The organism is Streptococcus sp. CL5.50 (assembly GCF_049738015.1).
GTDB classification, from domain to species: domain Bacteria; phylum Bacillota; class Bacilli; order Lactobacillales; family Streptococcaceae; genus Streptococcus; species Streptococcus mitis_CA.
The window spans coordinates 115343-173013 of record NZ_JBKOTR010000002.1; the positions used below are offsets into that span (position 1 = coordinate 115343).

General features: G+C 42.8%; 59 protein-coding genes and 1 riboswitch (2 of these 60 running past the window's edge). Of the genes, 16 read left to right on the forward strand and 43 right to left on the reverse strand.

What is annotated here, in order from left to right:
- The 3 genes from ACLNCV_RS01975 to ACLNCV_RS01985 form a co-directional block, all read left to right on the forward strand.
- Window positions 1–1157: the 3' portion of a glycoside hydrolase family 32 protein gene (locus ACLNCV_RS01975; RefSeq protein WP_261029125.1), read on the forward strand. Its footprint begins 298 nt before the window's first position; only the last 1157 of its 1455 coding nucleotides appear in the window; the start codon falls outside the window, past its left edge; it ends in the stop codon at window positions 1155–1157.
- Window positions 1138–2103, forward strand: coding sequence for a LacI family DNA-binding transcriptional regulator (locus ACLNCV_RS01980; RefSeq protein WP_261029124.1), 966 nt, complete (start codon window positions 1138–1140; stop codon window positions 2101–2103). The genes ACLNCV_RS01975 and ACLNCV_RS01980 overlap by 20 nt, the downstream gene beginning before the upstream one ends.
- A gap of 160 nt (window positions 2104–2263) precedes the next feature.
- Window positions 2264–3520: an ISL3 family transposase gene (locus tag ACLNCV_RS01985; RefSeq protein WP_078238307.1), complete on the forward strand. Its 1257-nt coding sequence runs from the start codon at window positions 2264–2266 to the stop codon at window positions 3518–3520.
- Between the two features lie 41 nt (window positions 3521–3561).
- Here the strand turns inward: ACLNCV_RS01985 and ACLNCV_RS01990 are convergent, their stop codons facing one another.
- The 22 genes from ACLNCV_RS01990 to ACLNCV_RS02095 all read right to left on the reverse strand — a co-directional run bounded on the left by ACLNCV_RS01990 (window position 3562) and on the right by ACLNCV_RS02095 (window position 24985).
- On the reverse strand, window positions 3562–4836 hold the full coding sequence (locus ACLNCV_RS01990) for a hydroxymethylglutaryl-CoA reductase, degradative (protein WP_261029123.1): 1275 nt from the start codon (window positions 4834–4836) through the stop codon (window positions 3562–3564).
- Complete coding sequence (locus tag ACLNCV_RS01995) at window positions 4836–6008, reverse strand: hydroxymethylglutaryl-CoA synthase (protein ID WP_261029122.1); 1173 nt, start codon at window positions 6006–6008, stop codon at window positions 4836–4838. Before ACLNCV_RS01995 ends, ACLNCV_RS01990 begins: the two co-directional genes overlap by 1 nt.
- A 113-nt stretch (window positions 6009–6121) precedes the next feature.
- Window positions 6122–6571 carry a threonine/serine exporter family protein gene (locus ACLNCV_RS02000; RefSeq protein WP_020901615.1) on the reverse strand — a complete coding sequence of 150 codons (450 nt, stop codon included), beginning with the start codon at window positions 6569–6571 and terminating at the stop codon, window positions 6122–6124.
- 1 nt (window position 6572) lies between these two features.
- The gene (locus ACLNCV_RS02005) at window positions 6573–7331 is read right to left on the reverse strand and encodes a threonine/serine exporter family protein (protein ID WP_020903004.1); all 759 of its coding nucleotides are present in this window, start codon (window positions 7329–7331) and stop codon (window positions 6573–6575) included.
- An 88-nt stretch (window positions 7332–7419) separates the two neighbouring features.
- Window positions 7420–9321, reverse strand: a complete 1902-nt coding sequence (gene pknB, locus ACLNCV_RS02010; RefSeq protein WP_261126367.1) for a Stk1 family PASTA domain-containing Ser/Thr kinase — start codon at window positions 9319–9321, stop codon at window positions 7420–7422.
- Window positions 9318–10058, reverse strand: coding sequence for a Stp1/IreP family PP2C-type Ser/Thr phosphatase (locus ACLNCV_RS02015; RefSeq protein WP_261126365.1), 741 nt, complete (start codon window positions 10056–10058; stop codon window positions 9318–9320). Before ACLNCV_RS02015 ends, pknB begins: the two co-directional genes overlap by 4 nt.
- Before the next feature lie 14 nt (window positions 10059–10072).
- A complete protein-coding gene (gene rsmB / locus ACLNCV_RS02020; RefSeq protein WP_261126363.1) occupies window positions 10073–11386 on the reverse strand; it encodes a 16S rRNA (cytosine(967)-C(5))-methyltransferase RsmB in 1314 nt (437 codons plus the stop codon).
- Window positions 11379–12314: a methionyl-tRNA formyltransferase gene (fmt, locus tag ACLNCV_RS02025; RefSeq protein WP_000163677.1), complete on the reverse strand. Its 936-nt coding sequence runs from the start codon at window positions 12312–12314 to the stop codon at window positions 11379–11381. Before fmt ends, rsmB begins: the two co-directional genes overlap by 8 nt.
- 12 nt (window positions 12315–12326) lie before the next feature.
- Window positions 12327–14723 (reverse strand): primosomal protein N', encoded by a 2397-nt coding sequence (locus tag ACLNCV_RS02030; RefSeq protein WP_261029120.1) that lies wholly within the window; start codon window positions 14721–14723, stop codon window positions 12327–12329.
- Window positions 14724–14788: 65 nt separating this feature from the next.
- Window positions 14789–15103 (reverse strand): DNA-directed RNA polymerase subunit omega, encoded by a 315-nt coding sequence (rpoZ, locus tag ACLNCV_RS02035; protein ID WP_000979235.1) that lies wholly within the window; start codon window positions 15101–15103, stop codon window positions 14789–14791.
- A gap of 24 nt (window positions 15104–15127) precedes the next feature.
- The gene (gene gmk, locus ACLNCV_RS02040) at window positions 15128–15754 is read right to left on the reverse strand and encodes a guanylate kinase (protein ID WP_000775041.1); all 627 of its coding nucleotides are present in this window, start codon (window positions 15752–15754) and stop codon (window positions 15128–15130) included.
- A 129-nt stretch (window positions 15755–15883) separates the two neighbouring features.
- Window positions 15884–17497 (reverse strand): ribonuclease Y, encoded by a 1614-nt coding sequence (locus tag ACLNCV_RS02045; protein WP_261015806.1) that lies wholly within the window; start codon window positions 17495–17497, stop codon window positions 15884–15886.
- A 203-nt stretch (window positions 17498–17700) separates the two neighbouring features.
- Window positions 17701–18798: a nucleotidyltransferase gene (locus ACLNCV_RS02050; protein WP_261126362.1), complete on the reverse strand. Its 1098-nt coding sequence runs from the start codon at window positions 18796–18798 to the stop codon at window positions 17701–17703.
- A 9-nt stretch (window positions 18799–18807) separates the two neighbouring features.
- On the reverse strand, window positions 18808–19548 hold the full coding sequence (locus ACLNCV_RS02055; RefSeq protein ID WP_424844826.1) for a class I SAM-dependent DNA methyltransferase: 741 nt from the start codon (window positions 19546–19548) through the stop codon (window positions 18808–18810).
- Between the two features lie 108 nt (window positions 19549–19656).
- Complete coding sequence (rsfS, locus tag ACLNCV_RS02060; RefSeq protein WP_119920127.1) at window positions 19657–20010, reverse strand: ribosome silencing factor; 354 nt, start codon at window positions 20008–20010, stop codon at window positions 19657–19659.
- Complete coding sequence (gene yqeK / locus ACLNCV_RS02065) at window positions 20011–20604, reverse strand: bis(5'-nucleosyl)-tetraphosphatase (symmetrical) YqeK (RefSeq protein WP_261126360.1); 594 nt, start codon at window positions 20602–20604, stop codon at window positions 20011–20013. It lies immediately after the preceding gene.
- Window positions 20604–21233: a nicotinate-nucleotide adenylyltransferase gene (locus tag ACLNCV_RS02070; RefSeq protein ID WP_173876480.1), complete on the reverse strand. Its 630-nt coding sequence runs from the start codon at window positions 21231–21233 to the stop codon at window positions 20604–20606. The genes yqeK and ACLNCV_RS02070 overlap by 1 nt, the downstream gene beginning before the upstream one ends.
- Window positions 21234–21283: 50 nt before the next feature.
- Window positions 21284–21595 (reverse strand): ribosome assembly RNA-binding protein YhbY, encoded by a 312-nt coding sequence (gene yhbY / locus ACLNCV_RS02075; RefSeq protein ID WP_173876481.1) that lies wholly within the window; start codon window positions 21593–21595, stop codon window positions 21284–21286.
- Between the two features lie 213 nt (window positions 21596–21808).
- The gene (gene yqeH, locus ACLNCV_RS02080) at window positions 21809–22915 is read right to left on the reverse strand and encodes a ribosome biogenesis GTPase YqeH (RefSeq protein WP_125838865.1); all 1107 of its coding nucleotides are present in this window, start codon (window positions 22913–22915) and stop codon (window positions 21809–21811) included.
- A gap of 2 nt (window positions 22916–22917) precedes the next feature.
- Complete coding sequence (locus ACLNCV_RS02085; RefSeq protein WP_000234219.1) at window positions 22918–23445, reverse strand: YqeG family HAD IIIA-type phosphatase; 528 nt, start codon at window positions 23443–23445, stop codon at window positions 22918–22920.
- A gap of 16 nt (window positions 23446–23461) precedes the next feature.
- Window positions 23462–24367, reverse strand: a complete 906-nt coding sequence (locus ACLNCV_RS02090) for a magnesium transporter CorA family protein (RefSeq protein ID WP_000242265.1) — start codon at window positions 24365–24367, stop codon at window positions 23462–23464.
- A gap of 57 nt (window positions 24368–24424) precedes the next feature.
- A complete protein-coding gene (locus ACLNCV_RS02095; protein ID WP_261014912.1) occupies window positions 24425–24985 on the reverse strand; it encodes a mechanosensitive ion channel family protein in 561 nt (186 codons plus the stop codon).
- 151 nt (window positions 24986–25136) lie between these two features.
- On the opposite strand from ACLNCV_RS02095, the gene sstT reads away from it, so the two are divergent.
- Window positions 25137–26342, forward strand: coding sequence for a serine/threonine transporter SstT (gene sstT / locus ACLNCV_RS02100; RefSeq protein ID WP_060627647.1), 1206 nt, complete (start codon window positions 25137–25139; stop codon window positions 26340–26342).
- A 67-nt stretch (window positions 26343–26409) separates the two neighbouring features.
- Entirely contained in the window at window positions 26410–27363 is a 954-nt protein-coding gene (locus ACLNCV_RS02105; RefSeq protein WP_060627646.1) for an aromatic acid exporter family protein, read from the forward strand.
- 370 nt (window positions 27364–27733) lie between these two features.
- On the opposite strand, the gene ACLNCV_RS02110 is transcribed toward ACLNCV_RS02105, so the two are convergent.
- The gene (locus tag ACLNCV_RS02110; protein ID WP_424844816.1) at window positions 27734–29278 is read right to left on the reverse strand and encodes a peptide chain release factor 3; all 1545 of its coding nucleotides are present in this window, start codon (window positions 29276–29278) and stop codon (window positions 27734–27736) included.
- Between the two features lie 212 nt (window positions 29279–29490).
- Between ACLNCV_RS02110 and gatC the strand changes: the two genes are divergently transcribed.
- From gatC to nusB, 8 genes are all read left to right on the forward strand, one after another.
- Entirely contained in the window at window positions 29491–29793 is a 303-nt protein-coding gene (gatC, locus tag ACLNCV_RS02115; protein WP_000705419.1) for an Asp-tRNA(Asn)/Glu-tRNA(Gln) amidotransferase subunit GatC, read from the forward strand.
- Window positions 29793–31259 carry an Asp-tRNA(Asn)/Glu-tRNA(Gln) amidotransferase subunit GatA gene (gene gatA / locus ACLNCV_RS02120; RefSeq protein WP_153199170.1) on the forward strand — a complete coding sequence of 489 codons (1467 nt, stop codon included), beginning with the start codon at window positions 29793–29795 and terminating at the stop codon, window positions 31257–31259. The genes gatC and gatA overlap by 1 nt, the downstream gene beginning before the upstream one ends.
- On the forward strand, window positions 31259–32701 hold the full coding sequence (gene gatB, locus ACLNCV_RS02125) for an Asp-tRNA(Asn)/Glu-tRNA(Gln) amidotransferase subunit GatB (protein WP_424844817.1): 1443 nt from the start codon (window positions 31259–31261) through the stop codon (window positions 32699–32701). Before gatA ends, gatB begins: the two co-directional genes overlap by 1 nt.
- Window positions 32702–32788: 87 nt before the next feature.
- Window positions 32789–33754 carry a zinc-ribbon domain-containing transport protein gene (locus tag ACLNCV_RS02130; RefSeq protein WP_084861660.1) on the forward strand — a complete coding sequence of 322 codons (966 nt, stop codon included), beginning with the start codon at window positions 32789–32791 and terminating at the stop codon, window positions 33752–33754.
- Between the two features lie 9 nt (window positions 33755–33763).
- Complete coding sequence (locus ACLNCV_RS02135) at window positions 33764–34885, forward strand: SPFH domain-containing protein (RefSeq protein ID WP_424844818.1); 1122 nt, start codon at window positions 33764–33766, stop codon at window positions 34883–34885.
- Between the two features lie 81 nt (window positions 34886–34966).
- A complete protein-coding gene (efp, locus tag ACLNCV_RS02140; protein ID WP_000568643.1) occupies window positions 34967–35527 on the forward strand; it encodes an elongation factor P in 561 nt (186 codons plus the stop codon).
- A 21-nt stretch (window positions 35528–35548) separates the two neighbouring features.
- On the forward strand, window positions 35549–35938 hold the full coding sequence (locus ACLNCV_RS02145) for an Asp23/Gls24 family envelope stress response protein (RefSeq protein WP_020902992.1): 390 nt from the start codon (window positions 35549–35551) through the stop codon (window positions 35936–35938).
- Complete coding sequence (gene nusB, locus ACLNCV_RS02150; RefSeq protein WP_000203637.1) at window positions 35931–36350, forward strand: transcription antitermination factor NusB; 420 nt, start codon at window positions 35931–35933, stop codon at window positions 36348–36350. The genes ACLNCV_RS02145 and nusB overlap by 8 nt, the downstream gene beginning before the upstream one ends.
- A 52-nt stretch (window positions 36351–36402) precedes the next feature.
- Here nusB and ACLNCV_RS02155 read toward each other — a convergent pair whose 3' ends face one another.
- From ACLNCV_RS02155 to ACLNCV_RS02225, 15 genes are all read right to left on the reverse strand, one after another.
- Window positions 36403–37128, reverse strand: coding sequence for a CPBP family intramembrane metalloprotease (locus ACLNCV_RS02155; RefSeq protein WP_261126354.1), 726 nt, complete (start codon window positions 37126–37128; stop codon window positions 36403–36405).
- Between the two features lie 18 nt (window positions 37129–37146).
- Window positions 37147–37329, reverse strand: a complete 183-nt coding sequence (locus tag ACLNCV_RS02160) for a hypothetical protein (protein ID WP_261126353.1) — start codon at window positions 37327–37329, stop codon at window positions 37147–37149.
- 157 nt (window positions 37330–37486) lie between these two features.
- Window positions 37487–38254, reverse strand: coding sequence for an acetyl-CoA carboxylase carboxyl transferase subunit alpha (locus tag ACLNCV_RS02165; RefSeq protein WP_115904871.1), 768 nt, complete (start codon window positions 38252–38254; stop codon window positions 37487–37489).
- Entirely contained in the window at window positions 38251–39117 is an 867-nt protein-coding gene (gene accD, locus ACLNCV_RS02170; protein WP_045604888.1) for an acetyl-CoA carboxylase, carboxyltransferase subunit beta, read from the reverse strand. Before accD ends, ACLNCV_RS02165 begins: the two co-directional genes overlap by 4 nt.
- Window positions 39118–39153: 36 nt before the next feature.
- Window positions 39154–40521 (reverse strand): acetyl-CoA carboxylase biotin carboxylase subunit, encoded by a 1368-nt coding sequence (gene accC / locus ACLNCV_RS02175; protein ID WP_424844819.1) that lies wholly within the window; start codon window positions 40519–40521, stop codon window positions 39154–39156.
- Window positions 40522–40532: 11 nt separating this feature from the next.
- A complete protein-coding gene (gene fabZ, locus ACLNCV_RS02180) occupies window positions 40533–40955 on the reverse strand; it encodes a 3-hydroxyacyl-ACP dehydratase FabZ (protein WP_000565509.1) in 423 nt (140 codons plus the stop codon).
- Entirely contained in the window at window positions 40952–41437 is a 486-nt protein-coding gene (gene accB, locus ACLNCV_RS02185; RefSeq protein ID WP_261050726.1) for an acetyl-CoA carboxylase biotin carboxyl carrier protein, read from the reverse strand. The genes fabZ and accB overlap by 4 nt, the downstream gene beginning before the upstream one ends.
- Window positions 41438–41439: 2 nt before the next feature.
- Window positions 41440–42675: a beta-ketoacyl-ACP synthase II gene (fabF, locus tag ACLNCV_RS02190; RefSeq protein WP_000774075.1), complete on the reverse strand. Its 1236-nt coding sequence runs from the start codon at window positions 42673–42675 to the stop codon at window positions 41440–41442.
- A 21-nt stretch (window positions 42676–42696) separates the two neighbouring features.
- Window positions 42697–43428 (reverse strand): 3-oxoacyl-[acyl-carrier-protein] reductase, encoded by a 732-nt coding sequence (fabG, locus tag ACLNCV_RS02195; protein WP_045612213.1) that lies wholly within the window; start codon window positions 43426–43428, stop codon window positions 42697–42699.
- A 40-nt stretch (window positions 43429–43468) separates the two neighbouring features.
- Window positions 43469–44392, reverse strand: coding sequence for an ACP S-malonyltransferase (gene fabD / locus ACLNCV_RS02200; protein ID WP_045612215.1), 924 nt, complete (start codon window positions 44390–44392; stop codon window positions 43469–43471).
- Window positions 44385–45359 carry an enoyl-[acyl-carrier-protein] reductase FabK gene (gene fabK, locus ACLNCV_RS02205; RefSeq protein WP_045612217.1) on the reverse strand — a complete coding sequence of 325 codons (975 nt, stop codon included), beginning with the start codon at window positions 45357–45359 and terminating at the stop codon, window positions 44385–44387. Before fabK ends, fabD begins: the two co-directional genes overlap by 8 nt.
- A gap of 116 nt (window positions 45360–45475) precedes the next feature.
- Window positions 45476–45700 carry an acyl carrier protein gene (locus ACLNCV_RS02210; RefSeq protein ID WP_000257838.1) on the reverse strand — a complete coding sequence of 75 codons (225 nt, stop codon included), beginning with the start codon at window positions 45698–45700 and terminating at the stop codon, window positions 45476–45478.
- 59 nt (window positions 45701–45759) lie between these two features.
- A complete protein-coding gene (locus ACLNCV_RS02215; protein ID WP_049516237.1) occupies window positions 45760–46734 on the reverse strand; it encodes a beta-ketoacyl-ACP synthase III in 975 nt (324 codons plus the stop codon).
- Window positions 46734–47168 carry a fatty acid biosynthesis transcriptional regulator FabT gene (gene fabT, locus ACLNCV_RS02220; protein WP_049516235.1) on the reverse strand — a complete coding sequence of 145 codons (435 nt, stop codon included), beginning with the start codon at window positions 47166–47168 and terminating at the stop codon, window positions 46734–46736. The genes ACLNCV_RS02215 and fabT overlap by 1 nt, the downstream gene beginning before the upstream one ends.
- Before the next feature lie 94 nt (window positions 47169–47262).
- Window positions 47263–48048 carry an enoyl-CoA hydratase gene (locus tag ACLNCV_RS02225; RefSeq protein ID WP_261050719.1) on the reverse strand — a complete coding sequence of 262 codons (786 nt, stop codon included), beginning with the start codon at window positions 48046–48048 and terminating at the stop codon, window positions 47263–47265.
- A gap of 209 nt (window positions 48049–48257) precedes the next feature.
- On the opposite strand from ACLNCV_RS02225, the gene ACLNCV_RS02230 reads away from it, so the two are divergent.
- The 3 genes from ACLNCV_RS02230 (at window position 48258) to serS (ending at window position 51484) form a co-directional block, all read left to right on the forward strand.
- Entirely contained in the window at window positions 48258–49622 is a 1365-nt protein-coding gene (locus ACLNCV_RS02230; RefSeq protein ID WP_261050718.1) for an aspartate kinase, read from the forward strand.
- A gap of 2 nt (window positions 49623–49624) precedes the next feature.
- Window positions 49625–49996 carry a DUF956 family protein gene (locus tag ACLNCV_RS02235; RefSeq protein ID WP_000079345.1) on the forward strand — a complete coding sequence of 124 codons (372 nt, stop codon included), beginning with the start codon at window positions 49625–49627 and terminating at the stop codon, window positions 49994–49996.
- A 213-nt stretch (window positions 49997–50209) separates the two neighbouring features.
- Window positions 50210–51484: a serine--tRNA ligase gene (gene serS / locus ACLNCV_RS02240; RefSeq protein WP_261050716.1), complete on the forward strand. Its 1275-nt coding sequence runs from the start codon at window positions 50210–50212 to the stop codon at window positions 51482–51484.
- A 24-nt stretch (window positions 51485–51508) separates the two neighbouring features.
- Here serS and ACLNCV_RS02245 read toward each other — a convergent pair whose 3' ends face one another.
- The 5 genes from ACLNCV_RS02245 to ACLNCV_RS02265 all read right to left on the reverse strand — a co-directional run.
- Entirely contained in the window at window positions 51509–52408 is a 900-nt protein-coding gene (locus ACLNCV_RS02245) for a TDT family transporter (protein ID WP_227326056.1), read from the reverse strand.
- A gap of 111 nt (window positions 52409–52519) precedes the next feature.
- A complete protein-coding gene (locus ACLNCV_RS02250) occupies window positions 52520–53068 on the reverse strand; it encodes a carboxymuconolactone decarboxylase family protein (RefSeq protein WP_000206767.1) in 549 nt (182 codons plus the stop codon).
- A gap of 131 nt (window positions 53069–53199) precedes the next feature.
- Window positions 53200–54522 (reverse strand): alanine/glycine:cation symporter family protein, encoded by a 1323-nt coding sequence (locus ACLNCV_RS02255; protein WP_000891462.1) that lies wholly within the window; start codon window positions 54520–54522, stop codon window positions 53200–53202.
- A gap of 90 nt (window positions 54523–54612) precedes the next feature.
- Window positions 54613–54701, reverse strand: a riboswitch (glycine riboswitch).
- Between the two features lie 163 nt (window positions 54702–54864).
- Window positions 54865–57201, reverse strand: a complete 2337-nt coding sequence (locus tag ACLNCV_RS02260) for an endonuclease MutS2 (RefSeq protein WP_261050710.1) — start codon at window positions 57199–57201, stop codon at window positions 54865–54867.
- A gap of 91 nt (window positions 57202–57292) precedes the next feature.
- A protein-coding gene (locus tag ACLNCV_RS02265; RefSeq protein WP_261050709.1) for a CvpA family protein crosses the window boundary here: on the reverse strand, window positions 57293–57671 show its 3' portion. It continues 170 nt past the right edge of the window; 379 of the gene's 549 nt are visible here — the last part of the coding sequence; the start codon falls outside the window, past its right edge; the stop codon is at window positions 57293–57295.

Genomic DNA, 57671 nt, shown 5'->3' on the forward strand with positions numbered 1-57671 from the left:
TAGATAGCCACGGTGCCTACTCTGGTTCTGCCATGCAGTTTGGCGATAGCTTGTTCCTATTTTATACGGGAAATGTTCGTGATGAAAACTGGATCCGTCACCCTTACCAAATCGGTGCTTTGATGGACAAGGATGGCAAGATTACAAAGATTGATAAGATCTTGATCGACCAGCCAGTTGACTCTACTGACCACTTCCGCGATCCGCAAATTTTTAACTTTAAGGGGCAATACTATGCTATCGTCGGCGGACAGGACTTGGAGAAAAAAGGTTTCGTCCGTCTCTACAAGGCTGTAGACAACGACTATACAAACTGGCAAGCCGTTGGCGACCTTGACTTTGCTAACGACCGTACTGCCTACATGATGGAATGTCCAAATCTGGTCTTTGTAGGAGAGCAACCTGTGCTTCTCTACTGCCCACAAGGATTGGATAAAGAAGTTCTAGACTACGACAATATCTATCCAAATATGTATAAAATCGGGGCTTCCTTTGACCCTGAAAATGCCAAAATGGTAGATGTATCTCAACTTCAAAACATGGATTACGGTTTCGAAGCCTATGCTACTCAAGCCTTCAACGCTCCTGATGGACGTGCTCTAGCTGTTAGCTGGCTTGGCTTGCCAGATGTTTCTTACCCATCTGACCGTTTTGACCACCAAGGAACCTTCTCTTTGGTCAAGGAACTCACTATCAAAGACGGCAAACTCTACCAATACCCAGTCGCAACTATCAAGGACCTTCGTGCTTCTGAAGAAGCCTTCTCAAACCGTGTTCAAACCAATAACACTTACGAACTCGAACTCAACTTGGAAGCTAATAGCCAGAGCGAGATTGTCTTACTTGCTGATAAAGAAGGCAAGGGACTTTCCATCAACTTTGACCTTGTAAATGGTCAAGTGACAGTAGATCGTAGCCAGGCTGGAGAACAGTATGCCCAAGAATTTGGTACAACTCGTTCTTGCCCAATCGATAACCAGGCTACTACTGCTACAATCTTCATCGATAACTCTGTCTTTGAAATTTTCATCAATAAAGGAGAAAAAGTATTTTCTGGTCGTGTCTTCCCACATGCGGACCAAAATGGTATCCTGATTAAATCTGGAAACCCAACTGGAACTTACTATGAATTAGATTATGGTCGCAAAACTAACTGATGTCGCCAAACTTGCAGGCGTCAGCCCTACTACCGTTTCTCGGGTTATCAATAAAAAAGGGTATCTCTCTGAGAAAACCATCCAAAAAGTCAATGAAGCCATGCGAGAATTGGGCTATAAACCCAACAACCTAGCTCGTAGCTTGCAAGGAAAATCAGCTAAGTTAATCGGTTTGATTTTCCCCAATATTTCCAACGTTTTCTATGCAGAATTGATTGATAAGCTGGAACACCAACTTTTTAAGAATGGTTACAAGACCATCATCTGCAACAGTGAGCACGATTCTGAAAAGGAACGCGAATACATCGAAATGTTGGAAGCCAATCAGGTGGACGGCATCATTTCGGGTAGTCACAACTTGGGAATCGAAGACTACAATCGCGTGACGGCACCAATTATTTCCTTTGACCGAAACCTATCGCCAGACATTCCTGTCGTCTCCTCTGACAACTACGCTGGTGGGGTTCTTGCTGCCCAGACCTTGGTTAAGACAGGCGCCCAGTCTATCATTATGATTACAGGGAATGACAATTCTAACTCGCCAACTGGACTACGCCACGCTGGTTTTGCATCTGTACTCCCAAAAGCTCCTATTATCAATGTTTCCAGTGACTTTTCGCCCGTCAGAAAAGAAATGGAAATCAAGAATATCTTGACCCGTCAAAAACCAGATGCCATCTTTGCTTCGGATGATTTGACCGCTATTCTGGTCATTAAAATCGCTCAAGAACTGGGCATTTCTGTCCCAGAAGATCTCAAGGTCATCGGCTATGATGGGACTTACTTTATCGAAAACTACTACCCTCACCTGACAACGATTAAGCAACCTATGAAAGAGATTGCCCAACTCACTGTCGATCTCCTTTTGCAGAAGATTGAAGGCAAAGAGGTCGCGACAACTGGTTACTTCTTACCAGTCACACTATTACCAGGAAAAAGTATTTAAGTACAAAAAACTCAGACGAATTCGTCTGAGTTTTTTGGCTCTATAATATTTGTAGTGGGTAAATCCCCTATGGATATTATGGAGCCTATTTTGTTGTAGAAAAAAAGTCCCATAAGATCTATAATGAAAAGCGACGAAACAACTCATTAGAAAGAATCATATGGAACCATTACATTTTATCATAAAACTGCTCGATATCAAAGACCCTAATGTCCAATTTATGGATATCATCAATAGGGATACTCACAAAGAAATCATCGCTAAACTAGATTATGAGGCACCATCTTGCCCTGATTGCGGAAGTCAAATGAAGAAATATGACTTCCAAAAACCGTCGAAAATTCCTTACCTCGAAACGACTGGTATGCCTACTAGAATCCTCCTTAGAAAGCGTCGTTTCAAGTGCTATCATTGCTCTAAAATGATGGTCTCACAGACCTCTCTCGTCGAGAAAAATCACCAAATTCCTCGTATTATCAACCAAAAAATTGCTCATAAGCTGATTGAAAAGACTTCTATGACCGATATTGCACATCAGCTTTCCATTTCAACTTCAACTGTCATTCGCAAGCTCAATGACTTTCGCTTTAAGCATAACTTTAGCCAACTTCCTGAGATTATGTCCTGGGACGAGTATGCCTTTACCAAGGGAAAAATGAGTTTCATTGCACAAGACTTTGATAATCTCAACATTATCACCGTTCTTGAAGGTAGAACACAAGCTATCATCCGAAATCACTTTCTGCGCTACGATAGAGCCGTTCGTTGTCAGGTGAAAATCATTACGATGGATATGTTTAGTCCCTACTATGCCTTAGCTAAACAGCTTTTCCCATGTGCTAAAATCGTTCTCGACCGCTTTCACATTGTCCAACATCTCAGCCGTGCTATGAGTCGTGTCCGTGTCCAAATCATGAATCAATTTGAGCGAAAATCTCATGAATACAAGGCTATCAAACGCTACTGGAAGCTCATCCAGCAGGATAGTCGTAAACTGAGTGATAAACGTTTTTATCGCCCTACTTTTCGTATGCACTTAACAAATAAAGAAATTCTAGACAAGCTTTTGAGCTATTCAGAAGACTTGAAATTCCACTACAATCTCTATCAGCTCTTACTTTTTCATTTCCAGAATAAAGAGCCAGACAAATTTTTCGGACTTATCGAGGACAATCTAAAGCAGGTTCATCCTCTTTTTCAGACTGTCTTTAAAACCTTCCTAAAGGACAAAGAAAAGATTATCAACGCCCTTCAACTACCCTACTCCAACGCCAAATTGGAAGCTACTAATAATCTCATCAAACTTATCAAACGAAATGCATTTGGTTTTCGGAACTTTGAAAACTTCAAAAAAAGGATTTTTATCGCTATCAACATCAAAAAAGAAAGGACGAATTTCGTCCTTTCTAGATCTTAGCTTTTCTTCAACCCACTACAGTTGACAAAGAGCCAGTTTTTTTATGATCTTAAGTTTTCTAAATAATGCTGGGCTGTCTCGAGATTAAAGGTTTTATCTGCGATGAGGCGCTCAACTAGGGGAGCAACTTCAGACTCACTAGCACCTGCTAGGAGAGCTAAGGATTTGGCCTGTAATTTCATGTGACCTTGCTGAATCCCTGTACTCACCAAGGCTTTGAGGGCTGCAAAGTTTTGGGCAAGTCCGATAGACACGATAATCTGGGCTAATTCTTTAGCAGAAGGATTTCCCAGTAGCTCATGACTGAGGGCTACACGAGGGTTGAGGCCGATAGACCCACCCTTGGTCGCTACAGGCATGGGCAGAGTCATCTCACCAACTAATTCTTCTCTTTCAAGGTCCAGCGTCCAGCAGCTAAGACCTTGATAGTGCCCATCTCGACTGGCAAAGGCATGGGCCCCGGCTTCGATGGCACGCCAGTCATTACCAGTGGCAATCAAAATGGCATCAACACCGTTAAATATCCCTTTATTGTGAGTAGCTGCTCGGTAAGGATCAGCCTGCGCAAACTGGTTAGCTAAAGCTATTTTCTCCGCAATTTCTCGTCCTTGGTCCTTCTGGCGGCTCAAGTAACGAAAGGCGATGCGACAGCTTGCTGTCACCAGAGAATCGGTCGCGTAGTTTGACAGAATCCCCATGAGACTCTGTCCCTGACAGAGTTCTTCTAAGACTGGTTTCAAGGCTTCCAGCATGGTGTTGAGCATATTGGCTCCCATGGCTTCTTGGGTATCAACATGGAGATAAACAACAAGGAAGTCTGTTTCGCCTTTTATCTGTTCTACATGCAAATCACGCGCCCCACCTCCACGTTTAACGATAGAAGGATAGGCTTGATTGGCAAGTTCCAAGAGTTCGGCTTTCTTGCTTGCAATCTGCACTTGCGCTAGATCAGGATTAGCAACTTGATAAAGGGCCACCTGCCCAATCATCTGGCGCTCATGAACTTGAGCAGTAAAACCGCCTGCTCGCTTGATGATTTTACTTGCATAGCTGGCCGCAGCAACCACGGACGGTTCTTCTGTCACATAGGGAACTGTGTATTCCTGACCGTTGACGAGGACCTCTGGGACCAGCGAATAAGGTAAAGAAAAAGTTCCCACCACATTCTCACTCAGCTGGTCTGCCACAGTCACACTAATCTGTTCATCCTGCTCCAGACTCGCTTGTCTCTCAGGACTAAGGAGCGCCTGAGCTTTTAACAGCTCGAGGCGCTCTTGGTATGATTTTTTAGAAAATCCATTCCAACTTATCTTCATTATTTTTCAACCTTGCTATAACGGCGTTGGTGGTCCACAATTTCAACCAAGGCAAAATCTTGATTTTCATAGCCAGCAAACTGGGCAGAATTTGTTTCATCTAAGTCTACTTCCTCAAAGAAGACTTTTTCATAGTCTACAACAGACAGGGCAGTTCGTTGGTTGAGCTTATTCAAACGGTCTTTATCCAGATAAGCTTCATATCCTTCAACCAATTCACCACTAAAGAACTCAGCTACAGCCCCACTTCCGTAACTATAAAGGGCGATTTTATCGCCAGCCTTCAAGCTATCTGTATTTTCCAAGAGAGACAAAAGTCCAAGGAAAAGTGAACCTGTGTAGATATTCCCCACCTTTTGACTGTAGAGAATAGACTGGTCAAAATGCTTTTGCAAGAGGTCTTTTTTCTCTTGAGGCAGGCTCTTATCCATGATTTTTTTCAAGCCTTTTAAGGCTAATTTAGGATAAGGCAAGTGGAAGCAAACAGCCGCAAAATCATCTAAGGTAAGCTGGTAACGTTTTTGGTATTCAAGCCAAGTCGTTTTCAAACTATCCAAGTATTGCTGGGTAGAATAGACACCATTTACATAAGGAGTTGTCGAGTAATTTGGACGCCAGAAATCCATGATATCACGGGTCTGAGCCACATTGTCATTATTAAAGGCCATAATGCGTGGATTTTGTGTAATTAGCATAGCTACACTTCCAGCACCCTGAGTGGGTTCTCCTGGAGTTTCAATACCGTATTTGGCAATATCACTGGCAATGACTAAAACTTTGGACTCTGGAGAATTTTCCACATGCAATTTGGCATAATGAAGGGCCGCTGTCGCTCCATAGCAAGCTTCTTTAATCTCGAAACTACGAGCAAAGGGCTGGATGCCCAGCAAACCATGCACAAAGACGGCCGCAGCTTTACTTTGGTCAATTCCTGACTCAGTAGCTACAATGACCATATCAATTTCTTGTCTTTCTTGCTCAGTTAAAATAGAGTCACTAGCACTGGCCGCCAAAGTAACGATGTCCTCAGTTAGGGGCGCAATACTCAATTCCTTGAGTAAGAGTCCTTTACTTAATTTTTCAGGGTCAATTCCCCTCGCTTCTGCTAAGTCTTGTAATTTCAAGACATATTGACTGGTCGCAAAACCAATCTTATCAATACCGATTGTCATATTTACCTCTGTTTTATCATTCATTGTAAAAAATCGTTCTATACTATTTTATCACAAATAGCAGTAAAAGAGAGAAAAAAGACTTGATTCACCAAATCAAGTCGCTTATTATTCTAACCATTATGCTGTTTTCGTAAGTGAGAATAAAGTCTAAGAATCACTGTTCCGCTAGCCATTCCAATGGAAATCACCAAAGCAAGCATAACAACCAAGGTAGCACTGGCAATGGCGTGACTATAATCCCCTGTCACAAAAAAGGCAGTTGTTCGATAAGAAAGATAACCCGGAACCAGAGGTGCCAAGATGGCCAAGATAAAGACCACAGCAGGTGTCTTATAAAGAATACTTAAAATCTGGCTGACACAAGAACCTATAATGGCTGCAATAAAAGTAGCCACAATTACATTGGTCGGTTCCTTGAGCAAGAGATAAATTAGCCAGACAGCCATGCCCAAAATCCCTCCAGGTAAGAGCATAGAGCGTTGAACATTGAGTACGATTAAAAAAGTGATAATAGCAAGAAGACTTGCCACTGCTTGTAATAAAAAGGTTGTTAGTGTCATATTAGTTCATCAATACCAAGGCGACAGAAGTTCCTGCCCCTAAAGCAAGGGTAATGAGCAGGGATTCAAACATCTTACTCATACCAGAGTTTATGTGGTTAGTCATAATATCCCGAACCGCATTGGTCAAGGCAATTCCTGGTACAAAAGGCATGACCGCACCAGCTATAATCAAATCTGCCGTTGAAGGAAAACCTGTGTAGCGAGCCCAAAACTGGGCAATCATCCCAAAGACAAAGGCTCCAGCAAAGGCCGTCACAAAGGGAATTCGGATAAACTTCTCCACATAGAGGGAAAAGGCAAAACCAAATAAGGTAGCCACTCCTGCCCCAAGTGCGTCGTAGATATTTCCACTAAACATAATTGAAAAGAAAGGAGCACTAAAGGTCGCAGCCAGAGTTACCTGCAACTTAGTATAAGGAAGGGGTTGGGCTTGCAAAGCCTTCAATTGCTTAAAGGCTGTTTCTAAATCAATCTGCCCCCCTACCAACTGACGAGAAATTTGGTTCACATCGCAGACTTTTTCAATGTTATAAGAAGAGGACGTCACGCGCTTCATACGCGAAATATTGGTATTTTCAATGGAGAAAAAGATAGCGGCAGGCATGGCAAGAACATTGCAATCCACAATCCCCTGCGAATGCGCAATACGGATCATGGTATCTTCTACACGATGAATCTCTGAGCCACTTTTGAGAAGAATGGTTCCAGCTAACATAATCACATCGATGACGGCATTTAATTCTCTTGATTCTTCCATGCGTTCCTCCTTTTATCAACTCCTTCTATTCTATCACAAATCTGGAGTCAAAAAAAATCTTTGCCATGAAATCATGACAAAGATTCGTTTAATTACGTGAATTTTCGTGGCTTCCCTCACTACTTGATTGATTAGTAGAATGAGTATCTCCTCGTTGATTTCCTTGCTGGTTCCCCTGACTTGGTGTTGTAGTAGAACCTTGGTTTCCACGTTGGGCTGGTGCTGATGATGATGTTGACGGCGGTGTTTTTGGTTTGTAAATTGAAATCTTGATGCGTGTCTTATTCAAATCTACCTTTTCACCTGCTCTTGGACTCTGTTCAACGACGGTACCTTCAGCAGTTCCGGAAGGAGCTGTGGTAACTTCTACAACTTCAATGTTAGCTTCTTTTATACCAACAATTTGGATGAGGTTATTTTTCGTAAATTCAAGACTGGAACCTGTATAACTTGGCATGACAACACTTGTTACTTTCTTAGCAATAGTTAAAGTAATTGTTGAGGCCTTACTCAAATCATAAGTTGTTCCAGCAGATGGGCTCTGTCTAAGAACTGTTCCTTCTTCACTCTCGCTTGATTCTTCTTCCTCTATCTTGATGAGATTTTCAGGTACCTTCTTCTGCTTGAGTTCTGCGATAACATCGGTCGATTTACGGCCGATATAATTGCTCAATTGGAAAGATTGCTTGCCTGATGAGACAACCAAATTGATTTTCGTTCCTTCTTTTCGACCAGTTCCAGCGTCAGGATCTGTACGGATAATCCGCCCTTCTTCCACCTTTTCACTAGCCTCTGATTTCTCCTCGCCAATCTCAAAATTGGCTTTCTTGAGCGTTTCCTTGGCTTCCGCAACTGTCTGGCCTGCCACATCTGGAATGGGAATGGTTGCAGGAGTTCTGGATAGTATCCAAATAAGAGAAGCTGCCACCAATACAATGCTGGCCAACAAAATCATATAGCGAACTCTAAATTTCCGTTTCTTAACAGGCTTGGTTGCGTAATTGTCCTCTGAAGCCTGCTGACTCGGCTTCGCAGTCTGTGGCTTTGGACTTTGTGTTTGCACCTTAGGAATCGAAGTCAAGGTACTTTGTGGAACTTTAGGAAGAGTCTTGGTGTCAGCCTTAGTGGTATCATTAAACACCAATTTAGGCTCATTGCGACGATTATAAGACAAACTACTAGACAAGTCCACATACATCTCTGCAACTGACTGATAACGATCTGTCAATTTCTTGGCAGTTGCCTTGATAACAACATTCTCTAAAGCCTGAGGCACAGATGGATTCTCAGCTATAACCGATGGCAATGGTTTCTGGAAATGCTGGAGGGCGATGGTCACTGCACTATCCCCATCGTAAGGGATATGTCCTGTCAACATCTCATAAAAGATGATCCCCATGGCATAGATATCACTCTGTACAGTCGCTTTAGAACCACGCGCCTGCTCTGGTGACAAGTAATGAACCGAGCCCAGCATAGAGTTGGTCTGAGTCAGACTCGTCTCAGCAAAGGCTACCGCAATCCCAAAATCTGTGACTTTGGCAGTCCCATCTGGTGTCAAGAGGATATTTTGAGGTTTCAAATCACGGTGAACAATGCCTCTAGTATGAGCTAAGCGCATAGCCAAGAGGATTTGTCCCATGATTCGGACCGCTTCTTCATTTGAAAGAGGATGGTGTTCCTTGATATAGCGTTTGAGGTCAAGTCCTGCTACGTACTCCATAGCTAAGTACTGTTGACCGTCTTCCTCACCAATATCTGTAATCCGAACGATATGAGGATGGTCCAGATCTGCCATGGCTCTCGCTTCACGCTGAAAACGAGCCACTGCAATGGGATCTGTTTGGTAGTTGGTCCTTAGGACCTTTACTGCCACTTCTTCCCCGTCTAGAATCAAATCCTTGGCCAAGTATACATCTGCCATGCCTCCTCGACCAATTTGTTTGATAATCCGATACCGCCCGGCAAAAATCTTGCCGATTTGGATCATTCTTCATCCTCCTCGTTCATAGAAACAAGGGCAACCGTAATATTGTCTAAACCTCCTGCATTGTTAGCAAAACGCACGAGCGTCGCTGTTTTATCTGCCAAAGGAATATCACTGGTTACAATATCACAAATCTCACTGCCTGAAATCATGTTGGTTAATCCATCGCTATTAAGTAGGAGATAATCTCCTGTCGCAAGGGTAATCATTCCAAAATCAGGCTGAATTTCGTCTTTTTGACCAATTGACTGGGTAATAATATTTTTCTGTGGGTGGCTAGCTGCTTCTTCAGGTGTCAATTGACCAGCCTTGAGCAATTCATTGACCAAAGAATGGTCGCTTGTTAACTGGTGGTATTCTTCTCCACGAATTAAACCGATACGAGAATCCCCAATGTGGGCATAGATAGCCTGATTGCCAATAATAGCAACAGCCTCGAGAGTTGTTCCCATTCCTTTATAGGCTTCATTTTGTCCCAATTGGTTAATCTTTTGATTTTCAATCTCAAGGTTGTTAGCAAACCATTCACGTACTTCATTAACCGTATCGATTTGAGTATCTACCCAAGCTACACCTAGGTCTGTTACCGCCATCTCACTAGCGATATTCCCCGCACGATGACCTCCCATACCATCAGCTAGGATAATCATGGTACGTCCAGCTCTATTGACATAGTGGTTGACATAGTCTTGGTTATTTGTTCGTTTCTGACCAACATCTGTTAATAATGAAATTTCCATGTGTTAGTTCCTTCCTAATCCGATATCTTGCGAAATTGACTGATGAAGAATCCATCACTTCCATACAATTCAGGGGTAATGAGGATACAGCCATCTTTCATAATATCCTTACATTCATGTTCTAGTGTTACCTGCTCAAATTCAGGATGACTTTCTAAAAATGCCTGTACGACTTGAAAGTTCTCCTCTGAGACAATAGTACAGGTACTATAAGTTATTATACCACCTTTGCGTAGTGTTTGACAAACACTACCTAATATTTCTAGCTGAATTTCCTGCAAGGAAGCGAAATCTGCCGTTTCTTTATTGTATTTGATGTCTGGTTTGCGTCGCAGAAGACCAATTCCTGAACAGGGAGCATCCACCAAAATCTTATCAAATGAATCCTGACCAAAAAACTCATGCACCTTTCTGGCATCTAATTTTTGCCTTTGAATCCGATCTGCAACCCCTAGACGTTGGGCGTTTTCTTGGATTAAATCCAACTTGTGATCGTACAAGTCCAAAGCCGTAACCTGACCTGTCGTTAGATAAGAGGCTATATGGGCTGTTTTTCCACCCGGAGCCGCACAGGCATCTAGAACCTGCTCATCACCTTGTAAATCAAGAGTGGGAGCAACCAGCTGACTGGACTCGTCTTGGATAGTAATAGCTCCCTCTGAAAATAGGTCATATCCCGCAAAATGGCCTTGCTCCTTAACCAGACCAGAAACAGACAAAGGTGAAGCACTAGCCTCCAACAAGACTTGGATTTCCTCTTTTCGACTTAAATCAGTCACTCGGATACTGGCCTTGTTTCGCACCAAAAGACTTTCAAAAATAGCTTGCGCTCGCTCTTCTCCGTATTCTTCCTTAAGTTTAGACACGAGCCAAACTGGGAGAGAATAGGTAATAGAATCACGCTTGTTTTTTCGTTTGATGCTAGTAATATCTGGCCAGCCTTCACGCAAGATACGGCGTAAGACAGCGTTGACCAATTTTTCACTGCCTTTTTTACGGACTTTGGCCAATTCTACTGCTTCATTGACCACAGCATGATCTGGAATCTTGTCCAAATAGCGGAGCTGGTAGGCACTCATGAGAAGAAGGACGTAGAGCCAGCTGTCTAACTGATCTCTGTCTTCAATAAAGTGGGACAAGTACCATTCCAGAGTCAGTTTACGGGCTACTGTTCCATAGACCAGCTCGGTCGCCAAGCCCTTGTCTGCTACAGAGAGCTGACTTCCCTTGAGATGCTTATTTAAGGCGATATTTGAGTATGCTTGATTGATAAAAACATCCTCTAATACTGCTAGGGATAAACTTCTAGCCGTTTCTACTTTAGTCACCAAATCGTTCTCCTACAGTCAATGTACGTCCAACTCCGTTGAGGAAGGAAGCAATGTCCATCTTAGGCTTACCAGCTGGCTGCACTTGTTTGAGAGACAAAGCTCCTTCAGCTGTTGCGACAATCAATTCTTTCTTGCCGATAGAAAGAATCTCACCTGGATTTCCCTGACCTTCCACTAGTAGTGCTTCATAAATCTTAAAGCGGTCGCCCTTAAGGAAAGTATGGGCAACAGGCCACGGATTCATTCCACGGATTTGGTTAAAGAGTTGACGATTGCTTTTATTCCAATCCAACTTTTCTTCCTCGGGTTTGATATTTGGCGAGAAAGTAACCTGACTTGGATCCTGCGGTTCAGGTTTGATATCGCCAGCAATATAGGCAGGCAAAGTGTCCAAAAGCAAATCACGACCAACTAGCGCCAATTTCTCAAACAAGGTGCCGACATTGTCCTCATCCGTGATAGGAATACTGCAACGAGAAATCATATCTCCTGCATCCATTTCCTTAACCATTTCCATAATGGTCACACCAGCTTCCTCATCCCCTTGAATCAAGGCATAATGGATAGGCGCACCACCACGATGTTTAGGAAGAAGAGAAGCGTGAACGTTGACAGCAAAGTCCATGCTATCAAGGAGTTTACTTGGGAGAAACTGGCCAAAAGCAGCAGTCACAATTCCATCTGCTCCTAACTGCATAATAGCTTCCATCTCTGGACTTCCAGATAATTTTTCAGGTTGGTAGATAGGAAGTCCTGCCTCTTTGGCAGCCTGCTTGACTGGGGTTTCTTGGATCACTTTTTTACGACCAACAGCACGGTCTGGCTGGGTCACAACGGCTAGAATTTCGTAACGGTCATCTGTCAAAAGTCCTTTTAAAACTGTTGCTGAAAAGTCGGGTGTCCCCATAAAGATTAATTTTGTCATATCTTCTCCTTCTTATAAAAATTGCTGCGGCTCATGGTCAATGCTGAGACGGAGCTCACTATTTTCCCGTTCTTGAGTCAAGGCCAAGACCTGGTTGAGGGTCGGACTTAGCTCATCTTCTAAACGGTATTTAATCAAAATCTGGTAATGATAGAGGTTGTGGGTACGAGCAATCGGTTTTGGCGTCGGCCCAAGGATGTCACTGGTTTCAGACAAACCTGACCGCAAAATATTCATGACTTCATAGGCACGTTTGACCACCTCTTCTTCCTTCTTGTGAGAAAGGGTAATTCCAATGGTGAAATAGTAAGGTGGATAACCAAGTTGTCGTCTAATTCCCATTTCATAGGCATAAAAGCCTTCGTAGTCCTGATCCTTGGCAAATCGAATAGCATAGTGCTGCGGATTGTAAGACTGAATCAAGACCTGACCAGCTTTTTCAGCACGACCTGCACGGCCTGCCACCTGAGTCAAGAGCTGGAAGGTTCTCTCAGAAGAACGGAAATCAGGCAGATTCAAGGCTGTATCGGCATTTAGAACTCCGACCAAAGTCACATTGGGAAAATCCAATCCCTTGGCAATCATCTGAGTACCTAGTAAAATATCTGCTTCTCCTCGTCCAAACTGGTCAAGAAGAGCTTGGTGACTACCTTTCTTACGAGTCGTGTCCACATCCATCCGCAAAATACGGGCTTGCGGAAAGAGTTCTGCCAGCTCGTCATAAGCCTTCTGTGTCCCCGTCCCATAGTAACGAATACTGCGACTCTTACAGTTGGGGCAAACGTGAGGAATATCCTTCGAAAAACCACAATAATGGCAGTTCATGGTCTTGGTATCCATATGCAAGGTCAAGGAAATGTCACAGTTAGGACAAGTATCCACCGTCCCACACTCCCGACACATAACAAAGCTAGAATAACCACGGCGATTGAGCATAAGAACCACCTGCTCTTTTTTAGCCAGACGGTCCTGAATAGCTTCTAACAAAGGTGGCGTAAAGTTTGATGTCTCGTTTTGTCCGATATAGTCTCGAAAGTCAATCACTTGAACCTTGGGAATAGTAGCCAAAGGATTAGCTCGTTGGGTCAGACGTAAATGTTGATAGACGCCTTTTCCAGCCCGAGCACGGCTTTCCAGACTAGGAGTTGCCGAACCAAGTACCAGGGCAGCTTGATTGTACTGGGCCCTCAAAACAGCTACATCCCTTGCATGGTAACGGGGATTACTGTCCTGCTTATAAGTCGCTTCATGCTCTTCATCGATAATCATGACACCTAGATTTTTCAGCGGAGCAAAGATAGCCGATCTGGCGCCAACCACAACTTGGGCATCTCCTCGTTCCACCTTGCGCCATTCGTCGTACTTTTCACCATTGGACAGGCCTGAATGAAGAATGGCCACCTTGTCTCCAAAACGAGCGATAAAACGCTCCGTCATTTGTGGAGTCAAGGAAATCTCAGGCACCAGCAAAATAGCTGTCTTGCCCTTGTCCAAAGCCCCTTGGATAATCTGCAAGTAAACCTCGGTCTTCCCACTTCCTGTAATCCCTTGAAGGAGGAAGGGAGGCTGATGACTGCCAATCGCACTCACAACCGCATCACGCGCCTGTCTTTGCTCTGGATTCAACTCCAAAGGCTGACTTGCCTCAATGCCTTCAAAATAAGCAGCCGAGCGTTTCACTTCCTTTTGGACTATGGTCACAGCACCTTGTTCCACAAAGAAGTTGACTTGCTCCCGCGAATAGAACTCTAGCAAACTAGCCAAGGAAGCACTCTCAGGATGAGAAAGCAAATAGTCTCTCAGTTCTAACTTTTTCTTGGCGCGTGTAGAAATCTCTACACTTTCTAATTGAGCAAGATTCACCTCATACCAAGACTGGGTCTTGACCTTCTTTTGATCAATTGCCTGATATTCCAGACCAAGCAGGCCTTTTCTAGTCAAACGCATCATTTCAGCTTGCTTACCTAAATCCAGAGAAGAAAAGGCAAGCGAATCTTCTGAACCAAACAAGCGTTTTTTGTCTGCCTGACTCAGACCTGCCAGAGGATAGAGAATCTTGTCATAGCTGGAGTTCAGAAATCCCGGTAACATAGCCTTGAGGATGGAGATTTTATAGGAGAAGACGGACTTGCGGAGCTCTTCAGCTAGCCAGAGTTGTTCTTGCGTGAGAACAGGAGAAAAATCCAGCACCTCAGCAATATCTTTTAAATCTTTCTCCATATCTTCCTCATCTGATTGAGACTCCAAACCAAGAACAATCCCTTGAATCAGACGATTGCCCTTACCAAAAGGCACATGAACCCGCATCCCAACTTCCAGCATTCCCTCAAATTCCTCCGGAATCCTATAACTATAGGGTTGGTCCGTCTGCATCAAGGGTACATCTACGATAATCTTAGCTATGGCCATCTTCTCACCTCCTCCTTGTCAGTACATTCTTGCAATAGAAAAAATAAGATTGAGTCCCCCCAACCTTAAATTTTTTCACCATCTTCTTTTTCTTTAGCGATTTGCTCTTTGATTTTCTTTTCTTCTTCTTCTTTACGACGTTTTTCTTCTTCGATACGGCGACGCACTGCTTCACGTTTTCCTTCTGGATCTGGGTGAATTGTAACGTTTCCTGATTCGATTTCTTCTAAAGCGCGAAGAGTTGATTTTTCAGATTTGAAACCTTGAGTTGCTGGCGCACCTGCTTCCAATTCGTGGGCACGTTTTGCTTCCAAGATTACGAGTGAATATTTTGATGGAACCTTGTCGAGCAAGGTATCAATAGAGGGTTTTAACATCATTTGCTTGTACCTATTTTCTAAATTTTATCGAGTAGTTGGAGATTTTGGTAACATCTCCTGATAGTGACCAATGACACGATCCACACGGAAGTGTTCTGCTTCGATCACACGTTTGACACGCTCAGCAGCTAGGGGCACCTGATCGTTGACAATCGCATAATCATACTCACGCATGAGAGCAATTTCTTCCTTGGCCTTTTCGATTCGTTGGGCAATCACTTCTGCACTGTCTGTTCCACGTCCTACCAAACGATCTTGCAATTCATCCAAATCTGGTGGTGTCAGGAAGATAAAGACAGCATCTGGAACCTTTTTCTTGACCTGAAGAGCACCCTGAACTTCAATTTCAAGGAAAACATCAATTCCCTTGTCCAAGGTTTCATTGACATAGGTCAGGGGAGTTCCATAGTAGTTGCCGACATATTCTGCGTATTCCAACATCTGTCCTTGACGAATCAGCTCTTCAAACTCTTCTCGAGTACGGAAGAAATAGTCAACACCGTCCACTTCTCCAGGACGTTGTGCGCGTGTCGTCATCGATACAGAGTATTGAAATTGGTTTTCAGAACTCTCAAAAATCTCTCTCCTAACCGTTCCTTTTCCAACTCCTGAAGGACCAGAAAAAACGATTAGTAAGCCTCGGTCTGCCATTGTGTCTCCTTTTAGTCAGTCTGTGAAATAACATTTCTCTAGAATAATGACAAAAAGCCAGATTATCCTTTACAGTCTTTCTATCTAGTGTAACAAAAAAGCAGTAATTTTTCAACTGCTCTTTCTTATTTATTTAGCATAATCTACTGCACGAAGCTCGCGAATCACGGTTACCTTGATATTTCCTGGGTAATCGAGATTGTTTTCAATTTTCTCACGAACTTTGTGAGCCAAGATTGTGACTTTGTCGTCCTTGATTTGTCCTGGATTGACCATGATGCGGATTTCACGTCCTGCTTGAAGGGCAAAGCTAGTTTGTACCCCTTCAAAGCCATTCGCAATTTCTTCCAAATCATGAAGACGCTTGATGTAGCTTTCAAGAGACTCACTACGAGCACCTGGACGGGCTGCACTCAAAGCATCTGCCGCAGCAACGATCACTGCAATGACACTTTCTGCTTCGACATCACCGTGGTGGCTAGCAATCGTATTCACCACAACTGGATGTTCCTTGTACTTACGAGCCAATTCCATACCGATTTCAACGTGGCTACCCTCAACCTCGCGGTCAATAGCTTTCCCGATATCGTGAAGGAATCCGGCACGACGGGCAAGAGCCGCGTTTTCACCAAGCTCACTAGCCATGATACCAGCCAACTTAGCAACCTCAATCGAATGGCGCAAGACATTTTGTCCATAAGAAGTACGGAACTGCAAGCGACCCATGATTTTCATCAAGTCTGGATGAAGGTTTGGCGCACCAATCTCATAGGCAGCTGCCTCACCATATTCACGAATCTTATTGTCAATCTCTTGACGGTTTTTCTCAACCAACTCTTCGATGCGAGCTGGATGAATACGACCATCCTTGAGCAACATTTCCATAGTCATACGGGCAATTTCGCGACGAATCGGATCAAATCCTGACAAGGTCACCACTTCTGGTGTATCGTCGATAATCACATCGACCCCTGTCAAACTTTCAAAGGTACGAATGTTACGACCTTCACGACCAATAATGCGTCCCTTCATAGTATCGTCTGGTAGATGAACCGTTGAGTTTGTTGACTCCGCTACATATTCACCAGCGATACGTTGCATGGCTTGAACTAGGATATCCTTAGCCATTTTGTCAGAACGTTCCTTGACCTCTTGCTCAGCTTCGCGAATGCGACTGGCAATCTCCTTGGTCAAGTTCTCCTCTGTCTGAGACAGGATAATATCTCGTGCTTCTGCCTGAGACAGGGCACCAATACGCTCTAGTTCTGCTTCTTTTTGTCTTTCGACTTCCTCTAATTGCTCTTCACGCGCATCAAGGTTTTTCGCTCTATCAGAAATACTTTGTTCTTTTTGTTCAAGTGTTTGTTCTTTACTCGTCAAATTGTCGTCCTTACGGTCGAGGCTAGTAGCTCTCTCTGTCAAACGACTTTCGATTTGTTTGAGTTCTTGACGTTCTGATTTGAATTCAGCGTCCACTTCTTCACGGTATTTTCTGGCTTCTTCTTTGGCCTCCAATAGTGCTTCTTTTTTAAGAGACTTGCTTTCACGTTTGGCTTCATTAACAAGTAAATCCGCTTCACGTTCAGCTTGTCCACGTAAATTAGTTGCTTCTTGTTCAGCATTTAAAAGCATCAACTCTGCAGCTTCCTGAGATGATTTCATCTTAGCTGAGATGCTGACATATCCAATGACTAAACCAATGATGACGGCAAAAACAGCAATTGCAAGCGACATGATTTCCATGTTTTTACCTCATTTTATTGTTATTCCGAATGACATACATTCTTTTACATTCTACCATAAAAAAGTGATTTTCACAAACCTAAAATAGAATCTGTTTTGGGGAAATTGGAGTTTAAACACCTATAATTTATTAGTACAATCTCTATTTCTTAGAAATCCTAGTTTTAGTAGAGATTTGAGAAAAAGCCTACCTTTCAGTAGACTTAGTTTGTTTCTATTCTAATCGGCACTCTGCCAAAATTCTGCTCTGCTATACTTGGATTTCCAAGTTGATAAATCTGGTCTGCCTTTTGGGTCATAGCATCCCAAGGTTCTTTGCCAATTCTGCTGACTAGACTGACCTGACCTTTCAAAGACTTGAGATGTTGCCTGCCTTTTTCAGTAAAACCAAGAACATGGATGGCTTCTGGCAAGTCACTTTCTCTAGCTTGCACCAAGATATAGTTCAATAGGCGTCTGACACGCGCCTTGGTGTAGCGTTTGGTGGAAACCACCTCAACCAAGTCTTTCAGAGATTGGGCTGTTTTAATAGCCTCTTTAATGCGCACAGCCATTTCTTGATTGACCTGATAGATAGTGGTTAGGTCTGGATTGGACAAGATTTGATAGCGAAGCAAGGGAAAATAGTCTTCCCAACTCACCTTATTAGCCTGCTCAAAGAGAGCAACAGATGGCATAAAGCGTTCTAGGAAATCTTGGTCCTTCTGGTGCTGACGAAGAGCTGTCGCCGAGGCAAAGTCCACATTTTTATCCACAGAATTGTAACCAGCCCCCTGACGCTGAATCGGATGCAACTTGATGTTTCGTCCTGCAACCGCCTTGGCATAGGCCAGAGCAAGAACATGATTTGGCGTATTGCCAGAAAAATCAAGACCTGCAAATTCCTTCCACATGGCCTGGGTTTTCTGGGGATAAGAGAGAGAATCAGGCAGATTTTCCACAAAACTCTCCATCTCAGCACCTCGCTCTGTGTATAAGTCAGCAATTTTCTGATAATCGATAACTTCCTCCGTCCCAAATGCTAGCCTATCAATACCCAACCGAGCCAAGATATCCACAGCTCCTTGGCCGAAGAAATCCGCAGCCTGAACACTGACTAAAAAGGGCAATTCCACTACCAGATCCGCTCCATTTTCCAGCGCCATCTGGGCCCGTGTCGACTTGTCTACGATAGCAGGCTCTCCACGCTGCATGAAATTCCCAGACATGGCTACGATTTTCAATCCCTCAGCCTGCTCCAGCAGGTATTTGTGCCCATTATGAAAAGGATTGAACTCCGCGATAATACCTGTGATGGTCATGATGTTCTCCTACTTCTGCGCGACAAAAAACCAACGGGTGCTAGTTTCTGTTGGCTCCTTGTCTTCAAAGTCGGCATAGAGTTTGAAGGACTTGAAACCAGCCTGTTCCAGCAAGATATCATAGGTCAAGACTTCGTATGTACGCTCCTCATGCACTTCATCGTGGCGACTAAAGGAACCATCCGCTTCCTTGATAAAGAAGGTCAACTCATGCACGATGGAGTGAGGCGCCGCATCCTCGTAAGTATCCCAAAGCATGGCAAAATCTTCCGCATTTTCATGGTAGGAATAGCCTGGAAAAACTTCATCTGTCTGATAGGTCGAATGCACATCAAAGATAAAAACGCCGTCTTCGTTAAGGGCATTATACACTTCCTTAAAGACGTCCCCTACTTCCACCTCATCCTGCATGTAGCAGATAGAGTCCGAATAACAAGTGACAAAGTCGTATTGACCTACCTTGGACAAATCCAGCATATTGCCTTCAATAAAATCAATCTTTTGCTTGTCTGAAGTAGCTCTCTTCTCAGCAATCTTCAACATATCCGCGCTCAAGTCAAGTCCAGTCACATCAAAACCAGCTTGAAAAAAGCGCACAGACTGGATGCCTGTCCCACAAGCCAATTCCAAAAGCTTCTTTCTATCCTTTGTCTTAGGCAAATGACGCAAAGAAAAATCCGTCCATTTATCATATAAACTATCATCCATCACAGCATCGTAAACAGCCGCAAAGGTTTCATAAGTTGCCATAATCATGATACCAAGAGCCTCCATGGCAAACACCACTCGCTCTTTACCTTTCCATCAATTTTCTAAAATAAGCAAAGAAAACCAGTTGACTACAACTGAGTTCATCTTCTAAGCAAGAGCTTCTGAAATATCTACTGAATTCGCCTCATGCCATAGTTTTTCCAGATTATAGTGGGCACGCATTTCTTCTGAGAAGATATGCACAACGACAGCACCGAGGTCTAGCAAGACCCATCCTCCAGCTGCATCGCCTTCAACGTGGCTACCTTTAAAGCCTGCTTGAGCTACCTTTTCACGGATATTATCAGCGATAGCATCCAACTGACGGCTATTCATTGAGCTAGTGATAACAAAGTAGTCTGTCACGCTAGTCAAATCTTGTACATCAAGTGCGAGGATATCCTCTGCACGTTTTTCATCAGCCGCTTTCACGACTAGTTCTAGTAATTCTTTTTCGTTCATTTAGTCCTCTTTCAAATAGTGCACAAAAGCGTTATAGGTTTCAAGGGTTTGGGGATAGATGGGGAATCCCTGATGAGCTAGATGCTCCACAGTGCGAGCTGTTTCGTAGGCCACCGCCTTATTGAGCGATAGACTTGCAATCTCACGCGCCACGTCCACTCCAGGAAAGGCACGATTGTGCTCGATATAATCTGCTACATAGATAACCTTATCAAGATCTGTCATCTGACCAGCACCGACTGTATGGATTTCAATGGCTCGCAGGATTTCAGAATCATCCAAATCCAAGTCTTCCTGAATCTTGTATATACCAACCATGCCATGCCAGACATTATTGCCCCAGTTTTTGAGGTCGGGGTCTAGCTGGTAACGGTCAATCAAATCCAGAAATTCCTGATCTGACAGCTTTTTAGCATAGTCATGAAGAAGGCCTGCAAGACCTGCCTTCTCAACATCTACTCCAAATTGCTGGGCTAGTTCTATAGCTGCACGCTCCACACCCAAGCAATGGGTTAAGCGTTTTTCAGGCAGAAGCTCTGCCATTTTTTCCAACAAAGCCTCACGAGAGCAGTTGATATAGTCTTGATAGGCCATCAGTATAGACCCTCCTTCTCGATGTAGTCTAGCACAGGCTGAGGTAGGAGAAAATTGGGTTTCCGTTCCTGGGCAAGGAAGTCACGCACCATGCTGGACGAGATATCCATGAGAGGCACATCCACCCAGATAACTGGATAGGAAGTGCCAGCCTTGTAGCGTGGGCGCTGAACTCCCACAAACTGAACCATATCTACCAGTTCATCAATTCGGTACCACTTAGGCAGATAGTCCACCATGTCAGCACCGATGATAAAGTAATAATCCGTATCAGGATGTTGCTCTGTCAAAATCTTCATAGTGTCATAGGTGTAAGAAATGCCCTTACGTTCCAACTCAATAGTTTCAATGTCCAGACCTTCAATCCCCTCAATCGCCAACTCAATCATCTTGAGGCGATGGTGCTCAGGGATGGTTTCCTTTTTATCTACATGAGGAGGTTGGTATTCAGGCATGAGTAGAACTTGGTCCAGTCCCAACTGTTGCCGTACTTGGTCCGCAACAATCAGATGGGCATTGTGAACAGGGTTAAAATTCCCTCCTAAAATACCGACTTGTTTGCGTTTTTTCTCCTTGATTTCTGGCTCCAACTCTACCTTGGTAAAGGGAGTCAATAGTTCGATTGCCATAGGCTAGTCTCCTTTATTTCTCTGTAAAAACAGTTATTTGGAGTAGGTTTTTAGATTTCTTTGACTTTTTTAGAAATCTTGCGATTTTCTTTCTTGATAGATTGTTTAAACAAAATCAAGATGCGTCCGATTTTTTGGACTGTATCCACACCGATTTCTTCTTCCAAAATTTCAGCTACTTCGTGGATATTTTCATCGGTATTTTGCAAGAGCGTTACTTTAATCAATTCGCGGGCGTCAAGAGCTTGACGAACGCTGGTTTTGATTTGGTCGTTCAGTCCATTTTTCCCAATTTGGATGATGGGTTTGAGGGTGTGTGCCTGACTGTTGAGGAAGGCACGTTGTTTTGATGTTAATGACATAATTTCTTTAAAAGAGTTTCTTTTTATACTTTTCTAAAGTGGTGGCGGACGTCAGCAAAGTCCTTCGGACTTTCATGACTAAAATTTGAGTCTATAGTCTCAAATTTTCCGCAGTTGGTACAATCACTTGTACCAACTGACACCACGGCGAAAAGTATTCTCTACGGGCTCGCAACGCTCGCCTTAATAAAGACAACCCTTTCCTTTCTGTGTTTAAATAATGGCTTTTCGTGTGACGACGGCAACGCCTTCTGGTGCCCAGACTGCGACTTTGGCTGTGCCTGTTACACGGATCCAGCCGAGTCCAGAGATGACTAGGTCTGTCTTTTCCTTAATGTTAAATACGTGCTGAACTAGTTTTGGAAAATCTTCTTTTTCCTTACTATTTGGTGGTGTCAGAAGGGTTCCTAGATGCTTATCGTAAAAGGCACTCGCTCCTTCGAGCTTGGTTCGGTGGAGTTTGAGTTCATTGTCAAAGAAAGCAGTAAATCCTTGTTTTTCTCCTGATATAAAGTCAAAACGTCCGAGACCTCCTAAAAACAGGGTTTGTTCAGGATTGAGCTGATAGGTTTTAGGTTTGATTTCCTTTTTAGGACTGACATACTTGAGATTTTTGGCCGTCAAGTAGTGAGCCATCTGGTGACGGTGGATAATCCCTGGTGTATCGTAGATATAAGAACCGTCATCAAGCGGAATCTCGATTTTGTCCAAGGTTGTCCCTGGGAAGCGCGAAGTCGTGATGACATTCTGATCACCCGTAATTTCTTGGATAATAGCATTGATTAGAGTTGATTTTCCAACGTTGGTCACACCGACCACATAGACATCACGGCCCTTACGGTAGTGTTCAATCTTGTCAATGACTTCCTTAATAGCATGTTTGTTTTGGGCCGAAGTTAAGACGACATCGACTGGACGAAGTCCTTCTTCGTGGGCACGTTCCATGAGCCACTGGCTAATCTTGCCTGGTTTAACAGACTTGGGCAAGATATCTTTTTTATTTCCCACCAAGAGGACATCATTGCCCGAGACAAAACGTGGCAAGCCTGGGATAACAGAGCCATTAAAATCAAAGATATCAATGACATTAACTACCAAGGCATCACTGTCTCCCACCTCGTGCAAGAGCTTGAGGAAATCATCGTCCGTCAACTGGACATCCGTGATTTCATTATAGTGGCGGAGACGGAAACAGCGTTGGCAATATACTTCGCCTGTCTCCAAGCCTTTTTCAAGTGCCGACTGGGGAGTGAAACCAAGACCAGCCTTGTCTGTTGTCTGAATGGTTGCTCCACAGCCAATACAGAGAATTTCTTCCATAGTTAAATTCCTTTTTTATATGTAATCGGTCCGTACTTTTCAGTGATTTTTCGCATGACACGACGCTCACGAGCTCGGTTAATCTGCGTTTTGATAGAGTCATGTTGGACCAAGGGTTTGACTAAAATCGAGCGAATGCCTGCACGGTGGGCTGCTCGAATATCTGTCATGAGCTGGTCACCGACCATGACCACTTCACTTTTCTCATAGTGGAATTCCTTCATGGCACGATCAATCCCAAATGTGAAGGGCTTCAGAGCCCAATAAACGTAATCAATTCCAAACTTCTCAACTGCACGTTGGACCCGTTTTTTGGTGTTGTTTGAGACTACGATGATGCGAATGCCCGCGTCCTGAAGGTCATGTAGCCATTGCTTCATCTCTGGCGTCCCATCAGGGTTGTTCCAAGCAATGAGAGTATTATCCAAATCGACCAAAACAGCCTTGATTCCCTGCGCCTGCAGGCTTGGGACTGTCAGATCATAGACTGCTTCCACAGCAAAGTCTGGCATGTAGTTTTCAATCACCATTTTGGCTCCTTTTCTTTTATTTTCTAGTAATTTTCTTCAGCCATTGAGATAAGGCCACCCATAAAATCAAGCTAGTCATTAAGATATAAATCCAAGCATTTGGCTCTTCTGTAAATGGTAGAGGAACATTCATTCCGAAGAAACCTGTAATAACCGCAAGTACTGCTAGTAAGACGGAGATAATAGTCAAAATTGACAAACTATCATTCAAGTTATTGTTTAGGATGTTGTTGTAAGAAGCTGAGAGTTGTTGCAAGACTTGAGAAATCAAGTCTGTCATAGACACCAACTGATGGGCTTCAATCATGGCATCATCAAACTGCTCTCGTTCGACATCATTAAATCTCCGATAAAGAGCATGGCCCTGGATATGTTCCAAGAGGAGTCGATTTTGTTTTGCTGCTGCTGTCAAGTAAACCATACCAGTCTCCAAGTCAGAGAGGGCGAAGAGATTTTTCTTTGTTGTAGTTTGACGTAGCAAGGCACTAATTTCGTCCTTACTTTTATCCATCTCTTCAATGACAGGATAATAAGCGTTACTGATAATCTCTAAACCAGCAAAGAGAAACTTGTAAATAGAAAGCGACTCATGGTTATCCAGATAAGCTGACATCTGATCAATGACATAAGCATTCTTATGGTTGCTGATGGTAATCATTCGTTGTCTTTCGACGATAAAGGTCATGGGAATCGCTTCATAATATTCTTTGTCTTTTTCTAAATCAAGAACATTATAAATAAAGGTTACCGTCTCCGTTTCACGGTTATAATCCATATGAGCTCGTTCATTTCTATCCAGAGCATACTCAATGGTTTCCTTGTCCAATCCATAGATGTCAGAAAGATCTTCCATATTTTTAATCTTATCCACATCAAGGTCTATCCAGGTACAACCATTGCCCAACTGCTTTTCTAAAACCATCTTTTCTCCTTTATTAAACTCTTTCTATTGTACCACAAATTACTTAAAATAACAGGTCTAGTCTGTGCGTGAGAAATTGCTGACGACGGTGATATTCCGATTGGGAACGAAGTGCAGAACCTGGTCTTCTCCTCTGAGTTGCGTTGTTCGAATGCCGACACTGACAACCTTGCCCGATACAGTAATAGGACCATTTGTCAAAACAACTTCATCTCCTACATCCAGTTGACGTTCAAAGAGGATGAAAAAGCCATTGATGACATCAGACAGAAAACCTTGGGCTCCCATCCCAATAGCCACCCCAGCAATCCCAGCTCCAGCAAGCAAACTAGAAACTGGCAAACCCAAAATAGACAAGATACAATAAAGTAAAAAGAAATAAAGGGTATAATTAAACACATTTTCTAACAGACGTGAGATGGTTTTCTGACGTCCGACATCATGACGAGACATTTTTAGAGAAGGTTTGACAATTCTCTGCACCATGGTATGGAGCATTTTCTTAGCTATATAGAATAGCAAAAATAGAAATAACAGAGAAAGTAACTTGGTTAAGATATTCTCAATAATCGTTGTTATATCAAGCTTATTGAGGTAGGTTTGAAAAAAATCTTGCATAGAAAACTCCTTTCATTTATTATACCATACTTTCACAAGTGATGAATCTCCATAAATATTCAAAAATAATAGCAAAAATAGACAGAAAATTCTTGATTTTAGTTCATATTTATACTATAATCATAAACATTACACAACAAAGGAAATTGTTATGAAAAAATTCATTCATGCTTGGAATAAGGCAAGCCTAATCAAACGGATTTTGATTGGCATGCTTATTGGAGGAACCCTAGGACTGACACTTCCTAACATTTCAGGAATTGGTTTACTTGGAGATCTCTTTGTTGGTGGCCTTAAAGCCATCGCACCCATTCTAGTCTTTGCCCTCGTTGCTAACGCCCTTTCCCAACATCAAAAGGGCCAAGATAGCAATATGAAAACGGTCATCTTCCTTTACTTGGTGGGAACCTTTGCAGCTGCACTTATCGCTGTACTAGCAAGTTTCATCGTACCTGTTGAAATTACCCTAAATAGTGCTAATACCGATATTGCTCCACCAGATGGGATTGGACAAGTCCTCAGCAACCTCTTGCTCAAACTGGTTGACAACCCAGTCAATGCCCTTGTCACAGCCAACTACATCGGTATCCTATCCTGGGCAGTTGTTTTCGGGATTGCTATGAGAGAAGCCAGCAAAAATAGTAAAGAATTGCTGAAAACCATAGCTGATGTGACTTCTAAGATTGTCGAATGGATTATCAACCTAGCTCCATTTGGTATCCTTGGTCTTGTCTTCAAAACCATCTCTGATAAGGGAATCGGAAGCCTCGCTAACTACGGAATCTTGCTTGCCCTCTTGGTGACAACTATGTTCTTTGTCGCTCTGGTTGTCAATCCATTGATTGCCTTTCTCTTTATGAAGAGAAATCCTTATCCCCTCGTTTGGAAATGTTTGCGTGTCAGCGGTGTTACAGCCTTCTTTACTCGTAGTTCTGCGGCGAACATCCCTGTCAACATGAAACTTTGTCACGACCTTGGACTAGATCCAGATACCTATTCGGTTTCTATCCCACTCGGTTCTACTATCAACATGGCTGGGGCTGCGATTACCATTAACGTTCTAACCCTTGCTGCAGTAAATACTTTGGGAATCCCTGTTGACTTTGCGACAGCCTTTGTCCTCAGTGTGGTAGCAGCTATCTCAGCCTGTGGCGCTTCTGGTATTGCGGGCGGTTCCCTCCTTCTTATCCCAGTTGCTTGTAGCCTTTTCGGTATTTCTAACGATATTGCCATGCAAGTTGTTGGGGTTGGATTTGTGATTGGGGTCATCCAAGATTCATGCGAAACAGCTCTCAACTCTTCAACAGATGTCCTCTTTACTGCCGTTGCCGAATACGCGGCAGCCCGTAAAAAATAACTCATAAAGGCAAGCCTGCTCAGGTCTTGTCTTTTCCGCTTTTATTCTAACTTACTAGGAAATCCTTATGTCTATTAGCCAACGTACGACCAAGCTCATCTTAGCTACCTGTCTTGCCTGCCTTCTTGCTTATTTTCTCAATCTCTCCTCAGCTGTCTCGGCTGGAATCATCGCCCTCTTGAGCCTATCCGATACCCGTAGAAGTACCTTAAAACTGGCCCGAAATCGGCTCTTTTCCATGCTTCTAGCTTTGGTTATCGGAGTTCTGGCTTTTTACTTGAGCGGATTTCATATCTGGAGCCTTGGCCTCTATCTTGCCCTCTACGTGCCTCTAGCTTATAAGATGGGCTGGGAAATTGGCATCACACCAAGCACTGTTTTGGTTAGCCACCTCTTGGTACAAGAGTCAACCTCTCCAGACCTCCTAGTCAATGAATTCCTTCTCTTTGCTATCGGTACAGGATTTGCCTTGCTTGTCAATCTCTACATGCCTTCACGAGAAGAGGAAATTCATCACTACCACACATTGGTAGAAGAAAAGTTAAAAGATATTCTCCAGCGCTTCAAATATTATTTATCCAGAGGGGACGGACGCAACCGAGCACAGCTGGTTGAAGAATTGGACACCCTTTTGGAAGAGGCACTCAGACTAGTCTATTTGGATCACTCTGACCACCTCTTTCACCAAACCGACTACCATATCCACTATTTTGAAATGAGACAGCGACAAAGTCGTATCCTGCGAAATATGGCCCAGCAAATCAACACCTGTCACCTAGCTGCCAGTGAAAGCCTAATTTTGGCCCAACTCTTTTCAAAAATTGCCGGTCAACTGAGCCAGACCAATCCTGCTTCTGATTTGCTAGATGAAATTGAACGTTATCTGGAAGTCTTCCGTAACCGCAGTCTGCCCAAGACAAGAGAAGAATTTGAAACCCGCGCCACGCTCCTCCAACTACTACGTGAAGCCAAAACCTTCATCCAAGTAAAAGTTGATTTTTACCAAAAATATGGACAGTAAAAAAGAAAACTTCAGACCAATCACCAAAAGTGAATATCTGAAGTTTTCTTTTATTTGTAAGTTATTACCATGAAGGTTAACAGTAAAATGAATAAGGTATGTAATTTATCATCTTTTCCAAAAGAAGTTGAGATAAGATACAGTATACCTCACTGTCACATTATACACGACACTGAGTTTTGGGAATCTATTTTATTTGCCAAACGTAGTTAGTAAGGCAGTTAGCTAGACTACTTCCTACCAGTTACGACGGAAAAATCCACGAATCGATAATATTCGTGGATTTTTCCTAGTGAAGCGTTTAGGTAAACCGCCATAGCGGTTACCGTCAAATGACAGCAACTTTATGTTGCTAGTCATTTGTAACGATTTACATCTTCTCTTCCAACTCTACATCTGGATACTTGTCCGCAAACCAGCGAAGAGCAAAGTCGTTTTCAAAGAGGAAGACTGGTTGGTCAAAACGGTCTTTGGCCAAGATATTCCGGCTTGATGACATCCGTTCATCCAAGTCCTCAGGCTTAATCCAACGAACGGTCTTTTTACCCATTGGGCTCATCACCACTTCTGCGTTGTACTCGCCTTCCATGCGGTGCTTAAAGACTTCAAACTGAAGTTGACCTACAGCGCCTAGCATATACTCGCCTGTTTGGTAATTCTTATAAAGCTGAATGGCACCTTCTTGCACCAATTGCTCAATCCCCTTGTGGAAGGATTTCTGCTTCATGACATTCTTAGCAGAAACTTTCATGAAAATCTCAGGTGTAAAGGTTGGCAGTGGTTCAAATTCAAACTTGTTTTTCCCAACTGTCAAGGTATCCCCAACTTGATATGTACCTGTATCGTAAACCCCGATAATATCACCTGCCACGGCATTGGTCACATTCTCACGACTTTCCGCCATAAACTGAGTAACATTCGAAAGTTTAGCACCCTTACCAGTACGAGGCAGGTTGACACTCATACCACGTTCAAATTCACCCGATACGATACGTACAAAGGCAATACTGTCACGGTGACGAGGGTCCATATTGGCTTGGATTTTAAAGACAAATCCTGAGAAATCTTTATCATAAGGATCCACAATTTCACCATCTGTTTTCTTATGACCATGAGGTTCCGGAGCAAACTTAAGGAAGGTTTCAAGGAAGGTCTGCACACCAAAGTTTGTCAAAGCTGAACCGAAGAAGACAGGTGTCAATTCTCCAGCCAGAATAGCTTCCTCTGAAAACTCATTCCCAGCTTCATTTAAAAGTTCAATATCATCCTTGACTTGCTCGTAGAAAGGATTGCTACCAAAGAGTTTGTCCCCGTCTTCTAGACTGGCAAAACGCTCATCCCCTTTGTAGAGCTCCAAGCGTTGGTTATAGAGGTCATAGAGCCCTTCGAAGGCTTTCCCCATCCCAATAGGCCAGTTCATCGGATAGCTAGCAATGCCCAAGACTTCTTCCAATTCTTGCAAGAGGTCCAGTGGCTCACGACCGTCACGGTCCAGCTTATTCATAAAGGTAAAGACCGGAATTCCACGGTGTTTGACAACTTCAAACAATTTCTTGGTTTGGGCCTCGATACCCTTGGCAGAATCCACAACCATAACTGCAGCATCCACCGCCATCAAGGTACGATAGGTATCTTCTGAAAAGTCCTCATGCCCTGGCGTGTCGAGGATATTCACACGCTTGCCATCATAGTCAAACTGCATCACAGATGAAGTCACCGAAATCCCACGTTGCTTCTCGATATCCATCCAGTCAGACTTGGCAAAAGTCCCTGTTTTCTTTCCTTTTACGGTACCAGCCTCACGAATCTCGCCCCCAAAGTAGAGCAACTGCTCAGTGATGGTTGTTTTCCCCGCGTCCGGATGGGAGATGATGGCAAAGGTACGACGTTTCTTAATTTCTTCTTGAATATTCATAAGTTCTCTTTCTTTGATTCTCTATTTTTCTTGTTCCAATAGCTAAGAATGATTTCTACATTGGATTTTACCATTCCTTTCAACACTCCATTATATCGGATTTTGCCATTTTTTTCAATTTCTATTTCTTTTCACTTCCCCCTCCCTTATTTATAGGAAAATATGGTAAAATAGAACAGACTAAAAATCATCATTTCACGAAAGGATGCAAGATGAAAATTACGCAAGAAGAGGTAACACACGTTGCCAATCTTTCAAAATTAAGATTCTCTGAAGAAGAAACTGCTGCCTTTGCGACAACCTTGTCTAAAATTGTTGACATGGTTGAATTGCTGGGCGAAGTTGACACAACTGGTGTCGCACCTACTACGACTATGGCTGACCGTAAGACCGTACTCCGCCCTGATGTGGCTGAAGAAGGAACCGACCGCGATCGCTTGTTTAAAAACGTACCTGAAAAAGACAACTACTATATCAAGGTACCAGCTATCCTAGACGATGGAGGAGATGCCTAATGACTTTTAACAATAAAACCATTGAAGACTTGCACAATCTCCTTGTCTCTAAGGAGATTTCTGCAACCGAACTAACGCAAGCAACGATTGAAGATATCAAGTCTCGTGAAGAAGCTATCAATGCTTTCGTCACTATCGCTGAGGAGCAAGCTCTTGCTCAAGCTAAAGCTATTGATGAAGCTGGAATCGATGCTGATAATGTCCTTTCAGGAATTCCACTTGCAGTTAAGGATAATATCTCTACAGACGGTATTCTTACAACTGCAGCCTCAAAAATGCTCTACAACTACGAGCCAATCTTTGATGCGACAGCCGTTGCCAATGCAAAAGCGAAAGGCATGATTGTCGTAGGGAAAACCAACATGGACGAGTTTGCCATGGGTGGTTCAGGTGAGACTTCTTACTACGGGGCCACTAAAAATGCTTGGGACCACAGCAAGGTTCCTGGTGGTTCATCAAGTGGTTCTGCCGCAGCTGTAGCATCAGGGCAAGTCCGTTTGTCTCTTGGTTCTGATACTGGTGGTTCCATCCGCCAACCTGCTGCCTTCAACGGGATCGTTGGTCTCAAACCAACCTACGGAACAGTTTCACGTTTCGGTCTCATTGCCTTTGGTAGTTCATTAGACCAGATTGGACCTTTTGCTCCGACTGTTAAGGAAAATGCTCTCTTACTCAACGCTATTGCCAGCGAAGATGCTAAAGACTCTACTTCTGCTCCTGTCCGCATTGCTGACTTTACTTCAAAAATCGGTCAAGACATCAAGGGTATGAAAATCGCTTTGCCTAAGGAATACCTCGGTGAAGGAATTGACCCAGAGGTTAAGGAAACTATTCTTAATGCTGCTAAGCACTTTGAAAAATTGGGTGCTATCGTTGAAGAAGTTAGCCTTCCTCACTCAAAATACGGTGTTGCCGTTTACTACATCATCGCTTCATCAGAAGCTTCATCAAACTTGCAACGTTTTGACGGTATCCGTTACGGCTATCGTGCAGAGGATGCGACAAGCCTTGATGAAATCTATGTAAACAGCCGTAGCCAAGGTTTCGGTGAAGAGGTGAAACGTCGTATCATGCTTGGTACATTCAGTCTTTCATCTGGTTACTACGATGCCTACTACAAGAAAGCTGGACAGGTCCGTACCCTCATCATTCAAGATTTCGAAAAAGTCTTCGCAGATTACGATTTGATTTTGGGTCCAACTGCTCCAAGTGTTGCTTATGACTTGGATTCTCTCAACCACGATCCCGTTGCTATGTACTTGGCTGACCTTTTGACCATCCCAGTCAACTTAGCTGGTCTACCAGGAATTTCGATTCCTGCTGGTTTCTCTCAAGGTCTACCTGTCGGTCTGCAATTGATTGGTCCTAAGTACTCTGAGGAAACCATTTACCAAGCTGCTGCTGCTTTTGAGGCAACAACAGACTACCACAAACAACAACCCGTGATTTTTGGAGGTGATAACTAATGAACTTTGAAACAGTCATTGGACTTGAAGTCCACGTAGAGCTCAACACCAATTCAAAAATCTTCTCACCTACTTCTGCCCACTTTGGAAATGACCAGAATGCCAACACTAACGTGATTGACTGGTCTTTCCCAGGCGTACTGCCAGTTCTTAATAAAGGTGTTGTCGATGCCGGTATCAAGGCAGCTCTTGCCCTCAACATGGACATCCATAAAAAGATGCACTTTGACCGCAAGAATTACTTCTACCCTGATAATCCAAAAGCCTACCAAATTTCTCAGTTTGATGAGCCAATCGGCTACAACGGTTGGATTGAAGTCGAGCTAGAAGACGGTACGACTAAAAAAATCGGTATCGAACGTGCTCATCTAGAGGAAGACGCTGGTAAGAATACCCATGGTACAGATGGCTACTCTTATGTTGACCTCAACCGCCAAGGGGTACCCTTGATTGAGATTGTATCTGAAGCTGACATGCGTTCTCCTGAAGAAGCCTATGCTTACCTAACAGCCCTCAAGGAAGTTATCCAATACGCTGGTATTTCTGACGTTAAGATGGAAGAAGGTTCGATGCGTGTGGATGCCAACATCTCCCTTCGTCCTTATGGTCAAGAAAAATTTGGTACCAAAACTGAGTTGAAGAACCTCAACTCCTTCTCTAACGTCCGTAAAGGTCTTGAATACGAAGTCCAACGTCAAGCTGAAATCCTTCGCTCAGGTGGTCAGATTCGCCAAGAAACACGCCGTTACGATGAAGCCAACAAAGCAACCATCCTCATGCGTGTTAAGGAAGGCGCTGCAGACTACCGCTACTTCCCAGAACCAGACCTACCTCTCTTTGAAATCTCAGACGAGTGGATCGAAGAAATGCGTAGAGAGTTACCAGAGTTTCCAAAAGAGCGTCGTGCGCGTTATATATCTGACTTTGGTTTATCAGACTACGATGCTAGTCAGTTGACTGCTAATAAAGTCACTTCTGACTTCTTTGAAAAAGCTGTCGCCCTCGGTGGTGATGCAAAACAAGTCTCTAACTGGCTCCAAGGTGAAGTCGCTCAGTTCTTGAACGCTGAAGGCAAGACACTGGAACAAATCGAATTGACACCAGAAAACTTGGTTGAAATGATTGCCATCATCGAAGACGGCACTATCTCTTCTAAGATTGCCAAGAAAGTCTTTGTCCACCTTGCTAAAAATGGCGGCGGAGCACGCGAATACGTTGAAAAAGCAGGTATGGTCCAAATCTCAGATCCAGCTGTCTTGATTCCAATTATCCACCAAGTCTTTGCCGATAACGAAGCTGCTGTTGCCGACTTCAAGTCAGGCAAACGTAACGCAGATAAGGCCTTTACAGGCTTCCTTATGAAAGCAACCAAAGGCCAAGCCAACCCACAAGTCGCCCTTAAACTACTTGCACAAGAATTGGCAAAGTTGAAAAATGAGTAACTCATTTAAAGTATAACTGACACCAGACTGCTAAAAAATTAGCAGTTCTGATGGCTTGCAGTATGCATTCATATAGTTAGGAGACATATGAAAAAGTTATATACTCTTCTCACCACCTGTTTACTACTCCTTTTCGTTACACCGATGCAATCCATCGATGCAGGGGTAGGACATTCTCGAAGTGGTAGCTCTAGCCGTAGTAGCTCCAGTTCAAATGGTAGCCGAAGCCGTTCCAGTAGCAGTAATAGCGGTAGTTCTTCCTACAGAAGTAGCTACAGTTCTGGAGACGGTTCCTATAGTTCGAGTTACTCTGAGCAAGAGTTGTACGGAATTGTAGTCTTTTTAATAGGTGTTTACGTAGTTGTCTTAGTTCTAAAGAATAAAAGTAATCAAAGCTCATCAGAAAAATCCTATAGTAGCGCTACTGTATATAATCCCCAAAACCATCGTCGAGTTGAACACAATACATTAGCTACTAGTCGTGTTAAATATGGCGATCCAAACTTTGATGCCGATGCTTTCGCTTCATGGGTTAAAGAAGTCTATATTCAGTTACAGGCAGCCTGGACTAAAAAGGATTGGAATTTGGCTCGCTCTCTTGAAAGTACCAGCCTTTATTCCCAACATAGTATACAACTCGAAGATCATATCCGGGCGAAAACAACCAATGTTTTAGAAAAAGTCTATGTTGAAAATGTTCGCATTAAAGATTTCTACGAAAATCCTGATGGTAACGATACCCTTGTTGTGATCTTGTCATCTACACTCAGGGACTATGTCATTGAAGACCAAAGTAAACGTGTCATCGAAGGTGATCCTCAAGAGGACTTGTTTACAGTCTATCAAATGAACTTTATCCGTAAACACGGAAGTCAAACTGAACTAAATGTCAGTGATGAAGCCATCAGTGACCACTGTCCAAACTGTGGTGCCCCATTGAAAATCTCTGCTATCAGTAAATGTGACTATTGCGATGCTGATCTAACACGCAGTCCAAACCAATGGGTACTCGATACCTACGATGTTGTGGATGAAGACGAACTTTATAATTAGGAGGAAATTATGGGATTTATTCGTGCCGCCCTATCTTCAGGGCTTAATAGTTTCAACGATAGCAAATTTAAAGAAGCTATTGTTCTTCCAAATAACCTAACAACTGATGCCTTGGCCATTAAAGGACAACTTCTTACAAAAGATCCTGACGGCACTTCTAGACAAAGCAACCACAATACTGGACTTTTAACAGATGGTTCTGTAGTCATTGTTCCACAAGGTTATGTAGCTATTCTTGTCAACAACGGAACCTTCCTTGGCGATGTCTTAGAAGCTGGTAGCCACGAATGGCGTTCTGAAGATAATGCCTGGCTTCTTGAAAAGGGTGGTATAAAGGGTACTTGGGAAAATTTCAAAAACCGCTTCTCTTTTGGTGGTCAAGTCATTACCCAACAGGAAATCATCTTTATCCGTATGCAACCCATCGCAGGTAATAAATTTGGTACTCAAAACGCCGTAGAGTATTTCAGTGAACGCTATCAACAATTGCTCAATATTCGTTTCTACGGCTTGTTTGATATCAAAGTTGCTGATCCAGTCCTATTTTATGTCAGCTCCATCAGTCAACAAATTGAAGATCATAGAGCATTTACCCTGAAAGATATCGCTCAGGGAACTCTCAGACAAAATATCTCTCCTAAAATTGCTATTGCAATCGCCAAATTTACAAACGAAAACCGAGTTGATATCTATAGTCTTAATGCCAATCAAGATACTTTCAACAATCTAGCAAAACAAGAAGTTAACAAGGTATGGACTGGACTTTACGGAATTGAAACAACCAACATCCTGCTTGAAGATTTGAGCTATGACCAAGAAAGCTTGAATATTATTCGTAAACTTGATAGCGAACTAGTCGCTATGAAATACAATACGATTGAGATTGAAGAACGTCGTGCCCGTAACGAAGCTCTCATCGTTGCTGCAAACAATGAAGGCAACGGCAATGGTATGAACATAATTATGGGAATGAATCTGGGACAAACGCTTGGCGGGCAACTCAACCAACAAACTCAAGCTCCTATTCAAAATAATGGGCAAACTGCAAGTAAGAACTTTTACATCGAGGTAGATGGCAAGTATGTTCTCGTAACCAAAGATGAAGAAGGAAATATCGTACCTGTCAACTAACTCAAGTTAATCTGATATTTGAGAATTATTGCGTTTTATGGTACAATAAAGAGTAACAATATTTATTAAAGAGGTAAAAACATGATTGAAGCAAGCAAATTGAAAGCTGGTATGACATTTGAAACTGCAGACGGAAAATTGATCCGCGTTTTGGAAGCTAGCCACCACAAACCAGGTAAAGGAAACACGATCATGCGTATGAAATTGCGTGATGTCCGTACTGGTTCTACTTTTGACACAAGCTACCGTCCAGAAGAAAAATTCGAACAAGCTATTATCGAAACTGTTCCAGCTCAATACTTGTACAAAATGGATGAAACTGCCTACTTCATGAACACTGAAACTTACGACCAATATGAAATTCCAGTCGTAAACGTTGAAAATGAATTGCTTTACATCCTTGAAAACTCTGATGTGAAAATCCAATTCTACGGAACTGAAGTAATCGGTGTAACTGTACCAACTACTGTTGAATTGACAGTCGCTGAAACACAACCATCTATCAAAGGTGCTACTGTTACAGGTTCTGGTAAACCAGCGACTATGGAAACTGGACTTGTTGTCAACGTTCCTGACTTCATCGAAGCTGGACAAAAATTGATCATCAACACTGCAGAAGGAACTTACGTTTCTCGTGCCTAATCTCTAGAAAGAGGTCATTCTATGGGAATTGAAGAACAATTTGGCGAAATCGTTATCGCTCCACGTGTACTTGAAAAAATCATTGCCATCGCAACTGCTAAAGTTGATGGTGTCCACTCATTTTCAAATAAATCCGTATCTGATACCCTATCAAAACTCTCTCTTGGTCGTGGCGTCTACTTAAAGGAAAGCAATGAAGAGCTAACTGCTGACATCTATCTCTACCTTGAGTACGGTGTGAAAGTACCAAAAGTGGCTCTTGCTATTCAAAAAGCAGTCAAAGATGCTGTCCGAGATATGGCTGATGTGGAACTTTCTGCTGTCAATATCCATGTTGCAGGAATCGTTCCAGACAAAACGCCAAAACCTGAGTTGAAAGATTTATTTAACGAGGACTTCCTCAATGACTAGTCCATTATTAGAATCTAGACGCGAACTTCGAAAATGCGCTTTTCAAGCTCTTATGAGCCTTGAATTCGGCACAGATATGGAAACAGCTTGTCACTTTGCCTACACGCATGACCGTGAAGATGCAGATGTGCAAATCCCTGCCTTTCTTCTGAACTTGGTTTCTGGCGTTCAAGCTCAAAAAGACGAGTTGGATAAACAAATCAACCAGCACCTCAAGTCAGGCTGGACAGTTGAACGCTTAACCTTGGTCGAAAAAAACTTACTACGCTTGGGTATCTTTGAAATCACATCATTTGATACACCTCAGCTGGTAGCAGTCAATGAAGCTATTGAACTTGCTAAGAATTTTTCAGATCAAAAATCAGCCCGCTTTATCAACGGACTGCTTAGTCAATTTGTAACTGAAGAATAGTAGATAGAAAACAGTGTTTGACAGATATCAAACACTGTTTTCTTTGCTTCCACTATCTTAAAAAGTGGTAATAGACATAATTATAAACAAAAATCCAGATGGGTTTTGCATAAATGAGAAAGTTAAAAAAACTATGGCACAAGATGGTGATTTTTAAGTTCTTTGTCCACCGATATACTAGGGCATAGAAGAGACCGCCTAAACTATAAATAATCAAACTGATAGGATCTCGGTGAGTTAGGATCAAATGACTAAGTCCAAAAATAAGAGCAGATAGAATAACATCCAGATAGTACTTGGACTGGTGGAAAAAGGTATTCATAAAATACCCTCTATGAATCAGTTCCTCCAATATAGGTGCGACAACTACTGTTAAACTAAAACTGAGAACAGTTGATAGAAAAGTTGGTTGCCCATTGGAGTATAGAATCGAAAGAAGGTCTTGAAAGATATACTTGTTATCAATTAGGTGATGAAACTGTAACTGAAAAGCATCCACCAATTGACGATCAAAATAAGTAGCCACTAGACCAACTACAAGGTAAAAGAATCTTGACTTCTTTGAACCCTTTTTCTCAAAAATATAGAGCATCTCTTTCTTTTTGAGCCAGTAGATAAATAATAGCAAAAGAGCTGTTAATTCAACTGTTAAAAAGATAAAATAGCCATCTATCCCCCATCCTAAAAACTTAGTGATTTGCACTACCCCTAACTCTGGTAGATAAACCGATAGAAATACCAATGATGTAAAGACTCCCAAATGCCCTAGTTTTTTCATACTTACCCCTTTAATTTATCAGTAGCCAATACCATTAGCACGTCTAGTCGCATGATTCAGTATTGTACTCGAGTCAGTTGCAATGCTATAAGCATAAGGCCAACTCCAATAATAATCATCAACCAACCAAATCATGCCACCACCTGAAGTTTCCTCTAAGTTCTCAGATGAAAGAACTGTAAATGTATCTGTACCTGTCATATCAAGTACCTCCTTAAAATAAATTTTTGTAAGGTTACATCTACAGTATGGATCATTTTTGTCTATTTTATTAGTATTCTCCTCAACTATCAATTTTTCGGCCTAAAGTGCATTTTCCTATAAAAAATGAGACCTTTCTAGTCTCATATAGTCATTTTTAGTATTTTCTAAATCGTTGGTAACGCTCTTCCAACAACGCTTCTAGCGGTTTTTGTGAGAGTATAGATAGCTCAGCTTGGAGTTCTTTTTTGACAGTCTTAATCAGTTCTTTGCTCGAAAGTCCTGCTTCAGAAATCACATTATCCACCACGTTCATTTCTAACAGTTCATGCGAAGTGATTTTCATCAGTTCTGCCGCTTCCATAGCACGACTGCCATCTTTCCATAGAATAGAAGCAAAACCTTCTGGACTGAGAATGGCATAGATAGAATTTTCCAGCATCCAGACACGGTCTGCGACGGCTAGAGCCAGAGCTCCTCCTGAACCACCTTCACCGATAATAATGGCGATAATCGGAACTTTCAGGTCACTCATTTCCATGAGATTGCGAGCGATGGCCTCTCCTTGACCGCGTTCTTCCGCGCCGACACCAGGATAGGCACCTGCAGTATTGATAAAGGTCACAACTGGACGGCCAAACTTTTCAGCCTGTTTCATCAAACGTAGGGCCTTGCGGTAGCCTTCTGGATGTGGTTGTCCAAAATTCCGCTTGAGGTTATCTTGTAAGCTCTTGCCTTTTTGGATACCAACCACTGTTACAGCTTGATCTCCAAGCCAACCAATACCACCAACAACTGCACCATCGTCACGAAAAGAACGGTCACCGTGTAATTGGATAAAGTCATCAAAAATACTTGTCGCAAAGTCCAAGGTTGTCAAGCGACTCTGCTCACGCGCTTCTCTGACTATTTTTGCAATATTCATCTAGGACCCCCTCCGTGCAATCTGACTAGGCTAGCAATCGTATCTGGCAAATCTCTTCTTTTGACAATAGCATCCACAAAGCCATGTTCCAATAGGAATTCTGCCTTTTGGAAATCCTCAGGCAAGCTTTCACGAACCGTATTTTCAATGACACGACGCCCAGCAAAACCGACCAAACTCTGTGGTTCAGCCATAATGATATCGCCTTCCATAGCGAAAGAAGCTGTCACACCACCTGTCGTTGGATCTGTCAAAATGGTCAGATAAAAGAGACCAGCATTTGAATGCCGTTTAACTGCTGCAGAAATCTTGGCCATCTGCATGAGACTCATTATTCCTTCCTGCATACGGGCTCCACCAGAGGCTGTGAAGAGAACAACTGGCAACTGTTCAACAGTCGCATACTCAAACAAGCGAGTGATTTTTTCACCTACAACCGTACCCATAGAAGCCATGATAAAGTTGGAATCCATAATCCCAAGAGCCACAGTCTGGCCTTTTATAAGAGCTGTTCCTGTCACAACGGCTTCATCCAGACCTGTTTTTTCACGCATAGTTGCTAGTTTCTTTTGATAACCAGGGAAATGCAAGGGATCCTTGCTCTCAATCCCTGTAAACAATTCCTTGAAGGTTCCCATATCAATCGTCAAAGCCAAGCGTTCTTGGGCAGAAATACGAAAGGTATAGCTACAATATGGGCAGATACGCTCACTTCCCAGATCCTTCTGATAAATGGTATGCTTACAGCCTGGACACTGGGAGAATAATTCATCTGGAACCTCTGGCTTGGCTTGAGGTTTTTCCCTAACCGAACGATTGGGATTGATTCGAATATACTTATCTTTTTTACTAAATAGAGCCATTGATTCCCCTTTTCGGTTTAAACTCTTGAAGTCATTTTATTCTTTTTCTTGATATTTGGGTAAGAAGGTTTCCATCAAGAAGGAAGTATCGTAATCTCCAGCAATGACATTGCGATTTGAAATGAGGTCAAGCTGGAAATCTGCATTGGTCTGCACCCCTTCAATCTCTAATTCATAGAGGGCACGTTGCATTTTCATCAAGGCATCAAAACGATTTTCACCGTGAACGATGATTTTGGCAATCATACTGTCATAATAAGGTGGAATAGTATAGCCTGGATAAACTGCTGAATCTACGCGCAAGCCAACTCCACCACTCGGCAGATAGAGATTAGTAATCTTACCTGGACTTGGAGCAAAGTTGAAGGCTGGATTTTCTGCATTGATACGACACTCGATGGCATGACCGCGTAGGACAATATCTTCTTGCTTAACAGACAGAGGTTGACCTGCCGCAATGCGAATCTGTTCCTTAACGATATCCACACCTGAAACAAACTCTGTAACAGGATGTTCTACCTGTACACGAGTATTCATCTCCATGAAATAGAATTTGCCACTGGCTTCATCAAGAAGAAACTCAATTGTCCCTGCATTCTCATAGCCAACAGACTCTGCCGCTCGAACAGCCGCAGCACCGATTTCATGACGCAGCGTTTTTCCGATTGCAATCGAAGGACTTTCTTCTAAAACCTTTTGGTTATTCCGTTGAAGAGAACAATCCCGTTCACCTAAATGAATCACATTTCCGTGTTCATCTCCTAGGATTTGAACCTCAATGTGACGAGCTGGATAGATAACCCGTTCTATGTACATGGCACCATTGCCATAATTGACCTTGGCTTCACTAGAGGCAGTTTCAAAGGCTGAAACGAGGTCTTCTGGTTTTTCAACCTTACGAATCCCTTTACCACCTCCACCTGCTGAAGCCTTGAGCATAACAGGGTAGCCAATTTTTTCAGCAACAATCAAAGCTTCCTCAGAGTTATGCACTTCTCCATCTGAACCTGGAATGACTGGAACACCAGCTTTGATCATCTGAGCACGCGCATTGATTTTGTCTCCCATCATATCCATGACATGACCAGATGGGCCGATAAACTTAATACCTACCTCTTCACACATGGTTGCAAATTTGGAATTTTCACTGAGAAATCCGAAACCGGGGTGAATGGCTTCCGCCTCAGTCAAGACTGCAGCTGATAGAACCGCATTAATATTGAGATAAGACTCTGTTGGCTTACCAGGGCCAATACAAACTGCTTCATCTGCCAAAAGCGTATGAAGAGCTTCCTTATCAGCAGTTGAATAAACCGCCACCGTTGCAATGCCCAATTCACGCGCCGCACGGATAATACGAACCGCAATTTCACCACGATTGGCAATTAAAATTTTTCGAAACATGGAGAACCTCCTTAGTTCCCTATTGCAAAGGTAAGAGTACCACTAGCTGCAAGCTTGCCATCCACTTCAGCCTTTGCTTCAACCACAGCAATCGTGCCACGACGTTTGACAAAAGTCGCTGTCATAAGCAATTGGTCTCCAGGCACAACTTGCTTCTTGAACTTAACCTTGTCCATACCAGCGTAAAAGACCAGTTTCCCCTTATTTTCAGGTTTTGATAACTCCAAGACACCAGCTGTTTGCGCCAAGGCTTCCATAATCAGAACACCTGGCATGACAGGGTATTGAGGAAAATGACCGTTGAAGAAGGGCTCATTGATGGTTACATTTTTGATAGCAACAATAGTATCCTCGCTCACTTCCAACACACGGTCCACTAGGAGCATAGGATAACGGTGGGGAAGGGCTTCTTTGATTCCTTGAATATCGATCATTTGATACGTACCAATCCTTTACCAAACTCAACCATTTCTTCATTAGAAACGAGAATTTCTGTTACCACACCATCCTTAGGTGCAGGAATTTCATTCATAACTTTCATGGCTTCGATGATGACCAATGTTTGACCTTTTTTGACAGTATCACCAACTGTAACGAAGGCAGGTTTATCAGGACCAGCAGCCAAGTAAGCCACCCCAACAAGTGGGCTCTCTACAACATCTCCCTCAGCAACCACACTTGCTTCAGCTGGTGCCGAAGTTTCTTCCACTACAGTCTCTGCTGGAGCAGATGTAGGAGCTACTGGACTTGGTGTTGTTAGAACGGGCGCTGGAGCGACTTGAGCTGAAACTTCAGGCACAAGTCTCGCTTCATTTTTGCTAAACTGCAACTCATCCGTCCCGTTTTTATAAGAAAATTCTCTCAAACTTGACTGGTCAAATTGAGCCATCAAGTCTTTAATATCGTTTAAATTCATACTTATTTATTCTCCCAACGTTTGAAAGCAAGAACGGCATTGTGGCCACCAAAACCAAAGGTATTTGAAATAGCGTATGGAATTTCTTGCTCCAAGCCTTGTCCATAAACGACATTGGCTTCGATATAATCTGATACTTCACTTGTTCCAGCTGTCATTGGTACAAAGTTATGACGCATAGCTTCGATTGTGACGATAGCTTCTACTGCACCCGCAGCTCCCAGCAAATGTCCTGTGAAAGACTTAGTTGATGATACAGGTACTTCCTTACCAAGAACAGCTACGATAGCACCACTTTCTCCTTTTTCATTAGCAGGAGTTGAGGTTCCGTGAGCATTGACATAGGCTACTTGTTCTGGAGAAATCTCAGCTTCTTCCAAAGCGAGTTTGATGGCCTTGATAGCTCCCTGACCTTCTGGATGTGGTGAAGTCATATGGTAGGCATCACAGGTATTTCCGTAACCAACCACTTCAGCAAGGATAGTCGCCCCACGTTTTTCAGCGTGTTCAAGACTTTCAAGAACCAACATCCCTGAACCTTCTCCCATGACAAAACCATTGCGGTCCTTATCAAATGGAATGGAAGCACGAGTTGGGTCCTCTGTAGTTGAGAGAGCAGTTAGGGCTTGGAAACCAGCAATAGCAAAAGGTGTGATAGAGGCTTCTGAACCACCTACCAACATAACGTCTTGGAAACCAAATTTAATTGAGCGGAAGGCATCCCCAATCGCGTCATTTGATGAAGCGCAGGCAGTATTGATAGATTTACAAACACCGTTTGCTCCAAAACGCATAGCAACATTTCCTGAAGCCATATTTGGCAAGGCTTTCGGAAGGGTCAATGGTTTCACACGTTTTGGCCCTTTGTCATTTAGGCGAAGCACTTGATCTTCAATTTCCTTGATTCCACCAATACCAGAGGCCACAATAACACCAAAACGATCTTTATCAAGAGTCTCTACATCGAGATTAGCGTGATTGACAGCCTCTTGGGCTGCGTACAAGGCATACAAAGAATAGTTATCGAAACGATTGGTATCTTTCTTAACAAAGTATTTATCAAAAGGAAAATCTTGGATTTCTGCTGCATTATGCACATCAAAGTCACTATGATCAAATTTCGTAATTTGACCAATTCCGATTTTTCCAGTTGTCAAACTATTCCAAAATTCTTCTGGTGTATTTCCGATTGGAGATGTTACTCCATAACCTGTTACTACTACGCGATTTAGTTTCATCTTTTTTACCTCTAGCTTCTGCTACATACTTAAGCCACCATCAATGGCAACCACTTGACCAGTTAGATAATCTTGGCCTGTTAAAAATACTGTCAAATCTGCAACCTGCTCTGCCTGCCCAAATTCTTTCATAGGAATTTGCGCCAGCATAGCATCTTTTACCTTGTCTGATAGAACAGCTGTCATATCGGACTCAATCATTCCAGGTGCAATAGCATTAACTCTGATATTGCGATTGGCCACTTCACGCGCCACAGACTTGGTAAAACCAATCAAACCAGCCTTAGAAGCTGCATAGTTAGCTTGACCGATATTTCCCATCAAACCAACAACACTAGACATATTAATGATAGCACCTTCTCTGGCTTTCATCATCGGTTTTAAGACTGATTGTGTCATGTTAAAGGCACCAGTCAAGTTAACCTTGAGTACTTTTTCAAAATCCGCTTCTGTCATCTTGAGCATAAGGGTATCTTGGGTAATCCCTGCATTGTTGACCAAAACATCTACTGAACCCAGCTCAGCAATAGCTTGATCAACCATACGCTTAGCGTCTGCAAAATCGGACACGTCTCCTGATATAGGAACCACCTTGACACCATAGTTTGAAAACTCGGCTAGCAAGTCCTCTGAGATTGTCCCACGACTGTTTAAGACAATATTGGCTCCTGTTTGAGCAAACTTATGGGCAATGGCAAGACCAATTCCACGACTCGAACCTGTAATAAAGATATTTTTATTTTTTAGTTGCATTCTTTTCTCCTGTTTTCTCTTGTATTTATGGGAGAAGGGATTACTTGTTTTCTAGCAAAGTTTCCAAACTAGCCTGATCTTCAACATTGGCTAGTTTAGCTGTCTTATCAATTTTTTTGACAAAGCCTGACAAGACTTTCCCCGGTCCAATCTCGATAAAGTTAGTTACGCCTGCTTCTTGCATAACTGCAATACTTTCATAGAAACGAACTGGCTCTTTGACCTGACGCGTCAAGAGTTGAGCAATGTCTTCTTTTTGCATAACTGCAGCTTCTGTATTGCCAACTAGAGGACAAGTAAAATCTGAAAAACTTACCTGAGCTAGAGTTTCAGCTAGTTTCTGGCTAGCAGGCTCAAGGAGAGCGGTATGAAAAGGTCCTGAAACCTTAAGAGGAATCAAGCGTTTAGCTCCTGCTTCCTGCAAGAGTTCGACAGCTCGATCAACTGCTACCACTTCTCCACCAATCACGATTTGTGCAGGTGTATTATAGTTGGCTGGGGTAACTACTCCAAGTTCAGAAGCTTTTCGACAGACTTCTTCAATAACCTCTACTGGCGTATTGAGAACTGCTACCATCTTGCCAGAACCAGCAGGGGCCGCTTCTTCCATATAGGCGCCACGCTTAGCAACCAAAGCAACCGCTTCTCCAAAATCCAAGGCACCGCTGGCCACCAAGGCAGAATATTCTCCAAGAGACAAACCAGCAACCATATCAGGTTGATAGCCCTTTTCTTGCAATAAACGATAGATAGCAACTGAAGTTGCTAAAATAGCTGGTTGCGTATAGCGGGTCTGATTGAGTTTTTCTTCTTCTGTATCAATAAGATAACGCAAATCATAACCGAGTACCTGACTCGCTTGATCAATCGTTTCTTTGACAATCGGATACTGATTATAGAGTTCCCGTCCCATACCTAGATACTGGGCACCTTGACCAGCAAATAAAAAGGCTGTTTTAGTCATTTCTTACAACTCCTGCCCAACGAGAGGCTTCTTCTTGAATTTTCTTAGCTGCTCCGTAATACAAATCTTTTAGGATTTCTTCAACGGTTTCTTCTTTGGAAACAAGGCCTGCAATTTGACCTGCCATAACAGATCCACCATCCACATCTCCGTGAACAACCGCTTTGGCTAGAGCACCTGCTCCCATTTGTTCAAAAATTTCCAAATCTGGATTTTCTTGTTTAAAAGCATCTTTTTCAGCTTGTTCAAAATCACGAGTCAACTGATTTTTAATCGCACGAACAGCATGTCCAAAGTGTTGAGCTGAAATCGTAGTATCAATATCTCTAGCTTTTAAAATTTTCGCCTTATAATTTGGATGGGCATTAGACTCTTTTGCAACGACAAAACGAGTTCCAACCTGAACAGCCTCTGCACCTAGCATAAAGCCAGCTGCAACACCTTCACCATCCGCAATCCCTCCTGCAGCAATAACTGGAATAGATACAGCAGCAGCAACCTGGCGAACCAAGGTCATGGTTGTTAATTTACCGATATGCCCCCCGGCCTCCATTCCTTCTGCAATAACAGCATCCGCACCGATTTTTTCCATGCGTTTAGCTAGGGCAACACTTGGTACAACAGGAATAACCGTAATACCAGCTTCATGGAAACGTTCCATGTATTTGCTTGGATTTCCTGCGCCTGTTGTAACTACCTTAACCCCTTCCTCGATAACGAGGTCTACAATATCTTCCACAAAGGGAGACAAGAGCATGATGTTGACACCAAAGGGTTTATCAGTCAATGATTTGATTTTATCAATATTTGCCTTGACAACTTCTTTAGGGGCATTCCCCCCACCGATAATCCCTAGTCCTCCAGCCTTGGAAACAGCTCCTGCCAAATCACCATCAGCAACCCAGGCCATTCCTCCTTGGAAAATAGGATAATCAATGTTCAATAATTCTGTAATACGTGTTTTCATAGTGCCTCCATCGTTTCTTGCTTACGTAATAGTTCGATACCGTCATAATTTGACAATCAAACTATTGCCTAAACAAGAGGGAGCGGGTTTCCCTACTCCTTCTATTTGTATTCTGCTTATTTTGTTTGCTCTTCAACGTAGGCAACCAAGTCACCAACTGTTTTCAAGTCATCTTCTGCTTCGATTTGGATATCAAAAGCATCTTCGATTTCTGAGATTACTTGGAACAAGTCCAATGAATCTGCGTCTAAATCATCAAAAGTTGATTCAAGTGTTACTTCTGATGCGTCTTTTCCAAGTTCTTCAACGATAATTTCTTGTACTTTTTCAAATACTGCCATGATAGGACTCCTTTAAAATAAATAGTTTTTTTATAACAATGTGTTCACCACATGATTACCTAAATTGTAAGAATGAGCGTGCCCCAGGTCAAGCCTCCACCGAAGCCTGATAGAAGAACAGTCTGGCTACCGTCTAAACGGATGAGGCCTTGTTCTACACACTCTGAAAGTAAAATCGGGATACTGGCTGCACTGGTATTTCCATACTCCATCATATTTGCTGGAAGTTTAGCTCGGTCGACACCGATTTTTCTAGCCATCTTATCCAAGATACGGTCATTAGCCTGATGAAGTAGTAAATAATCCAAGTCTGTCGCCTCTATAGGAGACTCATCAATAGTCTGTTTGATAGACTTGGCTACATCTCTAATGGCAAAATCAAAGACTGCGCGTCCATCCATCTTCAAAAATGAATCTGCATTTTCTTGATCTGAAAATGGAGAATGCAAGCCTGAATGTCCATAGGTCAGACACTCACTGCGACTTCCATCGCTATTGAGACTCTCAGCTAAGAAATGCTCTTGCTCGCTAGTTTCTAGCAAGACTCCACCAGCACCATCTCCAAACAAAACAGCTGTTGATCGATCTGACCAATCAACTGCCTTAGAGAGGGTTTCACTACCAATCACTAAGCCTTTTTGAAAGCGACCAGAAGCGATAAACTTTTCAGCAGTTGAAAGAGCAAATACAAATCCACTGCAAGCCGCTGTTAGGTCAAAAGCAAAGGCCTTATTAGCACCAATATTAGCTTGAACACGAGCAGCTGTAGAGGGCATCATCGAATCTGGAGTAATAGTAGCTAGAATGATAAAATCCAGCTCTTCTCCTGTGATTCCAGCTTTTGCCATCAGTTTCTTAGCAACCTCTGTAGCCAAATCACTAGTAGATTCTGTTCTTGAAATATGCCTTTGACGTATTCCCGTCCGACTTGAAATCCACTCATCATTGGTATCCATAATCTGGGCCAAATCATGATTTGTAACCACTTGCTCTGGCACATAATGAGCAACCTGGCTTATTTTTGCAAAAGCCATTATCTCAAATCCTCCAAAAATTGATAAAGATTAGTCAAACCTTTGCTCATAATCTCAATTTCTTGCTTACTCATACCATCGATGATTTTTTCAACCATGGTCTTATGGAAGCGTTTATGTAGCCTATGAACCAAGCGACCTTTCTTTGTCAAATGCAGATGCACCACACGTCTATCATGTTCTGAACGAACGCGTTCAATGTAACCCTTGCGTTCGAGATTATTCAAACTAGTCGTAACTGTCCCAAGAGTCACCATCAACTCTTTTGACACTTGACTTGGTGTCACATCTGGGAATTTCCCAATCACATCAATCGTATGCATTTCTTTGATGGAGATATCTTTGAAACGACTACCCCTCAAGCTAACTTCCTCGATAACGAGGACATTATTAAATATAGATGTTAAATATTCATTAATTCGTTGGTAGTCCAATCTTTCCTTCCCTCCTTTTCAAAAAAAACTTTTAGAATCAAAACATTTGACAAAAGAATTATATCAAAGTTCAAAGAATGGTGCAAGTATTTTTTTATTTTCCTGTAAATTTAGGTCGTCTTCTTTCCGAATGAGCCCGAACTCCTTCTTTGAAATCCTCTGTTTTCGCTAGTGATTCCTGTAGGTTCAGTTCTAAAGCAGCATAATCTTGCCAGTCTTTAAATTGACTCTCCCAAACCAACTTCTTGATGGCAGCATAGGAATTAGCTGACCCGCGTCTCAATTTTTTAAGAAGCTGTTCTCTCGTCTTTTCAAGTTTATCAGCTTCAGAGACCCGATAAACAAGACCCCACTCTAGAGCTTTTTCTGCGTTCAAAGCCTCACCTGTCATAGCCAATTGAGCAGCACGCGTCACACCAATACTTCGACTCAAGAGATGAATTCCTCCTGCATCCGGAGCCAAGCCAACTCCAACAAAAGCTTGGATAAATTTAGCCTTATCCGTTGCCAGACAGAAATCTGCAGCAACAGCCATATTCGCTGCGGCACCTGCAACAGCCCCATCAACCTCCATCAAGACAGGTTTAGCAATTTGCTTGATTTTATAAGAAATAGTATTGACCAATTCTGCGATTTTCGTCAATGATGGAATATCATCCTCATCGACTGCTCGCTTCATCTCAACCAAATCTCCCCCAACAGAGAAGACTTTGCCATTCGCGTTGATTAAGACAAAATGCACAGCCGGATCCTCTTCTGCCAAAGTCAGAGCTTCTAAAATCTCCTCACACATAGGAATATGAAAACCATTCGCGACCTCAGGACGATTCAAGGTAAGGATTGCCAAATCCTCTTCAAGCTGATAAATAATGTGTTCCATTTGAACTCCTTTTTATTTTATAAGCTGGTTAAATTATTTTATTTTCAAAGTATATCTTTTTTAAAATCAGAAAGCAAGAAAAAATCAACTGAAAGTGTCTCAGCCGATTAGAAAGGCTCGCTTTATACTAGAACGCATCTTATTTTCTTCATTGAAAAAAGGCTTTCTTTCTGCTATAATCGTATAAAATACTTACTTTAGGAGTTCTTATGAAAGTTGTTAAATTTGGAGGTAGCTCTCTTGCCTCTGCTAGTCAATTAGAAAAAGTTTTAAACATCGTAAAAAGCGATTCAGAGCGTCGTTTTGTAGTCGTTTCTGCGCCTGGTAAACGCAATGCTGAAGATACTAAGGTTACGGATGCCTTAATTAAATACTACCGCGACTATGTTGCTGGTAACGATATTAGTAAGAGTCAAAACTGGATTATCGACCGCTATGCTGCTATGGTTAGTGAACTAGGGCTAAAACCAGCTGTTTTAGAAAAAATTTCTAAAAGCATTCGCGCTTTGGCCACTCTTCCTATTGAAGAGAATGAATTTCTCTACGATACCTTCCTAGCAGCCGGTGAAAATAACAATGCTAAATTGATTGCTGCCTATTTTAACCAAAATGGGATTGATGCACGCTATGTGCATCCTAGAGAAGCTGGTATTGTGGTCACAAGTGAGCCTGGCCATGCTCGCATCATTCCATCAAGTTATGACAAGATTGAAGAATTAACAAACGCAAATGAAGTCCTTGTCATTCCTGGTTTCTTTGGGGTTACCAAGGAAAATCAAATCTGTACCTTCTCACGTGGAGGCTCTGATATTACAGGTTCTATCATTGCTGCAGGTGTTAAGGCCGACCTCTATGAAAACTTTACGGATGTTGATGGTATCTTTGCAGCTCACCCAGGAATTATCCACCAGCCACACTCGATTCCTGAGTTGACCTACCGTGAAATGCGTGAGTTGGCTTATGCAGGATTCTCAGTTCTTCATGACGAAGCTCTTCTTCCTGCCTACCGAGGAAAAATTCCTCTGGTTATCAAGAATACCAACAATCCTGACCATCCAGGTACTCGTATCGTTCTAAAACACAGTAGTGATGAATTTCCAGTTGTAGGAATTGCCGGTGATTCTGACTTTGTCAGCATCAACATGTCTAAATACCTCATGAACCGCGAGATTGGATTTGGTCGCAAGGTTCTGCAAATCCTTGAAGACCTCAACATCGGTTGGGAACACATGCCAACTGGTATCGACGATCTTTCAATCATTCTCCGTTCTCGTGAACTAACTCCTATCAAGGAAGAAGAAATCCTGCGTCAGTTAGTTCAAAAAGCTGAAGTAGACCATGCAGAAATCGAACATGACCTTTCAATCATTATGATTGTTGGAGAAAAAATGAAGAGTCATATCGGAGTAACTGCTACTGCTACACGTGCTCTATCTGAAAACAAGATCAATATCCAGATGATGTCTCAAGGTTCTAGTGAAGTGTCTATCATGTTTGTTGTCAATAAAGACCAAGAAAAAGCAGCAATTAAAGCCCTCTACAATGCCTTTTTCGGTGAAAGTAAGGAAGACTAATCATGGCCCAATCTCTTAACAAAACAGTGCTTCTCAATACGACAGGAACTTCCTACCTCTCTATAGCTGGGAAAGTTGGGAAATTCCTTGTCGGAGATCAGGCTCTGGAATTTTACCCAGATGTTAATGTCGAACAATTTATCCAGATTCCTTGGGACCATATCAACCAGATTGGAGCCAATGTCACTGGTCGCAAAATCAGTCGCCACTTCGAAGTCTTTACAGACAGAGGAAAATTCCTCTTTGCATCAAAAGACTCAGGTGCCATTCTCAAAATTGCTCGCGAAAAACTGGGTAATGACAAGGTCGTCAAACTTCCGACCCTGATTCAGACCATTGGTCAAAAATTTAAAAATCTATTTGCAAAAAAGTAGAAACTTTAGTATAATCATAACAACGGATAAGTAGGTTATCTTCTTCTTTCAGAAAGTCTGCGGGTGCTGCGAGCAGATAGGAGAGATAAGTGAAATTCTACCGTTAATAACAATTGCATAAACAATCAAGTGCACACCTGTGAAGTTGGATGGAACCGTGGCCCTGCCACTCCAACGCTTTGTCAGGTGTGCTTTTTTCATAAAGGAGTTCTTATGTTAGATATCAAACGCATTCGTACAGACTTTGATGCTGTCGCAAAAAAATTGGCTACACGTGGTGTAGATACTGCTGTCTTGAATGAAATGAAAGAAATCGATGCTAAACGTCGTGACATCTTGGTCAAGGTTGAAACTTTAAAAGCAGAACGTAACACAGTTTCAGCTGAGATTGCCCAAGCTAAGCGCAACAAGGAAAATGCAGATGACAAGATTGCTGCCATGCAAACTCTATCTGCTGAAGTCAAAGCTTTGGACGCTGAATTGGCAGAAATCGATGCTAAATTGACAGAATTTACTACTACTCTTCCAAACATCCCTGCTGACAGCGTTCCTGTTGGGGCTGACGAAGACGACAATGTGGAAGTTCGCCGTTGGGGTACTCCACGCGAGTTCGACTTCGAGCCAAAAGCTCACTGGGATCTTGGTGAAGACCTTGGTATTCTTGACTGGGAACGCGGTGGTAAGGTAACAGGTGCTCGCTTCCTCTTCTATAAAGGCCTTGGAGCTCGCCTAGAACGTGCTATCTACAACTTTATGCTAGATGAACACGGAAAAGAAGGCTACACTGAAGTCATCACGCCTTACATAGTTAACCACGACTCTATGTTTGGGACTGGTCAATATCCAAAATTCAAGGAAGATACTTTTGAACTCAGCGACAGCAATTATGTCCTTATTCCTACAGCTGAGGTTCCTCTAACAAACTACTACCGTGATGAAATCCTGGATGGCAAAGACCTGCCAATCTACTTCACTGCTATGAGTCCTTCATTCCGTTCTGAGGCTGGTTCAGCTGGCCGTGATACTCGTGGCTTGATTCGTTTGCACCAATTCCACAAAGTTGAAATGGTTAAATTTGCCAAGCCAGAAGAATCTTACGAAGAATTGGAAAAAATGACAGCCAACGCTGAAAACATTCTTCAAAAACTCAACCTTCCATACCGTGTCGTTGCTCTCTCTACTGGAGATATGGGCTTCTCAGCTGCGAAGACTTACGACTTGGAAGTTTGGATTCCAGCGCAAAATACCTACCGTGAAATCTCAAGCTGTTCAAACACAGAAGATTTCCAAGCCCGTCGTGCCCAAATCCGTTACCGTGATGAAGCAGATGGTAAGGTGAAATTGCTCCATACCTTGAACGGTTCTGGACTTGCAGTTGGACGTACAGTGGCTGCTATTCTTGAAAACTACCAAAATGCAGACGGTTCTGTGACCATCCCAGAAGTTCTTCGTCCATACATGGGTGGAGCTGCAGTTATCAAACCATAAAAAATAAGGTTTAGCTATTTCTAGCTAGACCTTTTTTCGTAACCAATTCAGATAAGCGCCTAATACAAAGAGCAAAATGATTAGGCAAATAACAGTTTCAGCCACTACCAAATAATCCAAAAATGGAAGTTTCAAGATTCCCTGAGCCATCTTAAGCGAAGTAGCTGTGATAATGGTTGGGAAGGTTAAGGCTGAGAAGGCTGGTTGAAAGCCTTGTTTTAAAATATTGGGCAGGCGAGTCAAAACAAAGAAAAAGAAGGATTGGGAAGCCAAGATCATGACAATCAAGAGCCAAGTCGGCAGGCTGGCACCTCCAACTCGAACCAGAGAAGCCAAGAGTAGAGAGAAGGGAGCACAGTAAATTCCTTCTTGCCCAAGCAAGGCTAGTGGGAGCGGATGTTTCTTTAAATCGCTATAAATAAGCGGGTAGAGATAGAAGGTTAGGAGAAACCCAAAACTCAAGGTCGCATAGGCAATTTCGATGATGCCTACAAGAGGATAGGTTAAGGCAGCCACTGCTATCCCCACATAGAGAACCGTCCAGCTAGGAGTTGCATGAACCCTCCGACCCGGACAAGCAAACTTGATGGTGAAACCAGCAATCAAGGCCAAATCCAAGAGAAATGAAAACCACCAGATTCCTTGCGCAACCAAAGGAAGATGAGGAAACACGCGAAAGACATAAGTCGATAAAATCATTCCAGCCATGGGGAAAGTAGCCATTCCTGACAAAAGAGGGGGCTTGGTCAATTCTTCTTTGGTTTCCTTCCAATTAAGCAGATGAAAAATCAGAAAGAATATCCACAAAATCAAACCTGACATACTCAGTATATGTGACAGCACTGGCAACATATCTAAAACGAGATTCCCAGCTCCTGCCAAACCTAACAAACAACCAGAAAATACTAAGGGGAGTTTTTTCATCCTAACCTCCAATAATTATGTTAGTTTCAGTATAGCATAAAAGCGCTTAAATGAGGACTTAAAAAAACGAAGTCCGTTGATTTCAGACTTCATTTTTTGCTCAGATATGAATTATGCATAAGGTTGCAATTCTGGATTAATTGGTGTATTGGCTAGGTTGTTGGCATAGTTACAGAGGCTTGCTAGGCTGACACCAAGGACTACATCCAAGGCATTTTGTTGGCTATAACCAGCTTCTAAAAACTCAGCTAAGGCTTCATCTCCTACACGACCCTTGGTATTGATAACTGCCAAGGTAAACTTAGCTAGGGTATCCAATTTGGGATCTGTTTCAATCGGAGTGCGATTACGGAGGGCTTGAAGCAGGTCATCATTCATCTGGATTTGTTTGATTGAAAAGGCTGTGTGACCTGCGACACAGAAGGCACAACCATTAGTTACGGCTGCCGTGATTTGCACCACTTCGCGCTCAACAGGTGTCAGGCTATTGCGGCGGTTGATAGCTCCGACAGTTCTGTAGGCTTCTAAGGCAGTAGGTGCATTAGCCAAGAGACCGATTAGGTTGGGAATATAGCCATTGTTATCTTTTTCTACTGTTTCAAGAACTTCTTTCACTTCTGCTGGTGCTGATTCTACTGTATGAATTGTAAATGTTGTCATTATAAAACCTCTTTTCATTTTGTTGAAACCTAGTCTATCACAGATTCTATACCTTGCATAATATATATTTTAAATTGCACCGATAGAAATTTTTTATGAAATCAAAAAATCACACGCGATGTGTGATTTCATTATTTATTAAAATACTTTTTAGTCTCAGCAATAACAACTGGTGATAAAACCAAGAGAGCAATCAAGTTTGGCAAAGCCATCAAGGCGTTGACGATATCTGCGATAATCCAAACCATATCCAACTCGATAAATCCTCCCAGCAAGACCATGAGCACAAAGACCACACGGTAGAGCCAGATAAAGCGAACACCGAAGAGAAACTCGAAACAGCGCTCTCCATAATAGTTCCAACCTAAAATTGTCGTGAAGGCAAAGAGAACAAGGAAGATGGTCAAAAGGGCAGGTCCAAAGTGTGAAAAGACTGTTGAGAAGGCTGACTGAGTCAAGGCAACCCCATTTAAGTCGCCGCTCCAAACACCAGTCACCAAGATGGTCAAACCAGTCAAGGTACAGATAATGAGGGTATCAATAAAGGTTCCTGTCATGGAAATCAATCCTTGCTCTACTGGTTCATTTGTCTTAGCCGCAGCTGCTGCAATGGGAGCCGAACCCAGACCAGATTCGTTCGAGAAAACACCTCGCGCCACACCATTTTGAATAGCCATTCGAATGCTAGCGCCAGCAAATCCACCTACCGCAGCAACTGGACTAAAAGCCGATGTCAAGATTAAAGCGATTGTGGCAGGGATTTTCCCAATATTAAAGAAAATAACTGTAAGAGTTCCCAAAATATAAATGATAGCCATAAAAGGAACAACAGTAGTTGAAACCTTTGAAATGGACTTGAGTCCACCAAAGACAGCAATCGCTACAAATACAGACAACACAAGAGCTGTGATGGCTGGCGAAATAGTTGTTGTATTTTGGATAGATTCTGTAATCGAGTTGACCTGGGTGAAGGTTCCGATTCCCAATAAAGCTACTAGCACACCTGCCAGGGCAAAGAAGATAGCAAGGGGACGCCACTTTTCTCCCATCCCTAGAAGGATATAGTGCATGGGACCTCCCGCTACTGCACCATGGTCGTCCTTGGTGCGGTATTTGATAGCTAGTAGTCCTTCCGCATACTTGGTAGCCATCCCAAAGAAAGCAGCCATCCACATCCAAAAGAGGGCTCCTGGTCCACCGACCTTGATAGCTGTCGCCACCCCGATAATATTTCCCGTACCAACTGTCGCTGCGAGGGCTGTACACAAGGCCGCAAAGCTGGACACATCGCCATGCCCCTTGTCCTTAGTAAAAATAAGCTGGAAAGCCTTGGGCAGACGCAAAACCTGCAAAAGTCCTAGACGAGCAGTTAGGTAAATCCCTGTTCCGACCAATAAAATCAAAAGGGGTGGGCCCCAAGCAAAAGCATCGATTGATTTAAGCAATTCTAACATTTCCTTCTCCTATCTTTTCAACCCCAAAAGAAAGAGCACATGCAAGATACATGTACTCTGGAATGCTTAGATAAATGCTAAAAAGCGGTCTATCCTAGCTCTGTCCTTTTACCTGAGAGTTTGAGCAGTTGCCTGCCTTGCCCCTTCGGTGCCTTTACGGTCTCTCCAGAGTTCCGTCCATTTACAGTCATGAAAAATCAAACGATTCCCCACTTCTATTAAACTTCATTCGGTGTTGGTATTTAATTAATTCTTATTTTACAAAAAATGTTGGATTTTGTCAATTTGTTTATTAGTAAAAATTAGTTCAACAGTTTTTACTTTATAAAGTCCAGAATACTGCTATCCTTTAAAAGTGACAATAGTCGCGCCACTGCCTCCAGCATTTTGTGGGGCATAGCCGAAACTCTTGACATGCTTGTTTCTTTGTAGGTATTTGGTGACACCTTCACGGATGACACCTGTTCCGATACCATGGATGATATCAACTTGAGCCATATTGTTAAGCAAAGCTTGGTCGATAAAGGCATCTAGCTCATTCATGGCCTCTTCATAGCGCTTGCCTCGAAGGTCCAGTCTGGCTTGTGGTCCACGACCAGAAGTTCGTTTCACGACATTGACCTGTTTCTTCTTGACTTGCTTTTCTTGCTGGGCTTGAACGAGGTCAAATTCTTTCTCTTCTAAAGTCATCTTAATCAAGCCAACTTGGGCTTCCCAGCGACCGTCCTTGAGTTGACTGGTCAAGGTACCACGCTGACCGTAACTGAGAACCACGATATCATCTCCCACCTTTGGAGCTCGTTTTTTCTTGGCCTTTTGAAGAACCTTATTTTTAGACAAATCTACTTTTTCAGGAGCCAATTTTTTCAGCTTAGCCTTGGCTTCAATAATTTCGTGGGGCTTGAGTTGCGATTTACTGTGGAGATTTTTGAGAATCTGGTCACTCTCACTTAGAGCCATGTCCACAATCTCAGCAGCCTGTTCACGCGCCTTATTAAGCTCGGTTTCCTTTTCACGATTGAGCTCGTTGTAAAGTTTTTTTAGAGCACGGTTCATCTTGAGATTTTCTTGCTCCACCTCACGGATATTGTCCAAGCGTTTACGACTTTCAAGCGTCTGCTCTTCCAGTTGCTCAATAATCCGGTTGACATCATTGTCCTGATCGACCTGCTGGCTAGCATCTCCTACGATAACTTCAGATAGTCCTAAACGTTTGGCAATTTCAAAGGCATTGCTTCGACCAGGAACACCCTGCATAAAGCGATAGGTCGGGCGAAGAGTTGCTGTATCAAACTCCATGCTGGCATTTTGCACAAAGGTTATCTCAATACCATAGGCCTTGAGTTCTGGATAATGAGTCGTAGCCATGGTCTTGACTTGACGCAGGCGAAGGTCTTCCAGAATAGCCATGGCAAGGGCAGCTCCCTCTTGGGGATCTGTACCAGCCCCCAACTCATCCAAGAGCAAGAGCGAATGTTGATTGACCTTGCCAAGAATATCCACAATATTGGTCATATGGCTAGAAAAGGTAGACAAGCTCTGTTCAATAGATTGCTCATCGCCAATATCAGCAAAGATTTCTTCAAAAATACCAACACGACTTCCCTTGTCTGCCAAAATCGGCAAACCGGACTGAGCCATAACCTGCGTCAATCCCAGAGTTTTAAGCATGATGGTCTTCCCGCCCGTATTGGGACCTGTAATGACAATGGCTGTTAAATCTTGGCCAAAATGGACATCATTTGCGACGGCATTTTTGACCAAAGGATGGCAGACATGGAGCAGTTGAATCTCTTGATTTTCTGACAGCTGAGGTACGACTGCTTGCCTTTCTTGGATAAAGCGAACCTTGGCACGAATCAAGTCCAAACGGCCGATAATCCAAGCATCATTGGCAATCTCAGCCGCATGAGGGCGAACACGCTCAGAAATTTCTTGGAGAATGCGAAGCATTTCATAGCGCTCATCTGCTCGTAAACTGGCAATTTCTTCGCTCAGTTTGACCACCTCACGGGGTTCAATATAGACGGTATTTCCACTAGCAGAAATATCATGAACGACACCTGCAATCTTATTGCGGTAGGTGTTTTTGACAGGTAGAACCTGACGGCCATTTCTACTGGCAACGATTCCTTCTGTCAACATCTGCGCTTTTTGTTTGAGCAGATCCTGTAAAACATCGCGTACCTGACTCTCGCTATCATGGATTTTTCGACGGATGCGCGCCAATTCTTCACTGGCAAAATTTTCAATGAAACCTGCATCATTAAAGGCTTGGAGATTTCCTTGTAATTGCGGAAAATCATGTAATTTCTCAAACCAAAGGGCTAATTCTTCCAAGCTAATATTTTCCAGATTGGCGTAGAAACTTTGCAGCTCTCGGCTAGACAGAAGCACGCGCTTCAAGAGCAGGAATTCTTCGATATTGAGGTCCGCTCCCATCTCCAAACGCTTGCAAATTCCTGCAATTTCCTTAGTTGCGAGAATGGTAAAATGCGGTTGCTCAACAAAGAGTGCCTGCATTTCCTTCATCTCAGCAAAAGCCTGTTTGATTTTATCTGCCTTAGCAGTCGGAGCTAGCTGTCTCAATTGCTCCAAGCCCTGCTCGGTCAACAAATGGGGTTCAAACAAGGCCTTGACCTTATTGAACTCTAATGTTTCTAATATTTTCTTATTCATCGTTATTTCCTTGTCTTTGAGGTAGCTTTTTACATTCTGATAGATTCTAGTCAAATCTGTAAACAAAGGGCTAGGAAAACTCCTGCCCTTTTTATCCGATTAAATTTGTCACCCAGATTTGTTTGAGCCAACTGGTTGTTACTGGTATGCTCTGGATGATGTGTTTTGCGACGATACTCTTTTCAAGAGGATTTTGTATAGCTGCCATGGGGATAGTCGCCAAGATTGTCAAGGTCATTTGCAAGACAAATAAGGTCACCAACATGGACAAGATACCTGCTGAAACTTGGAACAACTTGCCACCAAGCTTTTTACTAGGAATCAAGTGTAAGAGGAGACCAAGCAAACGACCGATGCTATAGACAATCCCAAATACAAGCAAGTAGCCAATCCCTGCGTAAAAGACCTTATCCAACTGAAAGAGTTGATCCGATGGGAAAAAGAAAGTTCCCTGACCTTCCCGCGGATTT

Bases quoted from the DNA above. Each gene is read 5' to 3' on its own strand.
- gatA (WP_153199170.1), top strand. From the start codon at position 29,793: ATGACTTTTAACAATAAAACCATTGAAGACTTGCACAATCTCCTTGTC.
- ACLNCV_RS02005 (WP_020903004.1), bottom strand. From the start codon at position 7,331: ATGGAAGAATCAAGAGAATTAAATGCCGTCATCGATGTGATTATGTTA.
- yqeK (WP_261126360.1), bottom strand. From the start codon at position 20,604: ATGGCCTATCAAGACTATATCAACTGCTCTCGTGAGGCTTTGTTGGAA.
- ACLNCV_RS02090 (WP_000242265.1), bottom strand. From the start codon at position 24,367: ATGGTTTTAGAAAAGCAGTTGGGCAATGGTTGTACCTGGATAGACCTT.
- yqeH (WP_125838865.1), bottom strand. From the start codon at position 22,915: ATGGAAGAAATTCTCTGTATTGGCTGTGGAGCAACCATTCAGACAACA.
- ACLNCV_RS02135 (WP_424844818.1), top strand. From the start codon at position 33,764: ATGGGATTTATTCGTGCCGCCCTATCTTCAGGGCTTAATAGTTTCAAC.
- ACLNCV_RS02085 (WP_000234219.1), bottom strand. From the start codon at position 23,445: ATGGTGATTGAAAACTACATGCCAGACTTTGCTGTGGAAGCAGTCTAT.
- ACLNCV_RS01980 (WP_261029124.1), top strand. From the start codon at position 1,138: ATGGTCGCAAAACTAACTGATGTCGCCAAACTTGCAGGCGTCAGCCCT.
- ACLNCV_RS02225 (WP_261050719.1), bottom strand. From the start codon at position 48,048: ATGGAACACATTATTTATCAGCTTGAAGAGGATTTGGCAATCCTTACC.
- ACLNCV_RS02245 (WP_227326056.1), bottom strand. From the start codon at position 52,408: ATGAAAAAACTCCCCTTAGTATTTTCTGGTTGTTTGTTAGGTTTGGCA.
- ACLNCV_RS02105 (WP_060627646.1), top strand. From the start codon at position 26,410: ATGTCTATTAGCCAACGTACGACCAAGCTCATCTTAGCTACCTGTCTT.
- ACLNCV_RS02055 (WP_424844826.1), bottom strand. From the start codon at position 19,548: ATGGCAACTTATGAAACCTTTGCGGCTGTTTACGATGCTGTGATGGAT.
- rpoZ (WP_000979235.1), bottom strand. From the start codon at position 15,103: ATGATGTTAAAACCCTCTATTGATACCTTGCTCGACAAGGTTCCATCA.
- ACLNCV_RS01985 (WP_078238307.1), top strand. From the start codon at position 2,264: ATGGAACCATTACATTTTATCATAAAACTGCTCGATATCAAAGACCCT.
- ACLNCV_RS02050 (WP_261126362.1), bottom strand. From the start codon at position 18,798: ATGACCATCACAGGTATTATCGCGGAGTTCAATCCTTTTCATAATGGG.
- fmt (WP_000163677.1), bottom strand. From the start codon at position 12,314: ATGACAAAATTAATCTTTATGGGGACACCCGACTTTTCAGCAACAGTT.
- yhbY (WP_173876481.1), bottom strand. From the start codon at position 21,595: ATGTCATTAACATCAAAACAACGTGCCTTCCTCAACAGTCAGGCACAC.
- ACLNCV_RS02155 (WP_261126354.1), bottom strand. From the start codon at position 37,128: ATGAAAAAACTAGGGCATTTGGGAGTCTTTACATCATTGGTATTTCTA.
- pknB (WP_261126367.1), bottom strand. From the start codon at position 9,321: ATGATCCAAATCGGCAAGATTTTTGCCGGGCGGTATCGGATTATCAAA.
- ACLNCV_RS02260 (WP_261050710.1), bottom strand. From the start codon at position 57,201: ATGAATAAGAAAATATTAGAAACATTAGAGTTCAATAAGGTCAAGGCC.
- ACLNCV_RS02000 (WP_020901615.1), bottom strand. From the start codon at position 6,571: ATGACACTAACAACCTTTTTATTACAAGCAGTGGCAAGTCTTCTTGCT.
- accC (WP_424844819.1), bottom strand. From the start codon at position 40,521: ATGTTTCGAAAAATTTTAATTGCCAATCGTGGTGAAATTGCGGTTCGT.
- ACLNCV_RS02210 (WP_000257838.1), bottom strand. From the start codon at position 45,700: ATGGCAGTATTTGAAAAAGTACAAGAAATTATCGTTGAAGAACTTGGA.
- ACLNCV_RS02165 (WP_115904871.1), bottom strand. From the start codon at position 38,254: ATGAATATTGCAAAAATAGTCAGAGAAGCGCGTGAGCAGAGTCGCTTG.
- ACLNCV_RS01995 (WP_261029122.1), bottom strand. From the start codon at position 6,008: ATGACAATCGGTATTGATAAGATTGGTTTTGCGACCAGTCAATATGTC.
- accB (WP_261050726.1), bottom strand. From the start codon at position 41,437: ATGAATTTAAACGATATTAAAGACTTGATGGCTCAATTTGACCAGTCA.
- fabF (WP_000774075.1), bottom strand. From the start codon at position 42,675: ATGAAACTAAATCGCGTAGTAGTAACAGGTTATGGAGTAACATCTCCA.
- fabK (WP_045612217.1), bottom strand. From the start codon at position 45,359: ATGAAAACACGTATTACAGAATTATTGAACATTGATTATCCTATTTTC.
- ACLNCV_RS02130 (WP_084861660.1), top strand. From the start codon at position 32,789: ATGAAAAAGTTATATACTCTTCTCACCACCTGTTTACTACTCCTTTTC.
- ACLNCV_RS02255 (WP_000891462.1), bottom strand. From the start codon at position 54,522: ATGTTAGAATTGCTTAAATCAATCGATGCTTTTGCTTGGGGCCCACCC.
- fabG (WP_045612213.1), bottom strand. From the start codon at position 43,428: ATGCAACTAAAAAATAAAAATATCTTTATTACAGGTTCGAGTCGTGGA.
- ACLNCV_RS02015 (WP_261126365.1), bottom strand. From the start codon at position 10,058: ATGGAAATTTCATTATTAACAGATGTTGGTCAGAAACGAACAAATAAC.
- ACLNCV_RS01990 (WP_261029123.1), bottom strand. From the start codon at position 4,836: ATGAAGATAAGTTGGAATGGATTTTCTAAAAAATCATACCAAGAGCGC.
- ACLNCV_RS02045 (WP_261015806.1), bottom strand. From the start codon at position 17,497: ATGGAAATCATGTCGCTTGCAATTGCTGTTTTTGCCGTCATCATTGGT.
- gmk (WP_000775041.1), bottom strand. From the start codon at position 15,754: ATGGCAGACCGAGGCTTACTAATCGTTTTTTCTGGTCCTTCAGGAGTT.
- ACLNCV_RS02230 (WP_261050718.1), top strand. From the start codon at position 48,258: ATGAAAGTTGTTAAATTTGGAGGTAGCTCTCTTGCCTCTGCTAGTCAA.
- gatB (WP_424844817.1), top strand. From the start codon at position 31,259: ATGAACTTTGAAACAGTCATTGGACTTGAAGTCCACGTAGAGCTCAAC.
- fabD (WP_045612215.1), bottom strand. From the start codon at position 44,392: ATGACTAAAACAGCCTTTTTATTTGCTGGTCAAGGTGCCCAGTATCTA.
- accD (WP_045604888.1), bottom strand. From the start codon at position 39,117: ATGGCTCTATTTAGTAAAAAAGATAAGTATATTCGAATCAATCCCAAT.
- efp (WP_000568643.1), top strand. From the start codon at position 34,967: ATGATTGAAGCAAGCAAATTGAAAGCTGGTATGACATTTGAAACTGCA.
- ACLNCV_RS02160 (WP_261126353.1), bottom strand. From the start codon at position 37,329: ATGACAGGTACAGATACATTTACAGTTCTTTCATCTGAGAACTTAGAG.
- ACLNCV_RS02145 (WP_020902992.1), top strand. From the start codon at position 35,549: ATGGGAATTGAAGAACAATTTGGCGAAATCGTTATCGCTCCACGTGTA.
- ACLNCV_RS02235 (WP_000079345.1), top strand. From the start codon at position 49,625: ATGGCCCAATCTCTTAACAAAACAGTGCTTCTCAATACGACAGGAACT.
- sstT (WP_060627647.1), top strand. From the start codon at position 25,137: ATGAAAAAATTCATTCATGCTTGGAATAAGGCAAGCCTAATCAAACGG.
- ACLNCV_RS02030 (WP_261029120.1), bottom strand. From the start codon at position 14,723: ATGGCCATAGCTAAGATTATCGTAGATGTACCCTTGATGCAGACGGAC.
- gatC (WP_000705419.1), top strand. From the start codon at position 29,491: ATGAAAATTACGCAAGAAGAGGTAACACACGTTGCCAATCTTTCAAAA.
- ACLNCV_RS02095 (WP_261014912.1), bottom strand. From the start codon at position 24,985: ATGCAAGATTTTTTTCAAACCTACCTCAATAAGCTTGATATAACAACG.
- ACLNCV_RS02110 (WP_424844816.1), bottom strand. From the start codon at position 29,278: ATGAATATTCAAGAAGAAATTAAGAAACGTCGTACCTTTGCCATCATC.
- rsfS (WP_119920127.1), bottom strand. From the start codon at position 20,010: ATGAACGAAAAAGAATTACTAGAACTAGTCGTGAAAGCGGCTGATGAA.
- serS (WP_261050716.1), top strand. From the start codon at position 50,210: ATGTTAGATATCAAACGCATTCGTACAGACTTTGATGCTGTCGCAAAA.
- ACLNCV_RS02215 (WP_049516237.1), bottom strand. From the start codon at position 46,734: ATGGCTTTTGCAAAAATAAGCCAGGTTGCTCATTATGTGCCAGAGCAA.
- ACLNCV_RS02070 (WP_173876480.1), bottom strand. From the start codon at position 21,233: ATGGCAATCGAACTATTGACTCCCTTTACCAAGGTAGAGTTGGAGCCA.
- nusB (WP_000203637.1), top strand. From the start codon at position 35,931: ATGACTAGTCCATTATTAGAATCTAGACGCGAACTTCGAAAATGCGCT.
- fabZ (WP_000565509.1), bottom strand. From the start codon at position 40,955: ATGATCGATATTCAAGGAATCAAAGAAGCCCTTCCCCACCGTTATCCT.
- ACLNCV_RS02250 (WP_000206767.1), bottom strand. From the start codon at position 53,068: ATGACAACATTTACAATTCATACAGTAGAATCAGCACCAGCAGAAGTG.